54 protein-coding genes, 3 pseudogenes and 1 other annotated feature (2 of these 58 cut by a window edge) are annotated in these 57,671 nt (G+C 55.1%); of the genes and pseudogenes, 18 read left to right on the top strand and 39 right to left on the bottom strand.

What is annotated here, in order from left to right; all coding sequences use genetic code 11:
* The 5 genes from thrC to J2125_RS14660 all read right to left on the bottom strand — a co-directional run.
* Positions 1-623 carry the 5' portion of a threonine synthase gene (thrC, locus tag J2125_RS14680; protein ID WP_017800554.1) on the bottom strand. It extends 661 nt beyond the left edge of the window, so 623 of the gene's 1,284 nt are visible here — the first part of the coding sequence; it begins with the start codon at positions 621-623; its stop codon lies beyond the left edge, outside the window.
* 3 nt (positions 624-626) lie between these two features.
* On the bottom strand, positions 627-1,556 hold the full coding sequence (gene thrB / locus J2125_RS14675) for a homoserine kinase (protein ID WP_017800555.1): 930 nt from the start codon (positions 1,554-1,556) through the stop codon (positions 627-629).
* A 2-nt stretch (positions 1,557-1,558) separates the two neighbouring features.
* Positions 1,559-4,021, bottom strand: coding sequence for a bifunctional aspartate kinase/homoserine dehydrogenase I (gene thrA / locus J2125_RS14670; protein ID WP_017800556.1), 2,463 nt, complete (start codon positions 4,019-4,021; stop codon positions 1,559-1,561).
* Between the two features lie 26 nt (positions 4,022-4,047).
* Positions 4,048-4,174, bottom strand: a sequence feature (Thr leader region).
* Complete coding sequence (thrL, locus tag J2125_RS25290) at positions 4,107-4,181, bottom strand: thr operon leader peptide (protein ID WP_071590520.1); 75 nt, start codon at positions 4,179-4,181, stop codon at positions 4,107-4,109. (Overlaps the previous feature by 68 nt.)
* A 194-nt stretch (positions 4,182-4,375) precedes the next feature.
* On the bottom strand, positions 4,376-5,074 hold the full coding sequence (locus J2125_RS14660; RefSeq protein ID WP_017800557.1) for a tRNA/rRNA methyltransferase: 699 nt from the start codon (positions 5,072-5,074) through the stop codon (positions 4,376-4,378).
* Positions 5,075-5,698: 624 nt separating this feature from the next.
* Between J2125_RS14660 and arcA the strand changes: the two genes are divergently transcribed.
* Positions 5,699-6,415: a two-component system response regulator ArcA gene (arcA, locus tag J2125_RS14655; RefSeq protein WP_026111628.1), complete on the top strand. Its 717-nt coding sequence runs from the start codon at positions 5,699-5,701 to the stop codon at positions 6,413-6,415.
* Positions 6,416-6,481: 66 nt separating this feature from the next.
* Here arcA and creA read toward each other — a convergent pair whose 3' ends face one another.
* The gene (gene creA, locus J2125_RS14650) at positions 6,482-6,955 is read right to left on the bottom strand and encodes a protein CreA (protein ID WP_026111629.1); all 474 of its coding nucleotides are present in this window, start codon (positions 6,953-6,955) and stop codon (positions 6,482-6,484) included.
* A gap of 211 nt (positions 6,956-7,166) precedes the next feature.
* Here creA and robA point away from each other — a divergent pair, with 211 nt between their 5' ends.
* The gene (gene robA / locus J2125_RS14645) at positions 7,167-8,042 is read left to right on the top strand and encodes an MDR efflux pump AcrAB transcriptional activator RobA (RefSeq protein ID WP_017800560.1); all 876 of its coding nucleotides are present in this window, start codon (positions 7,167-7,169) and stop codon (positions 8,040-8,042) included.
* Positions 8,043-8,158: 116 nt separating this feature from the next.
* Here robA and gpmB read toward each other — a convergent pair whose 3' ends face one another.
* Positions 8,159-8,806: a 2,3-diphosphoglycerate-dependent phosphoglycerate mutase GpmB gene (gpmB, locus tag J2125_RS14640; RefSeq protein WP_017800561.1), complete on the bottom strand. Its 648-nt coding sequence runs from the start codon at positions 8,804-8,806 to the stop codon at positions 8,159-8,161.
* Positions 8,807-8,857: 51 nt separating this feature from the next.
* On the opposite strand from gpmB, the gene yjjX reads away from it, so the two are divergent.
* A complete protein-coding gene (gene yjjX / locus J2125_RS14635) occupies positions 8,858-9,400 on the top strand; it encodes an inosine/xanthosine triphosphatase (protein WP_209499504.1) in 543 nt (180 codons plus the stop codon).
* Here the strand turns inward: yjjX and J2125_RS14630 are convergent.
* Positions 9,386-9,493 (bottom strand): annotated as a pseudogene (locus tag J2125_RS14630) (Trp family transcriptional regulator); the annotation flags it as partial. The gene yjjX and the pseudogene J2125_RS14630 sit on opposite strands and share 15 nt — an antisense overlap.
* A gap of 213 nt (positions 9,494-9,706) precedes the next feature.
* Complete coding sequence (locus J2125_RS14625; protein ID WP_017799030.1) at positions 9,707-10,027, bottom strand: hypothetical protein; 321 nt, start codon at positions 10,025-10,027, stop codon at positions 9,707-9,709.
* A 60-nt stretch (positions 10,028-10,087) separates the two neighbouring features.
* Here J2125_RS14625 and J2125_RS14620 point away from each other — a divergent pair.
* Positions 10,088-10,264, top strand: a pseudogene (locus J2125_RS14620) (DUF84 family protein); the annotation flags it as partial.
* Here the strand turns inward: J2125_RS14620 and trpR are convergent.
* From trpR to J2125_RS14595, 4 genes and pseudogenes are all read right to left on the bottom strand, one after another.
* A complete protein-coding gene (trpR, locus tag J2125_RS14615; protein WP_017800563.1) occupies positions 10,250-10,579 on the bottom strand; it encodes a trp operon repressor in 330 nt (109 codons plus the stop codon). The pseudogene J2125_RS14620 and the gene trpR sit on opposite strands and share 15 nt — an antisense overlap.
* 44 nt (positions 10,580-10,623) lie before the next feature.
* A complete protein-coding gene (gene sltY, locus J2125_RS14610) occupies positions 10,624-12,546 on the bottom strand; it encodes a murein transglycosylase (protein ID WP_017800564.1) in 1,923 nt (640 codons plus the stop codon).
* Positions 12,547-12,729: 183 nt separating this feature from the next.
* Positions 12,730-13,062 (bottom strand): annotated as a pseudogene (locus J2125_RS24990) (DUF943 family protein).
* Positions 13,059-13,424: a DUF3289 family protein gene (locus J2125_RS14595; RefSeq protein WP_017800566.1), complete on the bottom strand. Its 366-nt coding sequence runs from the start codon at positions 13,422-13,424 to the stop codon at positions 13,059-13,061. Before J2125_RS14595 ends, J2125_RS24990 begins: the two are co-directional and overlap by 4 nt.
* Before the next feature lie 236 nt (positions 13,425-13,660).
* On the opposite strand from J2125_RS14595, the gene atzF reads away from it, so the two are divergent.
* The 9 genes from atzF (at position 13,661) to J2125_RS14550 (ending at position 29,514) form a co-directional block, all read left to right on the top strand.
* Positions 13,661-15,463, top strand: coding sequence for an allophanate hydrolase (gene atzF / locus J2125_RS14590; RefSeq protein ID WP_017800567.1), 1,803 nt, complete (start codon positions 13,661-13,663; stop codon positions 15,461-15,463).
* Complete coding sequence (gene uca / locus J2125_RS14585) at positions 15,456-19,073, top strand: urea carboxylase (RefSeq protein ID WP_017800568.1); 3,618 nt, start codon at positions 15,456-15,458, stop codon at positions 19,071-19,073. The genes atzF and uca overlap by 8 nt, the downstream gene beginning before the upstream one ends.
* A gap of 10 nt (positions 19,074-19,083) precedes the next feature.
* Positions 19,084-19,800: a GntR family transcriptional regulator gene (locus J2125_RS14580; RefSeq protein ID WP_017800569.1), complete on the top strand. Its 717-nt coding sequence runs from the start codon at positions 19,084-19,086 to the stop codon at positions 19,798-19,800.
* A gap of 31 nt (positions 19,801-19,831) precedes the next feature.
* Positions 19,832-21,100: an urea ABC transporter substrate-binding protein gene (gene urtA, locus J2125_RS14575; protein WP_017800570.1), complete on the top strand. Its 1,269-nt coding sequence runs from the start codon at positions 19,832-19,834 to the stop codon at positions 21,098-21,100.
* A 100-nt stretch (positions 21,101-21,200) separates the two neighbouring features.
* Entirely contained in the window at positions 21,201-22,775 is a 1,575-nt protein-coding gene (gene urtB, locus J2125_RS14570) for an urea ABC transporter permease subunit UrtB (protein ID WP_017800571.1), read from the top strand.
* Positions 22,775-23,851, top strand: coding sequence for an urea ABC transporter permease subunit UrtC (urtC, locus tag J2125_RS14565; protein WP_017800572.1), 1,077 nt, complete (start codon positions 22,775-22,777; stop codon positions 23,849-23,851). The genes urtB and urtC overlap by 1 nt, the downstream gene beginning before the upstream one ends.
* Positions 23,844-24,635 carry an urea ABC transporter ATP-binding protein UrtD gene (gene urtD / locus J2125_RS14560; protein ID WP_017800573.1) on the top strand — a complete coding sequence of 264 codons (792 nt, stop codon included), beginning with the start codon at positions 23,844-23,846 and terminating at the stop codon, positions 24,633-24,635. The genes urtC and urtD overlap by 8 nt, the downstream gene beginning before the upstream one ends.
* A 1-nt stretch (position 24,636) precedes the next feature.
* Positions 24,637-25,335 carry an urea ABC transporter ATP-binding subunit UrtE gene (urtE, locus tag J2125_RS14555; protein WP_017800574.1) on the top strand — a complete coding sequence of 233 codons (699 nt, stop codon included), beginning with the start codon at positions 24,637-24,639 and terminating at the stop codon, positions 25,333-25,335.
* A gap of 258 nt (positions 25,336-25,593) precedes the next feature.
* Positions 25,594-29,514 (top strand): non-ribosomal peptide synthetase, encoded by a 3,921-nt coding sequence (locus J2125_RS14550; protein ID WP_017800575.1) that lies wholly within the window; start codon positions 25,594-25,596, stop codon positions 29,512-29,514.
* A gap of 28 nt (positions 29,515-29,542) precedes the next feature.
* On the opposite strand, the gene J2125_RS14545 is transcribed toward J2125_RS14550, so the two are convergent.
* The 3 genes from J2125_RS14545 to rbsK are packed head-to-tail and all read right to left on the bottom strand — an operon-like array spanning position 29,543 to position 32,813.
* Positions 29,543-30,559: an aldose 1-epimerase family protein gene (locus J2125_RS14545; protein WP_017800576.1), complete on the bottom strand. Its 1,017-nt coding sequence runs from the start codon at positions 30,557-30,559 to the stop codon at positions 29,543-29,545.
* On the bottom strand, positions 30,556-31,884 hold the full coding sequence (gene fucP / locus J2125_RS14540; protein ID WP_017800577.1) for an L-fucose:H+ symporter permease: 1,329 nt from the start codon (positions 31,882-31,884) through the stop codon (positions 30,556-30,558). Before fucP ends, J2125_RS14545 begins: the two co-directional genes overlap by 4 nt.
* A 14-nt stretch (positions 31,885-31,898) precedes the next feature.
* Positions 31,899-32,813, bottom strand: a complete 915-nt coding sequence (gene rbsK, locus J2125_RS14535) for a ribokinase (RefSeq protein ID WP_017800578.1) — start codon at positions 32,811-32,813, stop codon at positions 31,899-31,901.
* A gap of 371 nt (positions 32,814-33,184) precedes the next feature.
* Here rbsK and deoR point away from each other — a divergent pair, with 371 nt between their 5' ends.
* Positions 33,185-33,949: a DNA-binding transcriptional repressor DeoR gene (gene deoR, locus J2125_RS14530; RefSeq protein WP_017800579.1), complete on the top strand. Its 765-nt coding sequence runs from the start codon at positions 33,185-33,187 to the stop codon at positions 33,947-33,949.
* A 67-nt stretch (positions 33,950-34,016) separates the two neighbouring features.
* Here deoR and J2125_RS14525 read toward each other — a convergent pair whose 3' ends face one another.
* Positions 34,017-34,964, bottom strand: a complete 948-nt coding sequence (locus J2125_RS14525; protein WP_017800580.1) for a 2-hydroxyacid dehydrogenase — start codon at positions 34,962-34,964, stop codon at positions 34,017-34,019.
* Between the two features lie 205 nt (positions 34,965-35,169).
* Between J2125_RS14525 and ettA the strand changes: the two genes are divergently transcribed.
* A complete protein-coding gene (ettA, locus tag J2125_RS14520; RefSeq protein ID WP_026111630.1) occupies positions 35,170-36,837 on the top strand; it encodes an energy-dependent translational throttle protein EttA in 1,668 nt (555 codons plus the stop codon).
* Between the two features lie 36 nt (positions 36,838-36,873).
* On the opposite strand, the gene J2125_RS14515 is transcribed toward ettA, so the two are convergent.
* Both J2125_RS14515 and J2125_RS14510 read right to left on the bottom strand, forming a co-directional pair.
* Entirely contained in the window at positions 36,874-37,767 is an 894-nt protein-coding gene (locus J2125_RS14515) for a siderophore-interacting protein (RefSeq protein WP_017800582.1), read from the bottom strand.
* 122 nt (positions 37,768-37,889) lie between these two features.
* Positions 37,890-38,786 (bottom strand): LysR family transcriptional regulator, encoded by an 897-nt coding sequence (locus tag J2125_RS14510; protein ID WP_026111631.1) that lies wholly within the window; start codon positions 38,784-38,786, stop codon positions 37,890-37,892.
* 96 nt (positions 38,787-38,882) lie between these two features.
* On the opposite strand from J2125_RS14510, the gene J2125_RS14505 reads away from it, so the two are divergent.
* Complete coding sequence (locus J2125_RS14505) at positions 38,883-39,884, top strand: zinc-binding alcohol dehydrogenase family protein (protein WP_017800584.1); 1,002 nt, start codon at positions 38,883-38,885, stop codon at positions 39,882-39,884.
* A gap of 35 nt (positions 39,885-39,919) precedes the next feature.
* On the opposite strand, the gene J2125_RS14500 is transcribed toward J2125_RS14505, so the two are convergent.
* The 5 genes from J2125_RS14500 to serB all read right to left on the bottom strand — a co-directional run bounded on the left by J2125_RS14500 (position 39,920) and on the right by serB (position 44,392).
* Complete coding sequence (locus tag J2125_RS14500) at positions 39,920-40,237, bottom strand: helix-turn-helix domain-containing protein (protein WP_017800585.1); 318 nt, start codon at positions 40,235-40,237, stop codon at positions 39,920-39,922.
* Positions 40,227-40,583, bottom strand: coding sequence for a type II toxin-antitoxin system RelE/ParE family toxin (locus tag J2125_RS14495; protein ID WP_017800586.1), 357 nt, complete (start codon positions 40,581-40,583; stop codon positions 40,227-40,229). Before J2125_RS14495 ends, J2125_RS14500 begins: the two co-directional genes overlap by 11 nt.
* A 132-nt stretch (positions 40,584-40,715) precedes the next feature.
* A complete protein-coding gene (nadR, locus tag J2125_RS14490; RefSeq protein WP_017800587.1) occupies positions 40,716-41,945 on the bottom strand; it encodes a multifunctional transcriptional regulator/nicotinamide-nucleotide adenylyltransferase/ribosylnicotinamide kinase NadR in 1,230 nt (409 codons plus the stop codon).
* 72 nt (positions 41,946-42,017) lie between these two features.
* The gene (radA, locus tag J2125_RS14485) at positions 42,018-43,400 is read right to left on the bottom strand and encodes a DNA repair protein RadA (protein ID WP_017800588.1); all 1,383 of its coding nucleotides are present in this window, start codon (positions 43,398-43,400) and stop codon (positions 42,018-42,020) included.
* Between the two features lie 14 nt (positions 43,401-43,414).
* On the bottom strand, positions 43,415-44,392 hold the full coding sequence (serB, locus tag J2125_RS14480) for a phosphoserine phosphatase (protein ID WP_017800589.1): 978 nt from the start codon (positions 44,390-44,392) through the stop codon (positions 43,415-43,417).
* Between the two features lie 152 nt (positions 44,393-44,544).
* On the opposite strand from serB, the gene J2125_RS14475 reads away from it, so the two are divergent.
* Entirely contained in the window at positions 44,545-45,219 is a 675-nt protein-coding gene (locus J2125_RS14475) for a YtjB family periplasmic protein (RefSeq protein WP_017800590.1), read from the top strand.
* Here J2125_RS14475 and J2125_RS14470 read toward each other — a convergent pair whose 3' ends face one another.
* From J2125_RS14470 to J2125_RS14400, 15 genes are all read right to left on the bottom strand, one after another.
* A complete protein-coding gene (locus tag J2125_RS14470) occupies positions 45,220-45,357 on the bottom strand; it encodes a hypothetical protein (RefSeq protein ID WP_157819440.1) in 138 nt (45 codons plus the stop codon).
* Between the two features lie 171 nt (positions 45,358-45,528).
* Positions 45,529-46,248 (bottom strand): purine-nucleoside phosphorylase, encoded by a 720-nt coding sequence (deoD, locus tag J2125_RS14465; protein ID WP_017800592.1) that lies wholly within the window; start codon positions 46,246-46,248, stop codon positions 45,529-45,531.
* Positions 46,249-46,319: 71 nt separating this feature from the next.
* Positions 46,320-47,543, bottom strand: coding sequence for a phosphopentomutase (gene deoB, locus J2125_RS14460; protein ID WP_017800593.1), 1,224 nt, complete (start codon positions 47,541-47,543; stop codon positions 46,320-46,322).
* Positions 47,544-47,615: 72 nt separating this feature from the next.
* Entirely contained in the window at positions 47,616-48,938 is a 1,323-nt protein-coding gene (gene deoA, locus J2125_RS14455) for a thymidine phosphorylase (protein ID WP_017800594.1), read from the bottom strand.
* Between the two features lie 33 nt (positions 48,939-48,971).
* Positions 48,972-49,751, bottom strand: a complete 780-nt coding sequence (gene deoC / locus J2125_RS14450) for a deoxyribose-phosphate aldolase (RefSeq protein ID WP_017800595.1) — start codon at positions 49,749-49,751, stop codon at positions 48,972-48,974.
* A 206-nt stretch (positions 49,752-49,957) separates the two neighbouring features.
* On the bottom strand, positions 49,958-50,728 hold the full coding sequence (locus J2125_RS14445; RefSeq protein WP_017800596.1) for a metal-dependent hydrolase: 771 nt from the start codon (positions 50,726-50,728) through the stop codon (positions 49,958-49,960).
* Positions 50,725-51,777 (bottom strand): patatin-like phospholipase family protein, encoded by a 1,053-nt coding sequence (locus J2125_RS14440; RefSeq protein ID WP_017800597.1) that lies wholly within the window; start codon positions 51,775-51,777, stop codon positions 50,725-50,727. Before J2125_RS14440 ends, J2125_RS14445 begins: the two co-directional genes overlap by 4 nt.
* Positions 51,778-51,867: 90 nt before the next feature.
* A complete protein-coding gene (locus J2125_RS14435; RefSeq protein ID WP_017800598.1) occupies positions 51,868-52,068 on the bottom strand; it encodes a CsbD family protein in 201 nt (66 codons plus the stop codon).
* 48 nt (positions 52,069-52,116) lie between these two features.
* Positions 52,117-52,278: a DUF1328 domain-containing protein gene (locus J2125_RS14430; RefSeq protein WP_017800599.1), complete on the bottom strand. Its 162-nt coding sequence runs from the start codon at positions 52,276-52,278 to the stop codon at positions 52,117-52,119.
* A gap of 135 nt (positions 52,279-52,413) precedes the next feature.
* The gene (osmY, locus tag J2125_RS14425; RefSeq protein WP_017800600.1) at positions 52,414-53,028 is read right to left on the bottom strand and encodes a molecular chaperone OsmY; all 615 of its coding nucleotides are present in this window, start codon (positions 53,026-53,028) and stop codon (positions 52,414-52,416) included.
* 306 nt (positions 53,029-53,334) lie between these two features.
* A complete protein-coding gene (gene prfC / locus J2125_RS14420; protein WP_017800601.1) occupies positions 53,335-54,924 on the bottom strand; it encodes a peptide chain release factor 3 in 1,590 nt (529 codons plus the stop codon).
* A gap of 294 nt (positions 54,925-55,218) precedes the next feature.
* Entirely contained in the window at positions 55,219-55,686 is a 468-nt protein-coding gene (locus tag J2125_RS14415) for a hypothetical protein (protein WP_017800602.1), read from the bottom strand.
* 169 nt (positions 55,687-55,855) lie between these two features.
* On the bottom strand, positions 55,856-56,536 hold the full coding sequence (gene yjjG, locus J2125_RS14410) for a pyrimidine 5'-nucleotidase (protein ID WP_017800603.1): 681 nt from the start codon (positions 56,534-56,536) through the stop codon (positions 55,856-55,858).
* A gap of 26 nt (positions 56,537-56,562) precedes the next feature.
* Complete coding sequence (rimI, locus tag J2125_RS14405) at positions 56,563-57,003, bottom strand: ribosomal protein S18-alanine N-acetyltransferase (protein WP_017800604.1); 441 nt, start codon at positions 57,001-57,003, stop codon at positions 56,563-56,565.
* A complete protein-coding gene (locus J2125_RS14400) occupies positions 56,966-57,385 on the bottom strand; it encodes a DNA polymerase III subunit psi (RefSeq protein WP_017800605.1) in 420 nt (139 codons plus the stop codon). Before J2125_RS14400 ends, rimI begins: the two co-directional genes overlap by 38 nt.
* A 150-nt stretch (positions 57,386-57,535) precedes the next feature.
* Here J2125_RS14400 and rsmC point away from each other — a divergent pair, with 150 nt between their 5' ends.
* Positions 57,536-57,671 carry the beginning of a 16S rRNA (guanine(1207)-N(2))-methyltransferase RsmC gene (gene rsmC, locus J2125_RS14395; protein WP_017800606.1) on the top strand. The gene runs 899 nt beyond the window's last position, so 136 of the gene's 1,035 nt are visible here — the first part of the coding sequence; the start codon lies at positions 57,536-57,538; its stop codon lies off the right edge, out of view.

The following is a 57,671-nucleotide window of genomic DNA, read 5'->3' as shown; positions in this document are numbered from 1 at the left end:
CCAATCGCCTTTTTCAGCTCTTCATCATCAAATGCCTGCTTCACCAGCGACTGACAGGCATCGAAATCACCATCAACAGCGATAGTTTCAATGTTGCCGCCCAGCGTACAGAACAGCTTCTCCTGCAACGGACTGATTTTGCCTTGCGGATAGAGGATCACCACGCGCACATTGTCCATGCCGTAAAACGCATGGGCCACTGCGGCACCGGTATCGCCAGAGGTGGCGGTCAGAATGGTGACCTGCTCATCGGCGCCGCTGATATAAGAGAGCATCTGCGCCATAAAACGGCCGCCGAAATCTTTAAACGCCAGCGTCGGGCCATGGAACAGCTCCAGCGCGGCGATATCTTCGGAGACTTTCACCACCGGCGCCGGGAAGGCGAAAGCCTGCTTTACGCGCTCCTTTAACTGGTGCGCTTCAATTTCATCGCCGATAAACGCGGAGAGGATTTTGCTGCTGCGGGTCACGAAATCCAGCTTCAGCATCTCATCGATATCAGTCAGTTCAAACTCAGGCAGCTCCAGTGGGAAAAACAGCCCTTGCTGTTTGCCCAAACCCTGCTTTACCGCCTGGGCAAAGCTGACCTGCTCGTTGTGATCCTTAAGGTTATACAGTTTCATGCGTTATCCCAGTTTACGTGCGCCTGCCGTGTCTAAACGGCAAATATGTACAAAGCCTTCATCATTCTGCAGGTAGTGCTGGCTTAGCCAGTCAGCCATACGCTGCGCGGTATCCGTGTTGTCGCAGACGGCAAACAGCGTCGGGCCGGAGCCGGAAATACCGCAGGCCAGCGCGCCAATATGGTTTGCCGCCTGACGTGCTTCGGCAAAGCCCGGCAGCAGCTTAGTGCGGTAAGGCTCAGCGATCACATCTTTCATCAGTTTCGCCGCCAGCTCAGGCTGCTGCGTGTGGCAGGCATGAATAAAGCCCGCCAGATAGCGGCCATGTTTAATGCAATCTTCTTTGCGATACTGCGCCGGTAAAATCGCCCGCGCTTCGGCAGTGGAGACTTTAATGCCCGGGTAAGCCATTACCCACAGCCAGTCATCAAAGCCTGGCACTTCCTGACTGATAATGCCGTTCTCTTCCAGCATCAGTTGCAAACCGCCGAGGAAACAGGGCGCGACATTATCATAGTGTACGCTGCCAGAAATACGTCCTTCCAGCTCGCCCATCAGCGCCAGCAGCTCGGTATCGCTCAGTGGCTTACCGCAAAACTCATTCATCGCCATCAGGCCAGCCACCACCGAACAGGCAGAAGAGCCCAGTCCGGAGCCGATTGGCATATTTTTTTCCAGCGTCATCGCCACCGGCACCTGCTTACCGATCGCTTCACAGAAGCGCGCCCAGCACTGGTAAACGATATTCTCTTGCGGATCGGTCGGCAGTTTACTGACGAAGCGTCCTTCATTCACCAGGCTAAAGCTCTCTGCCGCTTCCACGCTGACGCAGTCGCCAAGCAGCGAACCGTCAACCGGCGAAACCGCCGCGCCAAGCACATCAAAGCCGACGCTGACATTGCCAATTGAGGCCGGCGCATAAATTTTTACCATTATTAAACTCCCAACTTCCATGACAGCGTGCGTAACAGATCGGCAAATACCCCGGCGGCAGTCACATCATTCCCGGCGCCGTAACCGCGCAGAACCAGCGGGATCGGCTGATAGTAGCGGCTGTAGAACGCCAGCGCATTCTCACCATTTTTTACTTTATACAGCGGATCATTACCGTCGACGGCGTCAATTTTTACCTTACAGATGCCGCCCTCTTCAATCGCACCGACAAAGCGCAATACTTTACCCTCGGCAGCAGCAGCGGCAACACGCGCACTAAAGGCGGCGTCAAGTTCTGGCAGACGCTGCATAAAGGTTTCGACATCGGCAATCTGATTCAGGCTGTCCGGCAATACCGCTTCAATCTCTATATCGCTCAGCTCCAGCTGATGACCCGCTTCACGGGCGAGGATCAGCAGCTTGCGCGCCACATCCATACCGGAGAGATCGTCACGTGGATCCGGCTCGGTAAAGCCCAGATCGCGCGCCATATTGGTGGCTGCCGACAGTGAAACGCCTTCATCCAGTTTACCAAAAATAAATGACAGCGAACCTGACAGGATCCCGGAGAAGCGAATCAGCTCATCACCGGCATTCAGCAGATTTTGCAGGTTTTCAATCACCGGCAGACCGGCGCCGACATTGGTGTCATACAGGAACTTACGGCGCGATTTCTCCGCCGCGGCGCGCATCTGCTGGTAATAGTTCCATGACGAGGTGTTGGCCTTTTTGTTCGGCGTCACCACATGGAATCCGTCGGCGAGGAAGTCAGCATATTGATCGGCCACCGCCTGGCTGGAGGTACAGTCGACAATCACCGGGTTCAGCAGGTGATACTCTTTCGCCAGTCGTGACAGACGCTCAAGACTGAAAGGCTCTTTTGCCGCCTGTAACGCCTGCTGCCAGTTATCTAACGGCACGCCGTGGACATTGGTCAGTAACGCGCGCGAGTTAGCGATACCGCAGACACGCAGATCGATATGTTTATTCTTCAGCCACGCCTGCTGACGATGCAGCTGCTCGATCAGCGCAGCGCCGACGCCGCCGACGCCAACCACAAACACTTCGATCACCTGATCGGTAGCAAACAGCATCTGATGCACCACGCGCACACCGGTAGTGGCATCGTCATTACTGACCACCACGGAAATTGAGCGCTCGGACGAGCCCTGCGCAATCGCCACAATATTGATATTGGCGCGCGCCAGCGCCGAGAAGAATTTGGCCGAGATACCGCGCAGCGTGCGCATGCCGTCGCCGACGACCGAGATCACCGCCAGCTGCTCCATCACATCGAGCGGCTCCAGCAGGCCATCTTTTAATTCCAGATAGAACTCATCTTCCAGCACACGGCGCGCACGCGCCAGGTCGCCCTGCGATACGCAGAAGCTGATGCTGTATTCGGAAGAGGATTGGGTAATCAGCACCACCGAGATACCAGCGCGTGACATCGCGGCAAACACGCGCGCTGCCATGCCGACCATCCCTTTCATCCCCGGCCCGGAGACGTTAAACATCGCCATATTGTTCAGGTTGGTGATGCCCTTTACCGGGTTTTCATCATCCACCGCATCGCCACCGATCAGAGTGCCGGGCGCTTGCGGGTTGGCGGTATTTTTAATCAGGCAAGGGATCTGGAACTGGGCAATTGGCGTGATGGTGCGTGGATGCAGCACTTTGGCACCGAAGTAGGAAAGCTCCATCGCTTCCTGATAGGACATCGACTTCAGCAGACGCGCATCCGGCACCTGGCGTGGGTCACAGGTATAAACGCCATCAACGTCAGTCCAGATTTCACAACAGTCGGCTCGTAAACAGGCCGCCAGCACCGCTGCCGAATAATCGGAGCCATTACGGCCCAGCACCACCAGCTCACCGCGCTCATTACCGGCGGTAAAGCCCGCCATCAGGATCATATTGTCTGCCGGGATCTGGCTGGCGACGATACGGCGCGTGGATTCGGCGATATCGACGGTGGACTCCAGGTAGTGACCGACCGCCAGCAGTTTCTCGACCGGATCAATCACGCTGACGCCGTAACCACGCGCCTGCAACAGCGCTTCCATTATGGCAATAGAGAGTTTTTCACCACGACAGATAATCGCCGCGTTGACGCTGTCCGGGCACTGACCCAGCAGGCTGATGCCGTGCAGAATCTGTTTTAGCTGAGCGAACTCCAGATCTACCTGCGTTTTCAGACGGTCATAAGCGAAGCCCGGCTGAGCATCAGCCAGACCCTGCAGCAGTTCTGCGAAAATACGTTCGGCGTCGCTGATATTCGGCAATGCGTCCTGACCGCTGATGGTTTTCTCAATCATCGCGACCAGATGATTGGTAATTTTAGCCGGCGCAGAGAGCACCGTCGCGACCTGTCCTTGCTGTGCATTGCTTTCCAGAATATCGGCAACACGCATAAATCTTTCTGCATTTGCCACTGAGGTCCCGCCGAATTTCAGCACTCGCATGTTAAAAACTCTCCTGAATTTATGCCGAAAAAAAAGCCCGCACTGGTTAGGTGCGGGCTTCTTTTTTTGTTATTTCCTGTATGCGTCAGCCCGCACCGTTACCTGTTGTGGTAATGGTGGTGGTAATAATAATTGTGGTATTCAGGCTGATTTTACGCATTTAGATTTTTCGTCTGTCTGTCTTTTCATGTCCGTCTGCCTTCCAGAAGTAAAGCAAAGTGATGGCTAAGTCAATTTTTTTATCGGCGGTAAAACCACCGCGCAACCGCGTGCTGCAACGACGAATGGCTGCTGGCCTGCGCGGATATTTTACCTGCAACAAATTTACTGGTGAGTCACACTGCCAGATGCCGATCATGCCGAGTTTTTATCTATAAGTTTTTTTTCTACATCATGCAGCAGGCGATGCAACATCGCGCTGTCGCGCTGCTCCAGCAGGCCAATACGTTGTTGCAGCCAGTCGGCCAGCTTATGGTCATTATTCACCTCCAGCGTAACTAACAGCTGCTCGATACGCTGGCGCAGCGCACCTAACTGCGGCTGGTCGACCGGTGCCGGCGGCACTACCGCCAGCTGACGCAGCGCAGATAATTGGTAGCAGTAAACCATTACCGCCTGGCCGAGATTTAGCGAAGGATAGTCATTAGCCATCGGAATGCCGGTCAGCAAATCCACCTGCGCCAGCTCGTCGTTTGTCAGGCCGCTATCTTCACGGCCAAACACCAGCGCCATACTGCTTACCCATTGCGCCTTCTCCTGCAGGATGGTTTCAACCTGCTGCGGCGTAGCGTAATAATGAAATTTGGCGCGACTGCGCGCAGTGGTGGCCACCGAGAACTCAATATCCGCCAGCGCGGCGGCCAGCGAGTCAAAATGCGTCGCATTATCAAGGATTTCACCGGCGCCGTGCGCTACCCAGCGCGCAGCGGGTTCAAGATACGCCTGACTTTGCACAATACGCAGCTCGGTAAAACCCATGGTTTTCATCGCGCGAGCAGCGGCGCCGACGTTTTCAGCACGGGCAGGAGCGACCAGAATCAGTGGAAACAGCATGACAGCCTTAAATGTTACATTAGCAGAGGTGGTTACTCTGACATGACAGCATGTTAAATAACAGACAGCTGTATTTAACAATTAAATAACAAGGTTAATTTACCTTGTTAAATTACTTCAGATTTAGTTTAGCGCGCCCGACGTCCGTTAATCGGTAATTAATCCAGATCATTAACAAATATGTAATATTTATCAGTAAATTAAAATCAGCAGTGAAACAAAATTGGTCTGTCAGCGCATTTGAGGCTGAATCGTGGCTATTTCAGGGAGTTTTGTGAGCTAAGCTGGCATTCTGCGAAGAGTTTTTCACAAAAGTGTTAACGTGCTACAATTGATTTTGATATAAGTCAACGAAGCGTTGTTTTAATGCGTATCGCTTGTAGTCAGCACTGTTATGTTGCTGTTAATGCAGTTAGGATAGTCGGTGTTAGGACACTGCCGGGGCATGCAGGATTCATCCTTATGGCTGAGCTGACAATGTTGTTGACGTTGATGGATAGTGCATCAAGAACATAATTCTGTACTTCGGTTAAATCGCTTATTGAACAGCCTGATTCAGGCAGTAGTGATTAACGGTGGTACGTCCTGTTTTCAATTTTGTTGGCAATTTTAGGTAGCGAACACATGCAGACCCCGCACATACTTATCGTTGAAGACGAATTAGTGACCCGTAATACCCTCAAAAGCATTTTTGAGGCCGAAGGTTACATGGTCTACGAAGCTACGGATGGCGCTGAAATGCACCAGGTGCTGACGGAAAACGACGTTAACCTGGTGATTATGGATATTAACCTGCCGGGTAAAAACGGCTTATTGCTGGCGCGTGAACTGCGCGAACAGGCAAATGTGGCGCTGATGTTTCTGACAGGCCGCGATAATGAAGTCGATAAGATCCTGGGATTAGAAATCGGTGCTGATGATTACATCACCAAACCGTTTAACCCACGTGAGCTGACGATTCGTGCGCGTAACCTGCTGTCACGCACCATGAACCTCGCCATCAGCAGCGACGAGCGCAAACTGGTTGAAAGCTATAAGTTCAACGGCTGGGAGCTGGATATCAACAGTCGCTCGCTGGTCAGCCCGCAGGGTGAACAGTATAAGCTGCCGCGCAGTGAGTTCCGCGCGATGCTGCACTTCTGCGAAAACCCGGGCAAAATTCAGACCCGTGGCGATTTGCTGAAAAAGATGACTGGCCGCGAACTGAAGCCGCATGACCGTACGGTTGACGTCACCATCCGTCGCATCCGTAAGCACTTTGAGTCCACCCCGGATACGCCGGAAATCATCGCCACCATCCACGGCGAAGGCTACCGCTTCTGTGGCGATTTGCAGGATTGAGTCGGCGGGCGGCGTTCTCGCCGCCCGTGTTAACGTTTATCACCCGCCGGCCGTATTCATTCCGCTTTAGCCTTTCCACGGCATAATCGGCACCGCACTCAACGCATTCTTCGGTGAACCCTCGACCACTTTGTCGGAATAGGCGAGGTAGATCAGCGCATGACGTTTCTGATCGAAGAAGCGCACCACCTGCAGTTTCTTAAAGATCAGCGAAGTCCGCTGACGAAACACCACGTCGCCTTCAGCTTTACCCTGCGCAATTTTATCACTCAGCGTAACCGGTCCCACCTGCTGGCAGGAGATAGCCGCATCCGACGTATCTTCGGCTAAACCCAGTCCCCCCTTAATACCGCCGGTTTTTGCCCGGCTGATATAACAAGTTACATTTTTTACCTCGGGGTCGTCGAAGGCTTCCACGATGATTTTATGGTCCGGTCCAAACACCTTAAACACCGTATCTACTGAGCCGACGACCTCTGCCTGGGCAGTGAAGGCGGAAAAAATAACTGCTGTTACTAATAACCGAGCTTTTATTATCATTACGTTACCATTGCATAAGAAATAGATGAAACTGTAAGGTAAACGCAGAAACGGGTTTCACACCTGTCTGCATTCACTATCTGACGCCAATTCGCATTGATATAGCACATTCGGACTAATAAAACCGCCGCTGGTTTATGGGCATTTAGTGCTATTATTCGTCGACTTTGCTTTTCCCTGCACCAACACTGAGTACGAAAGAGGACGATTTATGGACCAAGCCGGTATCATTCGCGATTTGCTTGTCTGGCTGGAGAGCCATCTGGACCAACCATTGTCGCTCGACAATGTGGCAGCAAAAGCAGGTTATTCCAAGTGGCACCTGCAACGAATGTTCAAGGAAGTCACCAGCCATGCGATTGGCGCCTATATCCGTGCGCGTCGTCTGTCGAAGGCTGCTGTTGCACTGCGCCTGACCAGTCGTCCGATTCTGGATATTGCGCTACAGTACCGGTTTGATTCACAGCAGACCTTTACTCGCGCCTTTAAAAAACAGTTTGCGCAGACGCCAGCATACTATCGCCGCGCCTCAGACTGGAACTCCTTTGGCATCCGTCCACCGATTCGTCTCGGCGAATTCCAGCTGCCGGAGCCGACTTACGTCACGCTGCCGGAAACCGTGCTGGTCGGTCAGACCCAGAGTTACACCTGTACGCTGGAGCAGATCTCCCGCTACCGCGATGAGATGCGCATTCACTTCTGGCGGCAGTTCCTGACGGAAACCGACACTGTGCCGCCGATGCTGTATGGTCTGCACCAGTCGCGTCCAAGCCATGAGAAAGACGATGAGCAGGAGATTCTTTACACCACTGCGGTGTCGTCCGATCAGCTGACGCAGGCGATGCAGTCAGCCCAGACGGTGCTGCTGGAAGCCGGGGATTATGTGCAGTTTAGCTATCACGGACCGACAGGCGATCTGCAGGAGTTTATCCTGCTGATTTATGGCACCTGTATGCCGACGCTGGGGCTGACGCGCCGCCAGGGCCAGGATATTGAACGCTTCCATACCCATGGCGGTAAGAAGCGCCAGGATCCGCCAAGCGAGATTCGCTGTGATTATCTGATTCCGATTCGGCGTCAGGCTTAAGCGACGGGCGGTGGCGATAACGCCGCCCAATGTATCCAGGCAGCGCTAAAATTAACAAAATGGCAAATTACAGGCGTAAAAAAACCGACTGCTATCGCAGCCCGAAACCACACGCTCTAGCGCTGTAACTCATCCAGAGCCGGCGCATCCAGATGCGAGATATCCCCCGCCGTCTCGACAATCCAGCCAGATGCGAGCCATGAACTCTGCTGATGATCGACACGCGAGATCGAACAGTTACGCAAACGTAAACGACGCTCAGCGCTCGGCGACAGACCAAGAATGGTGCTGACCAGCACCCCTAACGCCATACCGTGACTCACCAGCAGCGGGCGACTGCCAGCCGGCAAATCAAGACAGGCATTCAGCGCGGCATGCATACGCGCGGCCATTTCCGCCATCGATTCACCCTGCGGAATACGGCCACCTTCGGTGCCGTCAACCAGCGTTTTACGCCAGCTCTCTTCTTCTGCGGTCAGCTCATCGATCGGACGCTGCTCCAGCACCCCCATATTCAGCTCACGCAGACGCGCATCCAGCGTCACACTGCAACCGCAAGCGTCAGCAATGATTTCGGCGGTACGGCGCGTGCGGCCCAAATCACTGGCGATAACATGGGTAATCCCTAACGACTTCACGCGCTCAGCCACCTGAGACGCCTGCTGCTCGCCTTTTGCGGTCAGTGCGCTGTCTGATTGCCCCTGAATACGGCGGGCGGCATTCCACAGCGTTTCTCCGTGGCGAACAAGATAGACCTGTAACATGTAGTTTTTCCGTTATACTGCGACAAATTTGCCTAAAGGGTTCAAACAATTATGTACCATGTTGTCGCTGCTACCATCAATCCGGCAAAAATAAGCGCAATTTCTCAGGCGTTCAGCGATGTTTTCGGAGTGGGATCCTGCCATATCGAAGGTGTCGAGGTCGACAGTGGCGTGGCTGCCCAGCCGGTTACAAATACAGAAACGAGAACTGGCGCACGTCAGCGCGTGATGAATGCGCGACAAGTCCGACCAGAAGCGCACTTCTGGGTGGCGATCGAAGCGGGAATCGAAGAGACCAGCGCTTTTGCGTGGATGGTGATTGAAGATCATAAACAGCGCGGCGAATCACGTTCCGCCAGCTTTACCCTGCCGCCGGTTGTGATGAAAGGTATTTATCAGGGACGTGAACTGGGTGATGAAATGGCGCGCCTGACCGGTATTGAAAACATTAAGCACCAGGGCGGGGCAATTGGCGCTTTTACGCATGGTTTACTGACGCGTACCAGCGTCTATCACCAGGCGCTGATTCTGGCGCTCTGTCCGTTTCATAACGACATTTACCAGATGAAAGCTGACGAGTCAGATCTTATCTGAACCATGCAGTAACTGCGTCTCCAGCCAGTTTTTCAGCGCTGGCGGCGCAGCCTTCAGACTGTTGGAGCCACGGGTAATGGTCGCAATACCGGCTTTATCACTACCTGAATGCCGGTTATGTCAGGGGAATACAAATATGCCCCGCTTTAAGTTGAGTATTAAAATATACCGCGACTAGATATTTATAAAATTCATCTATGATGAGATAAAGGGAATTAACTTTTTCGTTTATAAATAAATAACTTATCCATCAGCCTCATTGAGATAAAGCATTTCTGGCAATATTTTTTTCTATGCTGGTGCTGTTTAGCTTTGATTCTCACCAGACTGAGAAAGCCTGCGAATTCTGGGTGTCATTGAAAGTCCGTAGCCGATACAACCCAGTGCCAGGAGCGAGTGAAAAATAAGCGCTCCCGATGACTCAGGTCGGGTTACTGCATTCAGCAACGCCTGAGCGCCCACGGCAATACCACCGATGATTAGCCAGCGTCTCATCCGTATCGTATTACGCAAAATCTTACCTGTATCTTCCTGCTGCTGTTTGACCGGCTCCATATTCATCCCTTTATTTAGCTGACAAGTTAGTTGTGACTTTAGAGTCTGAGGCGCCGCCTGATAATCGTTCATATCCGGGGAAATTTAATCGGGTCCTCGGAACGGACTGCAATTTGTTTGTGAACATTCCCGGAACGGGCAAGCCTGAGCGGTACTGAAAATACCGAGCACCAGGGCGGGGCAATTGGCGCTTTTACGCATGGTTTACTGACGCGTACCAGCGTCTATCACCAGGCGCTGATTCTGGCGCTCTGTCCGTTTCATAACGACATTTACCAGATGAAAGCAGAAGAGTCAGATCTTATCTGAACCATGCAGTAACTGCGTCTCCAGCCAGTTTTTCAGCGCTGGCGGCGCAGCCTTCAGACTGTTGGAGCCACGGGTAATGGTCGCAATACCGGCGCCCAGCTCCGATTTCAGTTCTCGCTGACTCATCTCTCCGCGCATTAACTCCTCAATGATCCGCAAGCGGGTGCCATATGCCTCGCGCTCATCGGGCGTCATCATCAGCTGCAACAGCGGTAAATGCAGGTTATCGGCAAACGCGCGCTGCATCAGGGCAACGAAGCGTTGCCACTCAGCATTATGCGGCTCTTCAGTGACGGGAATTAAAGGTTGAGTCATAGCGGCCTTCCGTACTCATTAACGAGTACGGAAGAATAGCACAATCAATAACGCCGCTGCCACTCGCCGTCAGCAATGATCTTGTCCGGCTTGCCCATCAGATAACGATAATAGGCATCATAAGCCAGCACGTTTTTCACATAGCCGCGCGTTTCCGAGAACGGAATAGTTTCAATAAACGCCACCGCATCCAGACGTCCGCCGCTGTTGCCCAGCCAGGTTTTCACCCTGGATGGTCCGGCGTTATACGCCGCCGACGAGAAGATACGGTTCTGGCCAAACTGCTGGTAGACCGATTCAAGATACTGGGTGCCGATCTGAATATTGGTTTGCGGGTCAAGCAGCTGGCTGCTGTTGACATAACCTGGGATACTGAACTTCGTTACCGTGTGCTGGGCGGTGGCGGGCATCACCTGCATCAGACCGGAAGCGCCGACCGGTGAGCGCGCTTTCGGGTTCCAGGCGCTCTCCTGACGGGCAATCGCCATGGCGTAGCTCTGCGGAATGCTTTTATCGCTGGTAAAGCGCTTAAACTGATCGTCCCACGCCAGCGGAAAACGCTCTTCCAGATGATTCCATAATTTTCCGCTAATCGTCGCCTGTACGCTCAGATCCCACCAGTTTTGCTCAAAAGCGTAACGCGCCAGCATCTGCTGTTCGGTCGGGTTTTTGCTGCGCACCAGATAAGCCCACTCGGTACGCGCCAGATTATCCATATTCCAGTACATCAGCTCACGCACCCGGTTAATCGCCGCGCCCTGTACCAGCGAACCTTCAGCGCGCGGCGCTTTATCGACGCGTAACGGATAGTCGACACCCAGCCGCTGAGCCGCCACCATCGGATAGAAGCCGCGCTCCTGCATCAGTTTTTGCAGAATGCCGTCAGCCTCCTCTTTACGTCCCTGCTCCAGCAGCAGATCCGCCTGCCAGTATTGCCACTCATCTTTCTGTTTATCTTCCAGCGGCAAACGCGCCAGCCAGGTATTAAAGCCACGACGATCGTTATTGCCTAACGACATGCGGATGCGACGCTCAATCAGAGTGGTGGATTCGCTACGCATCACCACATTATCGCGCCAGCGGGCCTGTTCGGAGGTGATATCGTTACCCATCAGACGCCAGGCCACCGCTTCATCCAGCTCCTGCTTCTCCTGCTCGCTCATTTTCTGCAAGCGCACCAGTGACGGGATCATCGCCCGCGCGTTTTCCGCGTCCTGGCGCGCCACGCTGGCAAAAGCAATGCTGGTGGCCTGGCGGGTAAAATCGGTCGGCCCCACGGTGCGGGCAAAGGCTTCGACGTTTTTCGCGTCGTTTTGCAGATCCATCAGCGCATTGGCCATGGTCTGATACTCTGACGGCAGCTGTTTAGCGAGGAAATTCACCAGGCTGGTGTTACCCGCTTTCATCGCCAGGCGGATACGTTCGAGGGTGGTAATCGGCGTGCGTTCACCGGCGTCCTGCCAGACGGTAAACAGCTTATCGCAGCTGGCAGGCAGCGAGGTGCCGGTCAGCCAGATCTCTTTCGCGCCGGTATAGGCTACCTGCTGCTGGCCGGTGGCCCATTTGGCATAATACCAGTTACAGCGCGCCGCCACCGGTTTCGGTGCATCGGGACTGAAAACCAGCAGGCCACGCCAGTCCTGACGTCGCGCCAGTTCATTGACAAAGCGCGAAGAGAGTGAGCGCACCGGAGGAAGCGTCGGATGTTGCTGAATAAAGTTGTTAACCGCCAGGCTGGTTTCCTGATCGAGATTCTGCGCCAGCTGGCGATATTCCAGGTAGGGATAGAGCGGGTAATCACGTAGCGTGGGCATCAGCTGCGCCACGGTATCCATCTGCTTATTGTCCCAGGCCTGTTTAATCTGCTGGTAACGTTCGCGCTGTGCATCCAGTGAATCGGCCTGCACACTACCCGCCATTACGGCTAAACAGGCTCCAACCATCCAGTACTGCCACTTGTCCGCCATGACCTTTCCCACGTTAGCGCCTCTCTTCATCCCAATAAAACATACCCAACAGCAGGGAATAACTACTCCATGCTAACCAGACATAGCGCTTCACGCCACAATCAGGACAAACTTTTACGAAAGTCATACCGGCAGGATCATTTAATGGTTGTGGTAAACCGCTCTCCTTTAATGATTTTTCCGTCAGGATATTGGTAGTAAGTTGCACCACTGACTGTAAATCGGATCAGGTTTTTCAACCTCATAACCTTCACCAAAATCCCAGACCGTTATATTGAAGCAACCTTGATTGTCGGGAGTCGGTATTCCATATTTCTCCTTTAATATTATTTTATTATCCTCCTACCAGTCGACCTTTCCGTCGGCAGTGATGGGGAAATTTTTCACTAAAACTGTACTCCAGTTTTTATCCTGATGAACCGCAATCACTTCAACCGGCCGGGAAAGTTGTTGTGCAATATACGCACCTGTAGTTAATATAATTAATACCAATATTGCTGTTCCTGTTTTTTTCATTTCCGGTTCTCTTTAATATCCACCACAGCTTCCATATTTGTCATAAAAGCTTTATAACCAAATTCCTCCCAGCGTTGCAGAATAAACCATATACGAAACATAGAGATATGATGGAAGCGCAGATTTAGAATATCTTGCGGGTCAAGCCCAAAATGATCCTGCCCTTTAAAGTGAATCGAAGCAGCGTAATTATCACCTGCAACACGCGGTAACTTTATAGTGAAATGTGTTGCATAAACATCATGCACTGACATTGAAAGGCCATTAAAACGATCGTGCCACCGATTAAATTTATGCAGGATGCGTTCTGCTAATTCAGCATTAAACTCATCAGCTCCTTCTTTAAGGTGCCCGGGCTTCATGCCCTGTTGAATGCCTGAAAGCTTAAAACAACTTAACGATTTTTATCTGGCAGAAGATCACACTTCAAAATGGCCTGTAGCGTCATTCCCGCCCCATTTTTGTTCAACCGATGCTCAACGACTGTGCACCCTGTTAGCGGCGTTAAATTAAAAGTCATAAAAATCAATCAAATAAAACCTGGCACGTCATTTGCTGTAGTGAATCCAATCTTGTATACCAGATGGAATTCAAAACTATGGCACTAACCACCGGCTATACGCTGCAGGAGTGGCAACAGCTTTATCAGCAGGATGCAAAGGCGATTACCGCCACGCTGGAAAATTTACTGACAACGCTCTCCACCGACGATAACGCCTGGCTGTATCTGGCCACCCCCGCCCAGCTGCACGCGCAAATCGAGCCTCTGCTGACGGCTTACCGCAGCGATCCGGCCACCCTGCCGCTGTTTGGTGTGCCATTTGCGGTAAAAGATAATATCGATGTCGCTGGCTGGCCGACCTCCGCCGCCTGTCCGGCATTGACTTATCAGGCCGACAACGACGCCACCGCCGTTGCCCGGCTAAAAGCCGCGGGTGCGGTAGTGATTGGCAAAACCAATCTCGACCAGTACGCCACCGGGCTGGTCGGCACCCGCTCGCCATTTGGCGCCGTATGCAACACCTTTAATCCTGAATATGTCAGCGGCGGATCCAGCTCCGGCTCCGCTTCCGTGCTGGCACGTGGACTGGTGGGCTTTTCACTCGGCACCGATACCGCCGGTTCCGGCCGTGTTCCCGCAGGCTTTAACAATATCGTCGGCCTGAAGCCAACCAAAGGCTGGCTCTCCGCCAGCGGCGTGGTGCCGGCCTGCCGCCTGAACGACACCATCTCGATTTTTGCCCTGACGGTCGCAGATGCCTTTACCGTGGCGCAGATTGCCGGTGGTTATGATGCCAGCGACGCCTATTCGCGCAGCAACCCGGCGCTGGCCCCGGCATCGCTGCCTGCCGCACCGCGTCTGGCGATCCCGGCTACCCCAACCTTCTTTGACGATGCGCAGGCCGAAGCCGCCTGGGAGCAGGCATTAAGCGCGCTAAGCGCAATGGGCGCAACGCTGCACCCTGTCGACTTTGGTATTTTCCACCAGCTGGCCGAGCAGCTCTACTATGGCCCGTGGGTCGCGGAGCGCACCGTGGCGGTGGGTGAGATGTTGCAGCATCCGCAGAATATGGATCCGGTGGTATATGGCATTGTCGCCAGCGGCGAAAAATATAGCGCGGTGGAAGCCTTTAAGGCGGAATATCTGCGTGCCGAACTGACGCGCCAGATCCAGCAGACCCTGAGCCAGTTCGATGCCTTAGTGGTGCCGACCTCACCGACCATTCATACCCTTGAAGAGATGAAGCAGGAGCCGGTGCGTTTTAACTCGCAGTTTGGCACCTACACCAACTTCACCAATCTGGCCGACCTTTCGGCGCTGGCGCTGCCCGCCCCATTCCGCCAGGACGGTTTACCAGCCGGTATAACGCTGATTGCGCCGGCCTGGCACGATCGCGCGCTGGCCACCTTTGGTCAGCAGTGGCAGGCGCAGCAGGCGCTGCCGCTCGGCGCGACCGGCAGAGCGCAGCCTGCCAGTCAAGTACCGCTTCCGCACTCCCCTCTGCATGTCCGCGTGGCGGTAGTCGGCGCGCATCTGACCGGTATGCCGCTCAATCATCAGCTGACCAGCCGCGATGCGGTGCTGGTGCAGGAGACGCAAACCGCCGCCAGCTATCGCCTGTATGCGCTGGCCAATACCCATCCGCCGAAGCCGGGTCTGGCGAAAGCCGACGGCGGCAAGGCGATTACCGTTGAACTGTGGGATATCCCGCTGGCGCGCTTCGGTGAGTTTGTCGCCGAAATCCCGGCGCCACTGGGCATCGGCACCCTGACGCTGATCGATGGTCGCCAGGTAAAAGGCTTTATTTGTGAACCCGCAGCGCTTAGTGATGCGCGCGACATTACTGAATTCGGTGGCTGGCGCAACTGGCTGAACCGCAAGGAGACATCCAATGTTTAATACCGTGCTGGTCGCTAACCGCGGCGAGATTGCCTGCCGTGCCATTCGCACCTTAAAACGCCTTGGCATCACCAGCGTTGCGGTCTATTCCGATGCCGATAAAAATGCCCAACATGTCAAAGATGCCGATATCGCCATTGCACTCGGCGGCGAAAAAGCCGCTGACAGCTATCTGCGTATCGACAAAATTCTCGCCGCTGCGCAGCAGACCGGCAGTGAAGCGATCTGGCCGGGTTATGGCTTTCTGTCAGAAAGTCTGCCATTTGCCGACGCCTGTGAAAAAGCGGGTATCGCGTTTGTTGGCCCGACCGCGCAGCAGATTGGCGAGTTTGGCCTGAAACACCGCGCGCGTGAACTGGCCGCCGCCGCAGGCGTACCGATGACACCAGGCACCCCGCTGCTCGACTCCCTGGATCAGGCGCTGAACGCCGCCCAACAGATCGGTTATCCGGTGATGCTGAAAAGCACCGCTGGCGGCGGTGGTATTGGCCTGACCCGCTGCGCCGACGCCGACGCCCTGAGCGCAGCGTGGGAGAGCGTACGCCGTCTTGGCGAACAGTTCTTTAGCGATGCCGGTGTTTTCCTTGAGCGCTGTATTGACCAGGCGCGCCATGTAGAAGTGCAGATTTTTGGCGATGGCGCAGGCAAGGTGATCGCCCTCGGCGAACGCGACTGTTCGCTGCAACGCCGCAATCAGAAAGTGGTCGAGGAAACCCCGGCGCCAGATCTGCCAGCCGCCACCCGCGCTGCCCTGCTCGACTCAGCGGTTAAGCTGGGAGAGCTGGTTAACTATCGCAGCGCCGGCACCGTGGAATATATCTACGACGCCGGACGTGATGAGTTCTTCTTCCTGGAAGTCAACACCCGCCTGCAGGTGGAACATCCGGTAACCGAATGCGTGACCGGGCTGGATCTGGTGGAGTGCATGCTGCGCGTCGCCGCGGGAGATCCGCTCGACTGGTCAGCGATGACCGCTGCGCCGCAAGGCGCAGCGATCGAAGTGCGTATTTACGCCGAAGATCCGCTGAAAAACTTCCTGCCCAGCCCGGGCGTATTAACCGAAGTCTGTTTCCCGGACGATGTGCGCATCGATAGCTGGATCAGCACCGGCACCGAAGTCTCCGCCTTCTACGATCCGATGATCGCCAAACTGATCGTCCACGCCGATTCACGCGCTGCCGCACTGGCAAAAATGCAGCAGGCGCTAAATGAAACCCGTATTCACGGTATCGCCACCAATCTCGACTATCTGCGCCAGGTTGTCGCCACTGAAGCGTTCCACAGCGGCAAAGTGTGGACACGGATGCTGGACAGCTTTACGCCAGCGGCGAAAGTGATTGAAGTGCTGCAACCGGGCACCTGGAGCAGCATTCAGGACTATCCGGGCCGTTTAGGCTACTGGGATATTGGCGTGCCGCCATCCGGGCCCATGGATGATTTTGCGTTCCGCCTTGCCAACCGTATTGTCGGCAACGCCGAAGAAGCGGCCGGTCTGGAATTTACCTTGCAGGGGCCGACGCTGCGTTTTCACAGTGATACCACTATTGCCCTGACCGGCGCCGCCTGTCCGGCGGATATCGACGGCGTGGCGGTTGACTACTGGCAGCCGCTGACGGTCAGCGCCGGGCAGACCCTGACGCTGGGCCGTGCGCAGGCCGGTTGCCGCACTTATCTTGCGGTGCGTAATGGTTTTGATGTGCCGGAATACCTCGGCAGCCGTTCGACTTTTGCACTGGGGCAATTTGGTGGTCATGCCGGACGCACGCTGCGCGTCGCCGATATGCTGGCGATCTCACAGCCGGAACTCGATGCCTGCACCACGCCGGCGCCGGTCAGCGCGCCGCAAGCGGTACATCCGGCACTGGTGCCGGTTTATGGTGATGAGTGGCGTATTGGCGTGCTGTATGGCCCGCACGGCGCACCAGACTTCTTTACCCAGGCGTCGATTGACGAATTCTTTGCCAGCGAATGGCATGTACATTACAACTCCAACCGCCTCGGCGTGCGGCTGGTCGGGCCGAAACCGAGCTGGACGCGCGCCAACGGCGGCGAAGCCGGTCTGCATCCGTCGAACGTGCATGACTGCGAATACGCCATCGGCGCGGTGAACTTTACCGGCGACTTCCCGGTGATCCTTACCCGTGACGGACCGAGCCTTGGCGGCTTTGTCTGCCCGGTGACCATCGCCAAAGCGGAGCTGTGGAAAGTGGGCCAGGTAAAACCGGGCGATCGTATTCGCTTCCATCCGATCAGTTTTGATGAAGCCCATGCGCTGGAAAAAGCGCAGAGCAACGCGGTGGCAACCCTGACCAGCAGCCACGCGCCAACGTTTGCCGTGCCGTCACTGGCCACCACCGAACATGGCTCCGCCACCGTACTGGCGTCGATTGCCGCCACCAGCGCGACACCTACTGCAGTGTATCGCCAGGCCGGTGACAACTATGTGCTGATTGAGTACGGCGATAACGTACTGGATCTGGCGCTGCGTCTGCGCGTGCATCTGCTGATGGAAGCGCTGAAAGCCACCGCTCAGCCGGGCATCGAAGAGCTGTCGCCAGGTGTGCGTTCGCTGCAAATCCGCTATGACAGCCGCATCCTCAGCCAGAAACAGCTGATTGCCCTGCTGCTGACGCTGGAAAAAGAACTCGGCGATGTCAGCAGGATGCAAGTGCCGTCGCGCATTGTCTGGCTGCCAATGGCCTTTGAAGACAGCGCCACCCTCGGTGCGGTCGAGCGCTACCAGGAGACGGTGCGCGCCAGCGCGCCATGGCTGCCAAATAACGTTGATTTTATTCAGCGTATCAATGGCCTGCCAGATCGCGAAGCGGTCAGCAAAGTGATTTTTGACGCCAGTTATCTGATCCTCGGCCTTGGCGATGTCTATCTCGGCGCGCCTTGTGCGGTGCCCGTCGATCCACGTCATCGCCTGCTGAGTTCCAAATATAACCCGGCGCGCACCCATACCGCTGAAGGCACCGTCGGCATTGGCGGTATGTATATGTGCATCTACGGTATGGACTCCCCTGGCGGCTATCAGCTGGTGGGCCGCACCCTGCCGATCTGGAATAAATTCCTGAAAAACGACCAGTTCGCCGCCAGTGAACCCTGGCTGCTGCGCTTCTTTGATCAGGTGCGCTTCTACCCGGTCAGCGAGGACGAACTGGAACTGCTGCGTGAAGATTTCCGTGAAGGACGTGGGAAGATCACCATTGAGCAGTCGGTGTTTGATTTCGCCGAACATCAGCAATTCCTCAACGATCATGCGCAATCTATTGCTGAATTCCGCCAGCATCAGTCCACCGCCTTTGAGGCTGAGGTTTCGCTGTGGCAGCAGGAAGAAGAAGGCGCGCCACTGACCAGCGACGACAACTTGCAACCGCCGGAAGCTGATGACGATGCCTTCCAGGTCAGCGCCGATATGAACGGCAATATCTGGAAAGTACTGGTGAAACCGGGCGATGAAGTCTCCGCAGGCCAGCCGCTGATTGTGGTCGAAGCGATGAAAATGGAGCTGGCAATCAATGCCCCGCGCGCGGGTCGCGTCAAACGTATCGGCTGTCAGCCAGGACGTCCGGTCAGTCCGGGTGACGCCCTGCTGTGGCTGGAATAAGGACAACTGCATGCAGCAGGCCGGATTTCATCAGAAACGCAGTAAAGGACGCCCGGAAGTGCTGGCCGAACGCATTTACCAGACGATTAAAAACGATATTTTCGATTTCCGCCTGATGCCCGGCGACCGCTTTAGCGAAAGCGAAGTGGCGGAAAGAATGGAAGTCAGCCGCACACCCGTGCGGCAGGCGCTGTTCTGGCTGGAGCGTGAAGGCTATGTCGAAGTGTGGTTTCGCAGCGGCTGGCAGGTACGGCCATTTGATTTTGAATACTTCGAAGAGCAGTACGATTTGCGCATCGTGCTGGAGCGGGAAGCGGTTCGCCGCTTATGTGCGCTGCCGCCCGCCCGCTGCGCCGAACTACTGGCGGATCTGACCGCCTTCTGGGTCGATCAGCCACGGCTGGAAGAGGGTAAAGCGGTATCGCTGCATGATGAAGCGTTCCATATGGCGATTGTCGCCGCCGCTGGCAACGGTGAAATGGCGCGGATCCATGCCGAGTTAACCGAAAAAATCCGCATCATTCGTCGCCTCGACTTTACGCGTGAGGATCGTATTGATGCCACCTATAGCGAACACGCCCGTATTTTGCTGGCGGTATTAAAACAACAAACCGAGGAGGCACAACGCATCCTGACCGATCATATCTCCGTCAGTAAGGCCGAGGTCAGGAAAATCACGCTACATATGCTACAGCAGGCAAGGCTTCAGACCAGTTCACCCGAATAATTCCAACCAATATCTTTGAGGGGCTGTTGATATGAAACGACGTTCACTTTTGCAGGCATTTGCGCTGTCCGCCACGGTTGTCAGCATGGGGCTCGCCTGGGGAGCACAGGCGGCAGATACGATTAAAGTCGGTATTATGCATTCGCTCTCCGGCACCATGGCGATTTCAGAAACGCCGTTAAAAGATGTGGCGCTGATGACCATTGATGAGATCAATGCCAGCGGTGGGGTACTGGGTAAAAAACTGGAACCGGTAGTGGTGGATCCGGCCTCTAACTGGCCACTGTTTGCCGAAAAAGCGCGTCAGCTGCTGACGCAGGACAAAGCGGCAGTGGTATTCGGTTGCTGGACCTCAGTATCACGTAAATCGGTGCTGCCGGTATTTGAAGAGCTGAACGGCCTGCTGTTCTATCCGGTGCAGTATGAAGGCGAAGAGATGTCGCCAAACGTGTTTTATACCGGCGCCGCGCCAAACCAGCAGGCGATTCCGGCCGTGGAATACCTGATGAGTGAAGATGGCGGCGCAGCAAAACGCTTCTTCCTGCTTGGCACCGACTACGTCTATCCGCGCACCACCAATAAGATTTTACGCGCTTTCCTGCACTCAAAAGGGATTCAGGATAAAGATATTAAAGAGGTCTATACACCGTTTGGTTACAGCGATTATCAGACCATCGTCTCCGATATTAAAAAGTTCTCCGCGGGCGGTAAAACCGCGGTGGTGTCCACTATTAATGGTGACTCTAACGTACCGTTCTACAAAGAACTGGCGAATCAGGGCATCAAAGCGACCGATGTGCCGGTTGTCGCCTTCTCGGTGGGTGAAGAAGAGCTGCGTGGCATCGATACCAAACCACTGGTCGGTAACTTAGCGGCATGGAATTACTTCCAGTCGGTAGATAACCCAACCAACACCAAGTTTGTCGCTGCGTATCGGGCTTATGCCAAGGCTCACAAACTGCCAAATGCGGACACCGTGGTTACCAACGATCCGATGGAAGCGACCTATGTCGGCATCCATATGTGGGCGCAGGCAGTTGAGAAAGCCGGTACCACCGATGTGGATAAAGTACGCGCCGCCATGGCCGGACAGACCTTCGCCGCGCCGGATGGTTTTACTCTGACCATGGACCAGACTAACCACCATCTGCATAAGCCAGTGATGATTGGCGAGATCGAAGATAACGGCCAGTTTAACGTGGTATGGCAGACCGATAAGCCGGTGCGCGCCCAGCCATGGAGCCCGTATATCGCCGGTAATGATAAGAAGCCAGACCATCCGGTGAAATCTTCGCAATAGTCCGGGAAAACTCGAACACAGGGGAGCCGTTATCGGCTCCCGTTTTCCAGCGGCACGGGCGGCGAAAACGCCGCCCCTACAAGATAAGACAGGCATCGCGATGAAGATAATCAAATTATATTGGCTACTGCTGTCGCTGTGCCTGCTTGCGCCATTTGCCGCGCAAGCCGGTCCGGCCGCAGATTACGCCGCTGCCAGCCGCACGCAGCAGGCCAGCCTGTTACAACAGTGGGCCGCAGCGCCCGATGCCTCGCGCCTGGCTCTGTTGCAGGCGCTGCGTGAAGAAGCAGTGGTTATCGATCAAAACAAACAGCCGTTTGTCGGGCACAATGGCCAGCTGACGCCGCTGGAAGGCAGCGCAAAGCCCGCCGGAGCGACCAAAAAGCTGTTTATGAATAACCGTCTGCGCGTGCTGATAATCAATGCGCTGGCATCGCATCAGCTGGTCAGCAACGACCAGCCCACCCGCCTGCGTGCCGCGCGCGCCTTACAAAATGATGCTGTCGCCGATCAGTTGCCGCTACTGACGCAGCGCCTCGCCGCTGAACAGGATAGCAATGTTCACGCCGCGCTGACCTTAGCGCTGGCTAATCTGCAGCTGAACGACAGCAATCCCCAGGTGCGTCTGCGCGCGGTGAAACTGCTGGGCGAAACCAGCGATCCTAATATGCAGGGCAGCCTGCAACGTCTGACCAGCGAACAGAATGAACCGGATGCCGCTGTGCGCGCTGCTGCCGCCGACAGCCTGCAGCAGATTAAACAGCGTCTGATGTGGAGCGATCTGCTCGGGCAGGCGTTTACCGGGCTGTCACTTGGCTCGATTCTGCTGCTGGCGGCGCTGGGGCTGGCGATCACCTATGGCCTGCTCGGTGTAATCAATATGGCGCACGGCGAGATGCTGATGCTTGGCGCCTATGCCACCTGGCTGGTGCAGAGCCTGTTTCAGCGCTTTGCGCCGGAGTGGCTGGCCTGGTATCCGCTGCTGGCATTACCAGTGGCCTTTTTTATTACCGCAACCATCGGCATGCTGCTGGAGCGTACAGTGATCCGCCACCTGTATGGCCGCCCGCTGGAAACCCTGCTCGCCACCTGGGGCATCAGCCTGATGCTGATCCAGCTGATCCGCGTGCTGTTTGGCGCACAGAATCTCGAAGTGGCGAATCCGGCGTGGCTCTCCGGCGGCATGCAGATCCTGCCGAATCTGGTACTGCCTTATAACCGCATCGCAGTGATCCTGTTTGTGACTGGCGTGCTGATCCTCACCTGGCTGCTACTGAATAAAACCCGCCTTGGCATGAATGTGCGGGCGGTAACGCAGAACCGCGCGATGGCCGACTGCTGCGGCGTGCCCACTGGCCGCGTTGATATGCTGGCGTTTGGTCTCGGTTCCGGCATTGCCGGACTGGGCGGCGTGGCGCTGTCGCAATTAGGCAATGTCGGCCCGGAACTGGGTCAGGGCTACATTATCGACTCCTTCCTGGTGGTGGTGCTGGGCGGTGTCGGCCAGCTGGCGGGCACCGTAGTCGCCGCCGTTGGCCTTGGCATTCTGAATAAGGTGCTGGAGCCACAAATCGGCGCGGTGCTCGGCAAGATCCTGATCCTGGTGCTGATCATTCTGTTTATTCAGAAACGACCGCAGGGGCTGTTTGCATTCAAAGGGCGGGTGACTGACTGATGACACAACCAATGACGCTAACCGTCGCGCAAAAAGCACCGCGACTGACCATCAGCATCGGCGTTATTGCGCTGCTGACGCTGCTGATTATGCCGTTTCTGGCGCTGTTACCGGCGGAGAATCCGCTGGCAATCTCCACCTACACCCTGACGCTGGTCGGTAAAATCCTCTGCTATGCGATTGTGGCGGTGGCGCTGGATCTGGTGTGGGGCTATGCCGGTCTGCTGTCGCTGGGTCATGGCCTGTTTTTCGCCCTTGGCGGCTATGCGATGGGCATGTATCTGATGCGGCAGGCGGCGGGCGATGGCCTGCCAGCATTTATGTCGTTTCTGTCATGGAGTGAACTGCCGTGGTTCTGGAGCGGCACCCAGCACTTTGCGTGGGCGCTGTGCCTGATTATGCTGGCGCCCGGTCTGCTGGCGCTGCTGTTTGGCTGGTTTGCCTTTCGCTCGAAGATTAAGGGCGTCTACTTTTCGATTATGACGCAGGCGCTGACCTATGCCGGCATGCTGCTGTTTTTCCGCAATGAAACCGGCTTTGGCGGCAACAATGGCTTTACCGGTTTTACCACCCTGCTCGGTTTTCCGGTGACCGCCACCAGCACCCGCATCGGGCTGTTTATCGCCACCGTGTTACTGCTGGTCGCCAGCCTCGGTATCGGCTTTGCGCTGGCGCGCAGCAAGTTTGGCCGTGTGCTGACGGCAGTCCGCGACGCCGAAAACCGTCTGATGTTTATCGGCTACGACCCAAAGGGTTTTAAGCTGTTTGTCTGGACGCTGTCGGCGGTGCTGTGCGGACTGGCGGGCGCGCTGTATGTACCGCAGGTGGGGATTATCAATCCCGGTGAAATGTCGCCCACCAACTCAATTGAAGCCGCGATCTGGGTGGCGTTAGGCGGACGCGGCACGCTGATTGGTCCGCTGCTGGGCGCCGGGATCGTCAACGGCGCGAAAAGCTGGTTCACCATGGCTTTTCCTGAATACTGGCTGTTCTTCCTCGGCCTGATGTTTATTCTCGTCACGCTGTTTCTGCCGCATGGCGTTATTGGTCTGATCCGCCGGAGGAAGCATGACTGAGCCACTGTTTACCCAGCCTCATCCGTCAGATCGTTTTCGCCAGCAAAGCGATCCGATCCTGCAGCTGAATGCGATCAACGTTTCCTTTGATGGCTTTCGTGCGCTTACCGATCTGTCACTGAATATTGGCGTCGGTGAACTGCGCTGTGTTATCGGTCCGAACGGTGCCGGAAAAACCACACTGATGGATGTGATCACCGGAAAAACGCGGCCTGATAGCGGTAAAGTGATTTACGATCAGGATACCGATCTCACCCGCCTGTCGCCGGTGGCAATTGCCCGCAGCGGCATTGGCCGCAAATTCCAGAAACCAACGGTATTTGAGGCGCTGTCGGTGTCTGAAAATCTGGAAATTGCGCTTAAAACCGATAAGTCGGTGTGGGCCTGTTTGCGCGCGCGGCTGGACAGCGAACAGCAGGATCGCATCGATGAGGTACTGAAGCTGCTGCGCCTCGGCGCCGAACGCAGCCGCCCCGCCGGGCTGCTATCCCACGGACAAAAACAGTTTCTGGAGATCGGTATGCTGCTGGTGCAGGAGCCGCATCTGTTGCTGCTCGACGAGCCTGCCGCCGGTATGACCGATGCCGAAACCGAGTATACCGCCGAGCTGTTTCGCACCCTCGCCGGTAAGCATTCGCTGATGGTGGTGGAGCACGATATGGGCTTTGTGGAAACCATTGCCGACCACGTTACGGTACTGCATCAGGGTCAGGTGCTGGCGGAAGGTTCGCTGCGCGAAGTGCAGGCCAACGAGCAGGTTATCGAAGTTTATCTGGGGCGCTGATATGTTACAGGTATCTGAACTGAATCAATATTATGGTGGCAGTCATATCCTGCGCGGACTGTCGTTTACAACCCGTCAGGGCGAAGTCACCTGCCTGCTCGGTCGCAATGGCGTCGGGAAAACCACCCTGCTGAAGTGTCTGATGGGGCTGATCCCGGCCAAATCCGGCACCATCAGCTGGCAGGATAAGGTGATTAACTCGCATAAGCCGCATCAACGGGTACAGGCGGGCATCGCTTATGTGCCGCAGGGACGTGAGATCTTTCCGCGTCTGACGGTAGAAGAGAATCTGTTAATGGGGCTGGCGCGCTTTCCCGCCGCGCAGGCCCGACAAGTGCCGGAAGAGATCTATCAGCTGTTTCCGGTACTCAAAGAGATGAAGCAGCGGCGCGGTGGTGATCTTTCCGGTGGTCAGCAGCAGCAATTAGCCATTGGGCGCGCGCTGGCCTGCAAACCGCAATTGCTGATCCTGGATGAACCAACCGAAGGGATCCAGCCATCGGTAATTAAGGAGATCGGCGCGGTGATCCGCCAGCTGGCGCAGCGTGGTGATATGTCGATCCTGCTGGTGGAGCAGTTCTATGACTTTGCCGCCGAGCTGGCCGACAACTATCTGGTGATGTCGCGCGGTGAGATTGTGCGGCGGGGTCGCGGCGACAGTATGGAAGCAGATGGCGTACGCGGGCTGGTGGCCATTTAATGATGTTATTTTTCAGGCGTAAGGGTATTTAACGCTTACGCCTGTTTTATTTCTCAATGATATCCTGACGATAATTGATTTATTATATCCGCATCTTAAATAAAGATCATAATACCGCATTAAAATAGAACCCCGTCTAAAATAAATAATTCCTGTTACGGTTAAATTATTCCGCCATTTTATTTCGCTTTGGCGAAAAGTTTATATACTTAATTGTCTTTATTGCTCACAGCCCAATCCTTTGCCGGAGGCGCACGCATGCCTGTGTATCCCTTAACGACCGTACAGCAAGCTGTTTTAATCGATCAGTTACTCACGCCGGATACGCCCTGTTATAATATTGGCGCCATATGGAGAATTAAGCGCGATATCGATATTTCTCTGCTACAAAAATCAACTAATGATATTTTACATCAACATGACGCCCTGAGAATTCGCCTGCAGGAGGATGAATCAGGCATTATCCAGAGTACCCGTCCACGGCAAAAAATAATCATCGACTATCGCGACTTTACGCAGCAACGGGCGGCAAACGATCAGGCAATGGAATATCTGCGTGTCTCATTTATTAAACCTTTCCCGCTGTATAACCAGCTGCTGTGGCGCTGCCATTTTGTCAGAGTCAATGCCACCGATTCCCTGTGGCTGATTAGCGCTCATCATCTGATTGCCGACGGCACCACCCTGTCGCTGCTGGGGCGCTTAATTATCGATCGTTATAAGCAGTTAAAATCCGGGGCCTGCGGCGACCTGCCTGCCGCCACGCGTTATGCGGACTTTATTGCCAGCGATAAAGCCTATCTGCACTCTCCGCGTTATGCTGCCGATCGCGACTTCTGGCTGAGCCGCTTTTCCGGCACCCCCGCCAGTGCGCTGGCGGGCGAAAGAGCGGCTTCGTTGACACAGCAAGCCGCCTCGCTCAGCCGGCAAATTGTCCACCCTCTGCCGCATCAGCGCTATCAGCAGATGGAGGCTTATGCCGCAGAGAGTGGCGGCTCGGTGATGCACTTTATGCTGGCGCTGCTCACCTGCTGGTATGCGCGCCTGTGGCAGGCGGAGAGCCTGACTATCGGCGTGCCGGTACACAACCGTTGCGGCGCGCAGCATAAACAGACGCTGGGGATGTTCTCCTCAATGATCCCGCTAAAAATTGAGATTGATATCCATCAGCCGTTTGGCCAGTTAATTCAGCAGGTGGCGAGCGAGCTGCGTCTCTGTTATCGCCACCAGCGTTACCCGATTGCCGAGCTGAATCGCCAGCTGCGCCTGAGCCAGCAGGGTCGTCGCCAGCTGTATGACATCACCTTTTCCCTTGAATGTTTTCCCACCGATATTGAACTGGATAATCAGCCGCTAAAAGTGAGCGCCATGCACCACGGCTATGAACAGATGCCACTGACCATCTATCTGCGTCATTACCATCCGCAGGATGATCCGCTGCTGGAGTTTAATTTTAATCAGGGATGGTTTAACGAAGAGTGGGCAATGCGCACCGCAGCACGGGTGCGCCACCTGCTGAAAAGCGTACTGGATGCCGCCACCGATTTACCGATGGCGCAGCTGCCGCTGCTGCTGGCGACAGAGCAACGACAACTGGCGCGCTGGAATCACCATACCCAGCCCTGGACGCCAGCCGGGGGCGTACATCGCCTGTTTGAACAGCAAGTGCTGCGCACTCCGCAGGCCATTGCGCTCGGAGGGTGCGACCAGCCACTCCGCTATAGCGAGCTGAATCAGCAGGCCAATCAGCTCGCCTGGCATCTGCGCGCGGCGGGCATCGGTCGTGATGATCGCGTGGCGCTGTGCGCCGAACGCAGCAATCAGCTGGTCATCGCCCTGCTCGCCATTCTTAAAGCCGGTGCGGCTTATGTGCCACTCGACCCCGACTATCCGCAGGAGCGGCTCAGCACTATGCTGCAGGATAGCGGCGCACGGCTGCTGCTGCTCGACGATGCCGGCGAACGGGCGACAGCTTCAGCGGTTGCGCCAGGTCTGGTGGCGCTGCATCTGCAACGCGATAGCGCGCGCTGGCAGTTCGCCGCCGCAGAGAATCTGCCTGCCAGTGGCGTCGATCCGCAGCGCTCGCTGGCGTATGTGATTTACACCTCCGGCTCCACCGGACAACCGAAAGGGGTGATGAATGAACATCGCGGCGTAATCAACCGTTTGCAGTGGATGCAGCAGGCGTATCAGCTGACGCCAGAAGATCGGGTGCTGCAAAAAACGCCTTTCAGTTTTGATGTGTCGGTATGGGAGTTTTTCTGGCCATTAATCAGCGGCGCACGGCTGGTGATGGCAAAACCCGGCGGCCACCGCGATCCTGACTACCTCTGCACACTGATTCAGCAGCAACAGATCACCACCATTCATTTTGTTCCCTCAATGTTGCAGCTGTTTCTCAGTCACGGCGATATGGCGCAATGCGACAGCCTGCAACGAATTATCTGCAGCGGCGAAGCACTGCCGCTGGCTACCGTCCAGCGTTGCCATCGGCAACTGGCGGGCGCGGCGCTGTATAATTTGTATGGCCCGACCGAAGCGGCGGTGGATGTCAGCCACTGGCACTGCCATCCGCAGGATCCGCGTCCGCTGGTGCCGATTGGCAGACCAGTCAGCAATACTCAGCTGCATATTCTGGATGCGCAACTGCAGCCGCTCCCGCCAGGCAGCAAGGGCGAACTCTATATTGGCGGCGTGCAGGTGGCGCGCGGCTATCTTAATCGCCCGCAGCTGACGGCGGAGTGCTTTATCCGCGATCCTTTTAGTGATGACCCCGCTGCGCGGCTGTATAAAACCGGCGATCTGGCGCGCTGGCTGGAAGATGGCAGCATTGAATATCTGGGACGCAACGATTTTCAGGTCAAAATCCGCGGCGTGCGCATTGAGACCGCTGAGGTTGAACAGCAGATCCGTCAGTGTGAAGGCATCGATGACGCCGTGGTGATGGCCCGCGACGACGAACAGGGTGATAAACGTCTGGTGGCATGGTTCGTCGCCAGCGATCAGCCGGATCTTGGCCCGCGCCTGCACCGCTATCTGCGCGGCGTATTGCCCGATTATATGATCCCTTCCGCACTAGTGCAGTTGCAGGCATGGCCCCTTTCACCCAATGGCAAACTCGATCGCCGCGCCCTGCCGCTACCGACAGCAAGCCGCAACGATCAGTGTCTGGCGCCGGAAAGTGAAGATGAACAGCTGCTGGCAAGCTGGTGGCAGGAAATTTTACAGGTAGAAAAAGTCAGCCGTGATGATGACTTTTTTGCCCTCGGCGGCCACTCGATTCATGCCATTCAGCTGATGGTGCGCCTGCGACGCCAGGGACTGTGGCTGGATATCAAAACGCTGTATGCCCACTCTTCGCTGTCCAGCCAGGCGCGGGCGATCCGCAACCTCGCCGACGATCAGCAACTGGCGCCGGAAGCGATCAATAACCCGATCCAGAAATTACTGGCGCAACTGAACCAGTCCCCGGCCAGCTTCTGTCTGTTGCAACCGCTAAATAGCCAGTGTTCGCCAGAAGAGGTATGGATGATTCATCCGGCAGTGGTCGGCAGTGAGATCTATCGCGATCTCGCGTTGTCGCTAAACGGTAAACTGAGCGCCATCGGCATCAATAATTACAATCTGTTTCACCAGCCGCATATCGACTCACTCAGCGATCTGGCCGCTTGCTATCTGCGCGCCATGATGGCGCATGGCTTGTCTGCACAACGCACGGTACGGCTGCTCGGCTGGTCGCTGGGCGGTAATATCGCGCTGGAGATCGCCGCCCAGCTGGAACAGCAAGGCTTTCAGGATATTCATATCTGCGTGCTGGACAGTGTGTATCAGACCGAATTCCAGCTACGCGCGGAGCCGGGCACGCTGGAGATGGTGCTGGCGATGATTGGCATTGAAGATCAGGCGGCGCAACGCGCGCTACAGGCGGAACAGACCGATATTATTCTCAGTAATCAGCCGCTCAGCGCGCCGCTGCGACACAGCCGCATCACGCTGTTTAAAGCGATGCAGTTTGCCACGCCCGGCGAATATCAGTCCGCCAACGGCCAGGCGCTGCTGGCGCTGGAAGACAATGGCTTAGCGGTATTGAACGCCAGACTGCGCCGGGTGCCGCTGGCGGCAAATCACTACTCAATTATTTACTGTCATCAGGAGATTGGCGAGGCGCTGATGGGCTGACACGGGCGGCGATACGCCGCCCAAAAATTCAATCCGCCAGCCCGGTCTCCACCCGGAACTGACGCTGTTCACCCGCCGCCAGCGTGATTAAGCTGCCCGCGCGTCTGGCGGCGTTATGCCCTTCCGGCCGACAGGTGGCCGGTAACACAAAGGCGGCCACCTGCTGGTCGGCATTATGCAGCAGCCAGCGCGTCGCGGCGCTGAACTGGCGGGTATCAAAGCGCGTGACAAAGCTATACCCTTGCGGCGAATGCAGCATAAATTCAGCCTGTTGCACATACTGCGGCAGATTATCGGCAAAAAACACGATTTCCGGATCGCACATTTCTGGCCGCTGCAGGCCGTCAAACGCCTGCGGCGCCGCTGCCAGCTGTTGGGTATAGTCCAGCCATTGCGGCGTTGGCTGAACATGCGCCGGGATCGACGTGCGCAGCTGAAACGCCGTATCCGGGATATTCTGGCTAAAGCGCCCATCTGCCACCCAGGCGTAATTCATATGACACATATACTGCAACGGCATGGTTGCGCCGGAGAGGTTAGTCACCTGCATGGCGATCTCAATACGCGGCGTATCTCCCAGTAGCGTCACCGCTGGCGCGGCGCGGTAGTGATGGCCAAATCCCTTGATATATTCCACATCGCCGTGCAGCGCCAGCCGATCTTCCTCCAGCGTCAGCCAGGCATTATCGAGACGCGCGCAGGCCATCTCACCGTGCAGCGGATGAGTATCATCGGCAGCCGGACAGCCATTCGCCAGCAGCCCGGAGTGAAAAGCAAAGCAGCCGTAGGTATCGATAATATCCTTACCCGGTAGCGGCTGTTTAAAACCGCTGCCCATGGTTAAACGCTGCCCGTCAAACTGCATATCCCAGACCATCTGGCCGTAGAACGGCAGCACGATCACAAAGCCGCGCGCATTCTCCAGCCGCACTGCTTCAATCCCGGATGGATAGCGAAACAACTCAACTTTAAAGCGCGCATTATCCAGCAGAGTACGTGGCGTTTCCTGAAACAGCGCAGGATGGAGCGGTAATGTGGTTTTCATCGTGCCTCCCCGACAAATGCAGCGCCCTGCGCCAGCGGCTGTTTTTTATGGCGCAGCTCACCCCAGAAATAGAATCCGACCCAGGCAAAACAGAGCAGCGACACGCCAAACGCCAGCTGCATCGAGCCGAGATGGTCAGAGACCAGACCCTGCAAGGCGGGCACAAAGGCGGCGCCGACAATCGCCATCACAATAAAAGCACCAGCAACTTCGGTGTATCGGTTATCGACCGTCGCCAGGGTGCCGGCATAAATGGTCGCCCAGCAGGGGCCAAACAGCACGCTGACAAAGACTGCGGCATAGACGGCGGTAAAGTTCGGCACCAGCATCACATAAGCCAGCGTCACCACCCCGGCGATGGAGTAAGCAATCAGCACTTTCTCGGCGCGGAAACGCGTCATCAGGAAGTTGGCGACAAACTTGCCGATAAAGAAACAGATAAAGCTGTAGATCATAAAGTTGGAGGCGTGACGCTCATTGGTGGCGCCAAGATTCAGCGCCAGACGAATGGTAAATGACCATACCGCCACCTGCATACCAACATAGAGAAACTGCGCCACAATGCCGCGCTTAAAGTGGCGATTTTTCGCCAGATAGCTGAAGGTTTCCGCCAGTCCCGGCAGCTTTTTGCCAGCACTTTCCGGCTTACAGCGCGGGTAACGCGTCAGCAGAAACAGCAGCATCACCACCACCAGCACCATAATCAGATATTTATAGGGTTCCAGCGTGTGCTCCAGCATCGTCAGACGAAACTGGTGAATCTGCTCTGCGTTCATCGTCGCCATCTGGCTCTGCAAACTGTCGCCATCCTGAAACACCAGATATTTACCCAGTACAATCCCCATCAGCGCGCCGACCGGATAGAAGGTCTGACTGATATTCAGGCGCAGCGTAGCATGCTGACGATCGCCAATCATTGAGCTGTAGGTGTTGGCCGCGGTTTCAAGGAAGCTCAGACCAATGGCGATAGCGAAAATCGCCGCAAGGAACATGGTGTAGGTCGCCATATGCGACGCCGGATAAAACATAATGCAACCGGCGATATACAGCGCCAGCCCGATCAGAATGGCAATTTTATAGCTGGAACGGCGGATCACCAGCGACGCCGGGATCGCAATCAGGAAATAGCCGCCATAGAAGGCGCTCTGCACCAGCGCACTGGCGAAATCGCTGAGAGCAAAGACGCTTTTAAACTGGGTAATCAGGATGTCATTCAGGCTGGCGGCGCAGCCCCACAGCGGGAACAGACAGGACAACAAAATAAACTGAAACAGTGGCGTCTTATTCAGATAGCCATCGGATTGCTGAACGATATTCTGGTGCATGTGAGGATCCCCACTCAGGCGTTGAGAAAACGTTGGAAGGTGATGGCATCGGGATAAGAACGCTGCGTTCCACGCCCGGTTACGCTACAGGCCGCAAAGGCCGAAGCGAGTTGCATCGCCTGTCTGATATCGCCGTTCTGCACCAGGTAGTGCGCAAAGCAGCCGATAAAGGCATCGCCCGCGCCGCTGGTATCGACGGCTTGCACTGCGGTTGGGCTGACGCGATATACGCTGTCACCCTGCATCCATACCGAACCCCGACTTCCCAGCGTAATAATCAGATTCTTCAGACCACGGCTGAGCAGCGTCTGCCCGGCGCGCAGCACCTCCTCTTCCGTCGCCACCGGCAGACCGGTCAGAATCTCCAGCTCGGTTTCGTTTGGCATAAAGAAATCACAGCGGCAGGCGTAGTCGATATCCAGTTCCGTCACCGCGGGTGCTGGATTGAGGATCACGGCGATACCGTGCTGGCTGGCAAAATCAATGGCGTGATACACCGTCGGCAGCGGGATCTCCAGCTGCAAAATGATCAGCTGACACTGCTTGAGTTGCGCTGCGGCGGCATCAATATCGGCGGGCAGCAGCTGATTATTGGCGCCTTTAACGATCAGAATACGGTTTTGCGACTGGTCATCGACAAAGATCGGCGCCACTCCGCTGGATACGCCCGGCGCGACAGTGACGTGCCGCGTATCGATGCCAAACGCCTGCAAGTTATTGACGGTATTATCGGCAAACAGATCTTCGCCCACTTTGCTGATCATCATCACGCTGGCGCCGAGCTTTGCCGCCGCCACCGCCTGATTAGCGCCTTTTCCCCCGCAGCCAATCGCAAAATCGGGCGCTTCGAGCGTCTCACCGGCTTTAGGCATCGTATTGGTGTAGGTGATCAAATCCACCATATTGGAACCGATGACGGCAATATCCATAGCACTCTCCGCTGAGTCATTTTTAAACATTTAATGTTGTTAAAATAACAATAACAACGATGCAATGTTATATTTGTGACATGAATCTCAACCAGCGTAAACGCACCAGCAGAAGGGAGTTGCTATTTTAACTGCTGTGATTAATGTTATTATTTTAACAATTAATGCGTGAGACTGAGGCGTGATGCGCGAGGTTTGCGGGGCGATTCTATTAAAGGTAATATTGCCAGGCTGCCAGCTTAATGACGCGCAAATCATTAAAATCAGTGAAATTTATCGTGAACTGAAGAGAACCATTGGCGGTATAAGATCTGACGATGGTTGCTGGCAATACCCCATCAGGTCAGGGATATTAATCAAAGGAAATCACCATGGAAACCCGGCGCGACGAGCGCGTAAATAAACTGGCGCATGCATTAAAGCGTATCGACAAGCTCCATCTGAAAGATGCCGCCCGGTTACTCGGTGTTTCGGAGATGACGATTCGTCGCGATCTTAATGAACAGCCCTCAACGGTAGTGCTGCTTGGCGGCTATATCGTCAGCGATCCGCGTATCAGCCAGGGTCACTACTTTGTCTCGGATCAGCAGTCGCAGAACGTCAGCAAAAAGCAGCAGCTGGCCCGGCTGGCGGCGACGCTAATTAACGCTAACGATACGGTGTTTTTTGACTGTGGCACCACCATTCCTTATGTAATTGACGCCATTGACGATGAATTGTCCTTTACCGCCATCTGCTGTGCGATGAATACCTTTCTGGCGCTGAAAGAGAAGCGTGGCTGCCATGTGATCCTCAGCGGCGGCGAATTCCATCCGGATAACGCGATTTTCACGCCGCTGGGACAGAATCATGTGCTGGACGAACTCTGTCCATCACTGGCCTTTATCTCGGCGGCGGGCATCGATGTCAATCAGGGGGCGACTTGTTACAATGTTAACGAGTTGCAGATGAAGCATCATGCGCTGCAACGCGCTCAGCGCAAGATCCTGCTGGCCGACAGCAGCAAATTTGGCAAGGTGCTGCCAGCACGCATCGGCGAACTGGATCTGTTTGATACCTTAATCAGTGACAGCGCACCGCCCAGGGCGCTGGCGCAAAAATTGAAAGCAGCAGAAGTGAAAGTGATCACCCTGTAATACGGGCGGCGAGAACGCCGCCCGTATCAATGGTTTGCGCCAGCCGTAATGACGGCGTTCTCGCCCCTCAGGCCCAGCGATGCAAAATCTCTTCATCATCGCGCAGGCGGCGGATATTTTCGCATACGCCCGCCACATTACCCTGCAGCGAAATATCAGTGACACCGCCAATATGCGGGGTGGCAATCACGTTGTAGCTGAAAATCTTATCCTGCGGATCGGGTGGCTCCTGCCAGAAGACATCCAGCCCGGCGCCAGCAATGTGCCCCAGCTCCAGCGCCGCAATCAGCGCCTGCTTCTCAATCAACCCACCGCGACCTAAATTAATCAGGAAGCTGCCCGCCTGCATCTGCGTCAGCGCATTTTCATTGATGATATGCCGGGTCTGTGCATTATCCGGCAGGCTTAAAATCACAAAATCCGCTTCCGCCAGCAGGTCCGGCAGCTGTTCCATGGTGCCTAACCAGGATAACTGATGCTGTTCGGCAAAGGCGCGGTCGGCATCACGTTTGACGCCAATCAACCGCACGCCAAATGCCGTCAGGCGTCTGGCTAACGCTTTGCCAATGCCGCCCACGCCCACCAGTCCGACAGTTTTGCCCATTAAACCGAGACCGGTCGGCTGACCCAGGCGCTGCTGAGCAATGCTGTCAGGCAACTCCAGCGCCTTACGCGCAAGGCCAATCATCATCCAGATCCCCAGCTCCGCCACCGAATCAGCATTACCGGAGTGATCCGACGGCACATTGGCGACGATAATCCCCTGCTCCCCGGCGCTATGGATATCAACGCCTTCCAGACCGGCGCCAGCTTGCTGAATCAGTTTCAGGTTGTCAGCGGTTTGCAGCAGGCGTGCATCCACCCGCGCCATACCGGGGATCAGCACGTCGAAACCGGCCAGACTCTGGGCGGCATGACCGGCCGAAGCAATAAATTCGACGTCGGGCAGTTGCTGGCGCAGCTGCTGTATCATGCCGCCCCACGCGTTCTCTTCAGCCGCAATCAGAACTTTCATTGATATCCCTCTGGTTTAAAAGGCAAAAAATCAGCATAACGTTTTGGCCGTGCAAAAATCAAACAGTTATCCCGCCAGCGAGGACTAAACGACAGAATACTCTGGGCATCGGCTGTGATTAAGGCAGGAAAACAGCTAAACTTCGTCATCTGAGTGGGCAGTTCCGCCCCAACACCAACACAGACCTTAAGAGGCTCATTTTAACGTGGCTCAATTCGTCTATAGCATGCATCGCGTCGGCAAAGTGGTTCCGCCGAAGCGTCACATTCTCAAAAATATTTCACTGAGCTTTTTCCCGGGCGCGAAAATCGGCGTTCTGGGTCTGAATGGCTCCGGTAAATCCACCCTGCTGCGCATCATGGCCGGTATCGATAAAGATATCGAAGGCGAAGCGCGTCCACAGCCCGGCCTGAAAATCGGCTATCTGCCGCAGGAACCGCAGCTGAATCTCGAACATACGGTGCGTGAATCCGTTGAAGAAGCGGTCGCTGAAGTGGTTGGCGCGCTGAAGCGTCTGGATGAAGTGTACGCACTTTATGCTGAGCCGGAAGCGGACTTCGACAAGCTGGCGGCCGAACAGGGCAAGCTGGAAGAGATTATCCAGGCGCACGATGGCCATAACCTGAACAGCCAGCTGGAACGTGCGGCCGATGCGCTGCGCCTGCCGGACTGGGATGCCAAAGTGGCGAATCTTTCCGGTGGTGAGCGTCGTCGCGTGGCGCTGTGCCGTCTGCTGCTGGAAAAACCCGATATGCTGCTGCTCGATGAGCCAACCAACCACCTGGATGCCGAATCCGTGGCCTGGCTTGAGCGCTTCCTGCATGACTTCGAAGGCACCGTGGTGGCGATTACCCATGACCGCTACTTCCTCGATAACGTTGCGGGCTGGATTCTGGAACTGGACCGCGGTGAAGGTATTCCCTGGGAAGGCAACTACTCTTCATGGCTGGAGCAGAAAGATCAGCGTCTGGCGCAGGAAGCGTCTTCGGAAGCTGCGCGTCGTAAGTCGATTGAGAAAGAGCTGGAGTGGGTGCGTCAGGGCGCCAAAGGCCGTCAGTCGAAGGGCAAAGCACGTCTGGCGCGCTTTGAAGAGCTGAACAGCACCGAATATCAGAAACGTAACGAAACCAATGAACTGTTTATCCCACCAGGCCCACGCCTGGGCGATAAGGTGGTGGAAGTGAACGGTCTGAGCAAGTCCTACGGCGACCGGGTGCTGATTGACGATCTTAGCTTCTCCGTACCGAAAGGCGCGATTGTCGGCATTATCGGCGCCAACGGCGCCGGTAAATCGACCCTGTTCCGTATGCTGTCCGGTCAGGAACAGCCAAACGGCGGCAGCATTGAGCTGGGCGATACCGTGAAGCTGGCTTCCGTCGATCAGTTCCGTGATTCCATGGATAATTCGAAAACCGTCTGGGAAGAAGTATCCGGCGGTCAGGATATTATGCGTATCGGCACCACCGAGATGCCAAGCCGCGCTTACGTTGGCCGCTTTAACTTTAAAGGCGTCGATCAGGGTAAACGTGTGGGCGAGCTGTCTGGTGGTGAGCGTGGCCGTCTGCATCTGGCTAAGCTGCTACAGGTTGGCGGCAATATGTTGCTGCTCGATGAACCGACCAACGACCTCGATATCGAAACCCTGCGCGCCCTGGAGAACGCCCTGCTGGAGTTCCCGGGCTGTGCGATGGTGATCTCGCATGACCGCTGGTTCCTCGACCGTATTGCTACCCATATCCTTGATTATCAGGATGAAGGTAAGGTCGAATTCTTCGAAGGTAACTTTACCGAATACGAAGAGTATAAGAAGCGTACTCTTGGCGCCGAGGCGCTGGAGCCAAAACGCATCAAATATAAGCGTATGACCAAATAGCGACGCTTACCGGGGCGGCGATAACGCCGCCTGTTTTTATGGACGACGTCCACGACTCCAGTACGCCATAAAGCTGATACTGTCCTGCGACAGACCGCACTCACCAATCAGATAGCGACGCAGATGCTTTACTGCGCTGGATTCTGCGGCCACCCAGCCGTGGAAACGGGTATCATCACTCGCCGCCCGATCCCATACAATCTCATCCGCCCCCTCTTCACGCAGCGCCTGACCGGTCAGCGCATACTCCGGCAATTTCACATGCTGTTGCACCGCACTCAGCAATGCTTCGCCATAACTGGCGCCGCTCGCCTCGCGCGCCAGCCAGTGTACTTCAGCAAAGGTGAACTGGCTTAAATCAACGCAATCACCACGTTTCGGCACTTCGAGGAAAATCTGCAATTGTGGTGGATTAGCACGCGTCGCCAGTTGCTCAAGAATGCCTTTCGCCGCGGGCAGCGCTGTCTCATCGGCAATCACCAGCGCACGCTCCATCTGCGCATGCGGCCGCCACTCAAAACCGCCGCTCTCTTCAGTGTGAGCACGATTCGGCGCAACAATCTGCAAGGCGTCGCCCGGCCCGGCGGCCAGCACCCACGCCGAGGCCGGACCTTCGGTGCCATGCATGACGAATTCAACTTCCATTTCACCGGTTTGCGCATTGACCCGGCGAATGGTGTAAGTACGTGGAATCGGACGGGTCTCCGCGGGCAGCGCTTTGGTTTGCTGCCACCAGTGGCTTTCCGCCGTCAGCGTCGGGGGCGTGCCATTCAGCGAAGGAAACAGCAGTTTGATGCGCTGATCCGGTCCGTCCATTTTCATCTGACGCACCTCATCACCACTGAAAACGCAGCACAGCATGGATGGAGAGAGCACCTGCTTACGCGCCAGCACCACATTAAATAAACGATAACTCTCAACCGCCGCCATAAAACCGCCTCTGATCACTTCGGGAAATATTCCAGGGGAGGAAGAATAGCAAAGCTAAATGATAATGAGAATGCGTATTAAATCCATACTGTTGTGCAGGATTTAATCTGGCGGCGCAATGGTCAGCGATAGAACTCGCTAAATACCGGCGAGCTAAGGGCAAAATCAATAAAGCAGGCCAGCGCGGGCGAGTTGAGTTTACGGCTCGGATAGACCAGCCATAACTCATTACCCTCTACCTGCCACTGCGGCAGTACCTGTTCCAGCGCCTGCTGCTGCATCAGCTCGTGGGTTAAAAAACGTGGCAACAGCGTAATTCCCGCCCCCTGCAGCGCACACTCACGCGCATAGATCAGATTATCGGTCATATGCGCTGGCGGCAGGAGCCAGTTATGCCACTCCTCGCCGCGCGTCAACAGCCACTCGCTCCAGGCACGGTGAGCAATACAGCGGTGTTGCGCCAGCTGCTGCGGATGCCGGATAGCCGGATGTTGCGCAAGATAAGCCGGAGAGGCCACCAGCAGGCGCTGACAGTAACCAATACGACGGCCAATCAGCGAGGAGTCCTGCGGCTTGCCGGTGCGTAACGCAATATCGAAGCCCTCCTGCACCAGATCGCGAATATCGTCAGACACCGACACTTCGAGGGTGACATCAGGGAACTGCTGCTGAAACTGGGTGTTACAGCGCGCCAGCAGCGTAGCGCCAATCCCTGCAGGGCTGGTAATGCGCAAACGGCCACTGGGGTTGGCGCGCAGGCGTTCAATCGCCTGCCCGGCGCGCTCGCTGGCCTGCAACATCTCCTGGCAGTGAATCAGATAACGTTCACCGGCAAAAGTCAGATTCAGCTGACGCGTGGTGCGATTCAGTAAACGCAAACCCAGCGCCTGCTCCAGCTGGCTGATGCGCTGGCTGACGCTGGATTTCGGCAGTCCGGCACGCGCCGCCGCCGCGGTAAAGCTGCCGCTTTCCGCCACCAGCGCAAACAGCGCCATATCCTGTAACTGTTTAAACATTATTGTTCATCCTGGACGAACACTCTGTCATTGATTGTCCATCTTATCACTTTAGTAAACAGCTTCTACACTTAACCCACTTAACTCAGGAGCATAATGATGAATAACCGAGCGATTGCGATTAACCCGGAAAATCCGGCACAGTTTATTGAGATCCATCCCGAGACACCGACGCCAGGCGACTATGACCTGCTGGTTGAGGTAAAAGCCGCCTCAGTCAATCCGGTGGATACCAAGGTGCATAAAGGCGCGCAGAGCAGCGGTTTGCAGGCTCCGCGTATTCTGGGCTGGGATGCCAGCGCTGTGGTGCTGGCCACCGGCAGCAAAGTCAGCGGGTTTAAAGCTGGCGATGAGGTTTACTATGCCGGTGATATCACCCGTCCAGGCAGCAACAGTACGCTACAGCTGGTTGATGCACGTATTACCGGCCATAAGCCGCAAAGCCTCGACTGGGCTGCCGCTGCCGCCGTGCCACTGACTGCGCTGACTGCATGGGAAGGTCTGTTTGAACGCCTGAATATTCAGCACGCCGCAGAAGGCAAAACCCTGCTGATTGTTGGCGGCGCGGGTGGTGTCGGCTCACTGGCGATCCCCTTTGCTAAACTCAACAGCAAGGTAAAGGTGATTGCCACTGCCTCACGTCCGGATTCCGTAAAGTGGTGTCTGGATCGCGGCGCCGACCTGACCATTAACTATCAGGATATGGCCGCAGAGCTGGAGAAGCAGAGCCTGAAACAGGTGGATTATATCTTCTGCCTGAATGATACCGATGGTCACTGGGAGACGCTGGCGCAGCTGATTGCGCCGCAGGGCCATATTTGCACCATCGTGGAAAACGCCCGACCGCTGGATATGACTCAGCTGAAGCTGAAAAGCGCGGCGCTGCACTGGGAACTGATGTATACCCGCAGCATGTTTAACACGCCGGATATCGCGCGTCAGGGAGAGATCCTGAATGAAGTCGCCAGCCTGCTGGATGCCGGTAAACTCAGCACCACGCTGAATGAAACCCTGTCGGGACTGAGTGTGGAAACCCTGACCGCCGCCCATCAACGGGTGCTGGAAGGCCATATGCGCGGCAAAGTGGTAATGGTGTATTAAGGTTACCCAGGGCGGCGAGGACACCGCCCGATTTATCAGGCAAATACCACTTTCAGACTGCCCGGCGTGAGGCGTGGTTTTCCTACGACAATTTGTATATCACGTCCTAAACGGGTCAGACATTCCAGCATTTTGGCTTCGCTAATCCCGCGAAATTGGCCACGCAGCAGATTAGACAGTTTTGGCTGAGTCATCCCCAAAAGTTTTGCGGCCTGATCCTGAGTCAGGTTACGGCTTTTAATGATGCTGCCAATTGTCGCCGCAAGCTGTGCTTTTACCAGCATTTCTTCGGCATCATTCAGGCCAATGTCGGCATAAACATTGCCGCTGCTGATTTCGATATCATGGCTCATAGCAAACTCCTTTAGCATGGTTTTCTGCGGATTTCAGCCTTTCGCGTATCTTATCCATATCGGGTTTGGGTGTGGTAATTCCGATTAACGATTTTTTCTGGAATACATGCAGAACATACATTACGTCACCGAAATTGACGGTATACACTGCCCGATAAGTATTACTGAAATAATCTTCAACCACTTCCAGCACTCCAGCTCCGCCAAATCCCTTTAGTGGTCTGGCCTGGGGGTGTTTATCACCACGTTGCGCCAGATGTAAGGCATAGCCGAAAGTATCCTGTACATCTTCAGGTAACGACTGAAGGTCCTTTTTACTGCTACCAATCCAATATAGTGTTTTCATCCGCGTCATCCATTCGTCGGTTTATATCTATATGGGTATAATTTAGCTTAACAATTGGCTAATCTCTGGTCAACTGATTAAGACAAACAGGTGAAAGCCCGAGCCTGCTTTCAGGGTAGACGGAAAACGGAATTACCTGTCGCCCAGCATCTCTTTCACCAGTTCCACGCAGCGCAGAAAACGACTGTCATAATCGTCCTCTTCCACATGCACATAGGGAATATGGTTGGCATCCAGCATGGTGACCAGCAGATCCTGAAACTCCTTGCGATCCACCGAGCTGCCAAGGCTGCGTAACCCGTCTGCGACCCAGGGAACATTGTTCTCCACCAGGATCACCAGATCAAAGCGATATTCATCGATCAGCGCCTGCACAAACGGGTGTTCGCGCCCTTCATACTTTTTACAGAACGCCTGGGTGGTAACGAAATCGGTGTCGATAAAGGCCACTTTATTGGCGTACTTCACGGCAAAATCGATATATTGCGCCTGCCCCAGCGCGATCTTGTCATAGTCAGAATATTGCAGCGCCATCTCATCACCACCAAGATGGGAAAAGACATAGTCGCGGCCAAATTCCCACGCACTGGTGGTATTAAAGATATTCGCCAGCTTATTCACCAGCGTCGATTTACCACTGGATTCACCGCCAAGGATCGCCACGGTGCGCACAAAGAACGGCTTCACTTCGGTCGGAATATAGTCCCAGTAGCGGAAGGGATCCTGACGAATCTGCGCGCCACTGATATTCATAAAGGATCGCTTCGGATCGATCAGCACCGCTTCAATGCCCAGATTGGCCGAATATTGCGGCGCATCCTGCTCCTCGCTGGTATAGACGCGATTAGGCTCAATCCCCTGCTTCGCCATAAAGGCGGTAATGCCTTTACTCCAGACATCCCAGCCGTGCGGATAAGGCTCCATGCCCTCTTCGTTAAAAGAGTGAATACGGATATTTTTCTGGTATTTAAAGGTTTGCAGCAGCCAGCGCAGACGATCGCTGATGGTCGGCTGCTGTGACATGGCGCTGTTTTCAAACAGCATGCGATCGCGCGGCTCGTCATAACCCATAATGATATGCAGCTCGTCGACCTGGCTACAGGCGCGCTGAATCAGATAGATATGGCCGGTATGCAGCGGGTAAAACTTACCGAATACCACACCGATGGTTTTCTCACGACGCGGGAACTCCAGACCTAAATAGCGGTGGAGCGCTTCCAGCTTCTGCGCACTGGGACTTTTGATTTTCGCGTTCAGTAACTGGCTAAGATAGCCTTTGGTCATGCCGCTGGCATCCGCCACCTGTTGCAGGGTACAGCCCTGCTGGCGAATCGCCGTTTTCAAATAATCAAATGACGACATGAAATGCCTCCTGCATGTCACTGCGCAATAGCCGCTGAGAATCTGCTGCCGGACATCGCCCGGCGCAGGAAATTATAGATCTTCCAGAATCGCCAGCGCATCCGCCAGTTTCTTCACGCCAAACACCTGCATGCCTTCCGGCGGCTTTTTCGGTACATTGGCTATCGGCACGATGGCGCGGCGGAAACCGTGTTTCGCCGCCTCGGAGATACGCTCCTGGCCGCTTGGCACCGGGCGAATCTCACCGGCGAGTCCCACTTCGCCAAAGACCACTAAATCCTGTGGCAACGGGCGGTCACGCAGGCTGGAGACCATCGACAGCATCAGCGCCAGATCGGCGCTGGTTTCGGTGACTTTAACGCCGCCAACCACATTCACAAACACATCCTGGTCAGCCATCTGCAGCCCGCCGTGACGGTGCAAGACCGCCAGCAGAATCGCCAGACGGTTCTGCTCCAGTCCCACCGCCACGCGACGCGGGTTGCCCATCATCGAGTGATCGACCAGCGCCTGAATCTCCACCAGCAGCGGGCGCGTGCCTTCCCACAGCACCATGACCGAACTGCCGGACGTCACTTCATCGCCGCGCGACAGGAAGATTGCCGAAGGATTACTCACCTCACGCAGTCCCTGCTCGGTCATCGCGAACACACCCAGCTCATTCACTGCGCCAAAACGGTTTTTATGGCTGCGCAGCGTGCGATAGCGCGAGTCGGCATCGCCATCCAGCAGCACTGAACAGTCAATACAGTGTTCCAGCACCTTCGGACCAGCCAGCGAGCCATCTTTGGTCACATGGCCGACCATCACAATGGCCACGCCACGGGTTTTGGCGAAACGCGTCAGATAAGCGGCGGTTTCACGCACCTGCGCCACACTGCCGGGTGATGACTGGATATCCGCCATATGCATCACCTGGATCGAGTCGATCACCATCAGCTTTGGCTGCTCCTGCTCGGCGATCAGACAGATCTGCTCGATGCTGGTTTCCGACAGCATAAACAGGTTTTCCGTCGGCAGGCCTAAACGGTGAGCGCGCATCGCGACCTGTTGCAGCGACTCTTCGCCGGTAACATACAGAGTCTTCATCCCTTCGGAGAGGCGACACAGGGTTTGCAGCAGCAAAGTACTTTTACCGGCTCCCGGGCTACCGCCAATCAGAATGGCGCTGCCCGGCACCACGCCGCCGCCAAGCACGCGATCGAACTCTTTAAAACCGGTGGAAAAACGCGGCAGCGCTTCAAGGCTGATCTCGGAGAGCTTCTGCACCTTGCTGGGACCGGCGCTGCCGGCGTAGCCCGACAGTCGCTCATTGCGCGCAACAGCAGGTGATGCGGCAAGGCGCACTTCAGTAATGGTGTTCCACGCCTGGCAGGCGCTACATTGCCCCTGCCAGCGCGGGTAGTCTGCGCCGCATTCGTTACACACGAAGGCGCGTTTTACCGCCTTTGCCAAATTTTATCCTTAGATTAACGCTCTTCGTGAACCAGGCTGCCGCTGAGAATACAGAACACCCCCATCAGGTCCGCATGGCGGATGGTCACTTCGGTTTTTTCATTGACTTTCGGTTTGGCGTGATAGGCCACGCCGAGCGATGCGGCGGCGATCATCGGCAGATCGTTGGCGCCGTCGCCGATCGCCACGGTTTGCCCTTCAGCGATCTCATATTTTTTGGCCAGATTCAGCAGCGTCTGCGCTTTATACTTCGCATCCACGATCTGGCCGATCACTTCACCGGTCAGTTTGCCGTCGCGGATCTCCAGCTCATTAGCCACCACTGCCGACAGATGCAGCTTATCGCGCAGATATTCCGCGTAATAAGTAAAACCGCCGGAAGCGATCGCTACCTGCCAGTTCAGCGCCTGTAACTTCTGCACCAGCGTGGTTAAGCCTGGCATTAATGGCAGGTCATCGCGAACCTGCTGCAGAATATTGGCATCGGCATCTTTCAGTGTCGCCACGCGCTGACGCAGGCTGGCGGCAAAATCGAGTTCGCCACGCATTGCGCGCTCAGTGACTTCCGCCACCTGCTCACCGCAACCCGCCAGTTTGGCGATCTCATCGATGCATTCGATCTGGATCGCAGTAGAATCCATATCCATCACCAGCAGGCCTGGTGTTTTCAGGTAAGGGATTTTGCCCAGCGGCGCCACATCCAGCCCGGAGTCATGCGCCAGCCTGGTGGCGCGCGGAGTCAGCGATCCTGCCAGGCGAATCACCTGGTAATCATCAACACACCATGCACTGACGATCACCATCGCCGCGCCCAGCTGATGCTGGTAATGTGTAAGACGATCTTTATCGAGCTGACGCCCATAAAGCAACCAACCGGTACGTCCGGCGCGATAATCCAGCGGCATTACTTCGTCGCCACTGAGAGAAAGAGGTAAACCCGGCCACAGAGAGACATCGGAAGGCAGGTCACACCAGGTCAGACGATTTGGCATTACAGCTCCTGTTAAGGACATTACAGGCTGGGTAAAATTGCTCAACACAACCTAACAAAACCACGCAAGAGGCTACCTTGTCTGCTGCGCTTCTGGCAACATAAAGTGTCGAAAACAGCTGCGCAGCTGTTCACAAAATTTAAAGGTTTGAGATGGCAAAAGCCAAACTGAAATTTCGCCTGCACCGCACCGTGATTGTTCTGATCTGTCTGACGTTGCTGGTGGTGCTGATGCAGGGCGCCTCATGGTTCAGTCTTGGCCATCAGATGGCCCGTTCCGAGCAGGTAGAGGAACTGGCGCGCACCCTGACGAAACAGGTCGCTTACAGCCTGACGCCATTAATGGAAAATGGCGACGACAACCGCCAGCAAATCCAGGCGCTGCTGGCGCAGATGACCGACCACAGCCGTATTCTGGATGCCTCGGTGTATAACGATGACGGCACGCTGCTGGCGCGCAGTGGAGAAAATATCAATGTGCGCGACCGGCTGGCGATCGACGGCAAGCGTGCTGGCAGTTACTTTAACCATCAGATTGTGCAGCCGCTCGACAGCAATGGCGGCCCGCTCGGCTTTCTGCGTGTCACGCTGGATACCCATGTGCTGGTGACGGAAGCTAAGCAGGTGGATAACACCACCAATATTCTGCGTCTGATGATGCTGCTGGCGCTGGCGATTGGCATTATTCTCACCCGCACCCTGCTGCGCGACCGCCGCACCCGCTGGCAACAGTCACCGTTCCTGCTAACCGCCAGTAAACCGGTAAAAGAGGATGATGAGGAAGAGAGCGACGCAGAAGCGACACCGAAAGCGGAAGAGAAAGCCTGATCAGGCCATACGCCTGATCTGCGCTTCCAGCTGAGTCACCTGTTGCTGCATCTCACCCGCCAGCCGACGCGACAATGTCGCCTGGCTGACATTTAGCCGGAACTGCAATGCGCCACTATCCAGCGGCCCGTGCAGCAATAATGCGCAATAATGCGCATAGATCGGTCATAGTGAATAGATACTTGAATAGATAATATAGCAGTTAATGTACAGCAGGCGGGGGTTAACGCAAGAGGAAGGCATTATCAGTGAATAGATACTTTTACCGATACGGGCAGTGTTATCACCGCCCGTACCAGCAACGCGTGGTTACGCTTTATCGCCTAACAGCACAGATTCCAGCGCAATATGAATCATATCGCTAAAGGTGGTCTGGCGCTCAGCGGCAGTGGTCTGCTCGTGAGTACGAATATGGTCCGACACGGTACAGATGGCCAGTGCTTTCGCACCAAATTCCGCCGCCACGCCGTAGATGCCCGCCGCTTCCATTTCCACACCGAGAATACCGTATTTTTCCATAACATCAAACATTTGCGGGTCTGGCGTATAGAACAGATCGGCAGAGAAGATATTGCCCACGCGCGCATCCACACCCAGTGCTTTGGCTGCATCAACCGCGTTACGCACCATATCGAAATCAGCAATCGCCGCAAAGTCATGATCTTTAAAACGCATGCGGTTCACTTTGGAATCGGTGCAGGCGCCCATACCAATCACCACGTCACGCAGTTTCACATCAGCACGTACCGCGCCGCATGAACCGACACGAATGATTTTCTTCACGCCAAATTCGGTGATCAGCTCTTTGGCATAGATTGAGCAAGATGGAATGCCCATACCGTGACCCATCACGGAAATTTTACGGCCTTTATAGGTGCCGGTGTAACCCAGCATGCCGCGCACGTTATTCACTTCAACCGCATCCTGCAGAAAGGTTTCGGCAATGTGTTTAGCACGCAGCGGATCGCCAGGCATCAGAACCACGTCCGCGAAGTCACCCATTTCAGCATTAATATGAGGCGTTGCCATCTTGTTATCCCTTAATTAGTCAGTACAAAGGCCGTCAGAAACGGCCCTGAAACAGTAAGTTAATGCTGCAATTACAGCATGCTTTTGCCGTAATCCATCGCCGAGAGGCCAAAATATTTCGCCACGGTCTGACCGATATCGGCGAAGGTTTCGCGATGCCCCAGCGAACCGGGCTTCACTTTCGGACCGTAGATCAAAATCGGAATGTGCTCGCGCGTATGCTCGGTGCCGTGCCAGGTTGGATCGCAACCATGGTCAGCGGTGAGGATCAGAATATCATCCTCTTTCACCAGCGCCATCAACTCCGGCAGACGGCGGTCAAACAGCTCCAGTCCGCCCGCATAACCGGCCACATCGCGACGGTGGCCCCAGGTGGAGTCAAAGTCGACAAAGTTAGTAAATACAATGGCGTTATCCGGCGCCGTCTGCATCTCTTTGATGGTGGCGTCAAACAGCGCATCCAGACCGGTGGCTTTCACCTTTTTGGTAATGCCAACATGGGCATAGATATCGGCGATTTTGCCGACCGAGATCACTTCTCCGCCCTGCTCATCCACCAGTTTTTTCAGGACGGTTGGCGCCGGTGGCTCCACCGCCAGATCGTGACGGTTACCGGTACGCTCAAAATGTCCGGCTTTATCACCAATAAACGGACGCGCAATCACGCGGCCAATATTGTAGCCACCTTCGGTCAGCTCTTCACGGGCAATTTCGCACAGCTCATACAGCCGATCGAGGCCAAATGTCTCTTCATGGCAGGCAATCTGGAACACCGAGTCAGCCGAGGTATAAAAAATCGGCTTGCCGGTTTTCATATGCTCTTCGCCCAGCTCATCAAGCACTACCGTGCCGGAAGAGTGGCAGTTACCGAGATAACCCGGCAGATTTGCGCGCTCAACCAGCTTATCCAGCAGTTCCTGTGGAAAGCTGTTCTGTTTATCGGTGAAATAACCCCAGTCAAACAGCACCGGCACACCGGCAATTTCCCAGTGACCTGACGGCGTATCTTTACCGGAAGAGAGTTCTTTAGCATAAGCGTAAGCACCGATAATTTCGGCGTTTTCATCCAGTCCTGGCGGAAATCTGCCGGTCGACTCTTCAGCCGCTTTACCCAGACCCAGCGCGCTGAGATTAGGCAGCCGCAGCGGACCTTTACGCCCGATATCCGCTTCACCTTTGAAGCATGCTTCAGCAATATGGCCAAGGGTATCAGAACCCTCATCACCGAACTTGTCAGCGTCTTTACTGGCGCCGATTCCGAAGGAATCGAGCACCATAATAAATGCACGTTTCATCCTGCTCTCCTGCGTATGCACGCGATGCGGATTAAAAAATAGCGATCAGATCAGTATACCCGAAATTGACGGTTATTCGCTGATTCGGCGATAGATTACTGGCGTTGTCGCGGGCGCGTTGTCGCTCAGTTTAACCGCTGACTTCAGCGCATGCGCCGCTTCCTGCCAGCCGGACTCGCTGGCGGCATGGATTACCGCCAGTGGGCGATGGGCATCAATATGATCACCCAGCTGAGCCATATCGCTCAGGCCAACGCTGTAATCGATACTGTCAGTGGCGCGACGACGACCGCCGCCCATGGCGACCACCGCCATCCCCAGCGCGCGGGTATCCATCGCGCTGACAATGCCGGGACGATCGGCATACACCGCTTTACTGAGCATCGGCGCCGGTAAGTAGCTGTCCAGCTTGTCGATAAAGTCGATCGGGCCTTTCTGCGCCGCAACCATGCGGGCAAACACCTCGGCGGCTTTACCGTTATCCAGCACCTTTTGCAGTCTGGCGCGCGCATCAGCGTCATCACTGGCCAGTCCGCCGGAGAGCAGCATCTCGCTACAGAGCGCCATAGTCACTTCCAGCAAACGCGGATTACGGTATTCACCGGTCAGGAACTGCACCGCTTCACGCACTTCCAGTGCGTTACCGGCGCTGGAGGCCAGCACCTGGTTCATATCGGTCAGCAGCGCGGTGGTTTTGCATCCGGCGCCGTTCGCCACGCCGACAATCGCCTGCGCCAGCAGTTCTGACTGCTCAAAGGTCGGCATAAACGCGCCGGATCCAACTTTGACATCCATCACCAGCGCATCCAGCCCTTCGGCCAGCTTTTTCGCCAGAATCGATGCGGTAATCAGCGGAATCGAATCCACCGTCGCGGTAATATCGCGGGTAGCGTAGAAACGTTTATCCGCTGGCGCCAGCGAGCTGGTCTGGCCGATAATCGCCACGCCCACCTCTTTGATCATACGGCGGAAAGCGTCATCTTCCGGGAAAATATCAAAACCGGGGATCGCTTCCAGTTTATCAAGGGTGCCGCCGGTATGGCCGAGGCCACGGCCGGAGATCATCGGTACATAGCCACCACAGGCGGCAATCATCGGCCCGAGCATCAGCGAAGTGACATCACCGACGCCACCAGTCGAATGCTTATCAACAATCGGACCATTGAGTTGCAGAGATTGCCAGTTGAGTACCGTACCTGAATCACGCATCGCCATAGTCAGCGCGACGCGTTCCGGCAGGGTCATATCATGGAACCAGATGGTCATCGCCAGCGCGGCGATCTGCCCTTCAGAGACGCTATTGTCGCGTACACCATTAATAAAAAAGCGGATTTCGTCGTCGTTAAGGGTCAGGCCATCACGTTTTTTACGGATAATTTCTTGCGGCAGATACAAGGTAACCCCCTTTACGGTGCCAGTATGGGCAAATCAGTAACCGGACTGGCTGCCAGCGCTCTGATATCCGGCGGCATTCAGCAGGCTGGCCAGCAGACTGGAGGCGCCAAAGCGGAAGTGGCGCGCATCGGCCCAGTCGCTGCCCAGCAGATCGTCAGCCAGTTTCAGATACAGTTCGGCGTCTGCGGCAGTACGCACACCACCGGCAGGTTTAAAACCCACCTGCGCTTTAACGCCTTTATCACGGATTACCGTCAGCATAATTTCAGCCACTTCCGGCGTGGCGTTAACCGGCACTTTACCGGTAGAGGTTTTGATAAAATCAGCACCGGCATCAATAGCGATTTCCGATGCCTGACGGATCAGCGCCGCCTCTTTCAGCTCACCGCTTTCGATAATCACTTTCAGCAGCACATTGGCGGCAGCGCAGGCTTCTTTACAGGCTTTCACCAGCGCAAAGCCGACGTCGCGGTTACCGGCCATCAGCGCGCGATACGGGAATACCACATCCACTTCATCGGCGCCGTAAGCGATAGCGGCACGGGTTTCCGCCAGCGCGATAGCAATATCGTCGTTGCCATGCGGGAAGTTGGTGACGGTGGCGATACGGATCTCCGGCGTGCCCTGCTCCAGCAGGGTTTTACGTGCAATCGGAATAAAACGTGGATAGATGCAGATGGCCGCCGTATTGCCAGCCGGGGATTTCGCCTGATGACACAGCGCAATCACTTTCGCATCGGTGTCATCATCATTCAGGGTGGTCAGATCCATCAATTTCAGGGCGCGCAGCGCCGCAGCGGTTACATCAGTCATGCTACTCTCCAACAACAGATTCAGTGAGCCTTGCGACGATGTTAACATTCTAACAGTGCGCCACTGCCATTGATGTGCGTCAACTCACATAAGATTAAGAAACGATTACATTCATTCCATATTTAATGTGATTAAAATCACAATAGAGGCCGTAATACAGCGATTAACGCTGCCTGAACGACAATGTTATAATTCTAACATTCAATCTAGAGTGTAAACAACTGGCGGGTATTTTCACGCAGGGTTTCACGAATGTGTTCCGGCGCTTCGCTGCGTAATTCACATAAGGTTTGCCAGACATTGACGATACGCTCAGGGCGATTCGGCTCTCCCTGAAAACCACACAATGGCATATCCGGCGCATCGGTTTCCAGCAGCAGTGCGCTGAGCGGCAGACGGGCAATGGTTTGACGGGTTTTGCTGGCGCGCGGATAAGTAATGGTGCCGCCGACGCCGATGTAATAGCCTGCCTTAATAAACGCTTCTGCCTGCTGCAGACTGCCAGCAAAGCCATGCACCACGCCACGACGCGGCAGCTCAATCCGCCGTAAATGCAGCGCCAGTTTGTCGTGGGTACGGCGTGAATGCAGGATCACCGGCAACTGATAATCACGTGCCAGCCGTAGCTGGGCATCCAGTAGCGCCTGCTGTTTATCAAACTGCGGGTTATCCATATAGAGATCCAGTCCCATCTCGCCAATCGCCACCAGCTTTGGCGGACGCTGCTGCAAATGCTGTTCCAGCAGCGCGATGGCCGCATCGTTATGTTCAGCGATCGCCAGCGGATGCAGTCCCAGCGCGGCATACAGCGCAGAATGGTTTTCCGCCAGCGCCAGCACCCGCTGAAAACGGTCAGCCGCCACCGCAGGGACGATAATTTTATCGACGCCTGCGCTGGCGGCGCGCGCTAAGCTCTCGCTCTGATGCTCGCTAAACGGCGGAAAATCAAAATGACAGTGAGTATCAACAAAACTCATGCACGGGATCCTTCGTCATAATCGATATCATTACCGGCCACCGGATCGCGGATAATCACGCTGTTTCCCGGTTCATTCGCCACCGCTGCCGGTGGGGTAACCTGTAAATGACGCACAAAAGTACCGCTGTCGCTCAGCGACTGGCCGAGAGTGGCGAGGAAATAACGCCCGCAACGGCGACCAAGATGATAATCCTGATTCAGTGACGCCACCCGACTGCCCAGCGCATTGCTGGCCAGCGGTTTCGGCGGATAAATTTCCAGAATCCGCAACTTGCCCGGCGGCTTTTCAATAAAGCGCTGTATCTGGTGATAACTCTGCTCGTGCTGCTGTATGACGTTCATCAGCGGCTGCAATGCACTTTCGCCCAGCCAGCGCTCCATCCGCTTTATCCATTGCGGGGTGTAATACATCTGCGAAGGTACGGTGCGAATCACCACAATGGTATCCGCGCCGCGACGGGCCGCTTCACGCACCGGAATGGCGTCACTGATACCGCCGTCGAGATAGCTGATGCCATCCAGATCGACGCCGGGACGGTAGAAGCCGGGGATCGCGCTTGAAGCTTTAATAATATTCAGCCAGTTATCTGCGCCAGGCGCAAAATAGGCCGGCGTATAATCGTCACTGCGACAGGCGCACATATAGAACTCTTTTCCGCTGCTAAACATCTTCTCCGCACTACTCATCGCCAGCGGAAACTCTCGGGCAGTGATATCAATCAGCCAGTCGAGATCGATCAGATGTCCACCACGCACAAAGCGCAGGGGATCAAAAAACAGTTTGCTGGTGGTGTAACGGGTGATCACCCGGCGCGCATAGCCCGGCTGCGCGCAGACAAAGGCCGACAGATTTTGTGCGCCGGCAGAGGTGCCGAGCATCAGATGGAAAGGATTAAAGTTAGCGCGCTGGAACTCATCAAGCACCCCGGCAGTAAAGATCCCCCGCTGCCCGCCACCTTCGCAGACCAGCGCGATTTTACCCGGATTAAAAAGGGGTAGCCTTAACGGCTCGATATTGCCCAGCGTAACAGGGATGCGTTTGCCCAACGACGTACTCCTCAGAAATGCTGTAGCAGAGACAGACGGTATCTGAGGGGTTATAACATCGGCAAGAGGTGATGACAAACAAGGTAGCCTTTATTGCAAAGGCTCCTGAGATGAAGTGCTTTTTACTACCGGATCCTGCTGTTCTCTGCCGTAATCCTCCTGGAGGATGCCGGAGAGCCAGTCATTATTCCCTGCGACCCAGGCGCAATCGTTATCAAACCATTCCGCCCACATCAACCACAGCTGGCCTTTCAATTGCTTATATCTGCCAACGATGATGTCGCTGTTCATGACTGGCCTCCGCTAAGAGAACTTAATCGAAACGCATGTCCGATTTAACTAAGGCCTTTTACGACCGGTAAACAGGCTAACGAGGAACAGAATAATACCGACAACGAAGACAATTTTAGCTGCCCACGCGGCTGTACCTGCTAAACCACCAAAACCTAACGCAGCTGCGATGAGCGCGACAATCAGGAAAATAATACCCCAACGAAACATAAGCCTCTCCTTTACCATAGTGAAAATCGAACTGCTTGTGTCTGCCCGGGGAGCTTTCCCACGGACTTATCTTCTCTTTCTTCTTAATGCTGCTTTCTGACCGGGCTTCCGCAAGAAGCCCGGTCATGCTGACGGTTAAGGTTTAACGGTCAGGTCATTCTTAACGCTTTTCACGCCTTCAATGGCTTTGGCAATCCCTTCAGCACGTTCAGACTGTGCCTGAGTCTTCACCGCACCGGAAAGCTGTACTACACCATCATTGGTTTCAACTTTCACGTTACGAGACGGCACGATGTCATCAGCTAATAGTTTAGCTTTAATTTCGCTGGTCGTTGCCGTATCGCCTGCATAACCACTCACAGACTGTTTTTTGCTGTCTTTAACGTGCAGTTTGTCACTCACTGATTTCACGCCTTCCACTTTTTTGGTCAGGGCAACTGCTTTTTCTGCCTGATCCTGTGAGGTGACGAAACCGTTCAGCGTTACCACACCGGAGTGGGTCTCAACGGAGATATCAGTGCTTTTGATCGCCTCGTCATCAACGAGAGCGGCTTTTACTTTTGCTGTAACTGAGCTGTCGCCCATGTAGCCATCGACTTTTTTCATAGAACTATCGATTTTTGAACCCGCGCTATCGGCGGTGGCTGATGCTTTCTGAGTTGCGCTTTGCTCTGCCAGAGCGGAGCCGCTCATCAGCGCAGAACCAACCATCACAGCCATCAGAGTTTTAACAATTTTAGAGTTGTTCATCGATATATTCCTTCTACCTGTTGATACGCCCCACAACCGTGGGCTTTACAGCTACAAACGGCGTAACTGTTGAAATAGTGACTGGCTTTAAACCGCATAAACCAGCACCTGACAGAGGTAATCATAGTCAAGAATCAGGATTTAGCTGGATCTGATGGACTAAAAGCAGGCAAAAAGGGCAAAACAGAGGTTTTTTAGGAGGAGTCTGGGCGAGACGGGCAAAGAACAGACGATTTTTAGCAAAGCTGCCAGAATCTGACCGCTGCTGGCCGGAGAAAGCCGGCCAGCATGATTAAAACCTGACGATTAATGTTCGCGGGTTTTACGGAATACCACTTCCGGATAGCGTTCCTGGGTGATATTCAGGTTAACCATGGTTGGGGCGATGTAAGTCAGGTTATCGCCACCATCCAGCGCCAGGTTAACTTCATTCTTACGCTGGAATTCATCGAATTTCTTCGCATCGCTGCACTCCACCCAGCGGGCGGTAGAGACGTTAACCGATTCGTAGATCGCTTCGACGTTATATTCGCTTTTCAGACGCGCAACCACCACTTCAAACTGCAGCACACCGACCGCACCAACGATCAGATCGTTGTTATGCACCGGACGGAATACCTGCACCGCGCCCTCTTCTGACAGCTGAACCAGCCCTTTCAGCAGCTGTTTCTGCTTCAGTGGATCGCGCAGACGAATACGGCGGAACAACTCAGGGGCGAAGTTCGGAATACCGGTGAACTTCATATTCTCGCCCTGCGTAAAGGTATCGCCAATCTGGATAGTGCCGTGGTTATGCAAACCGATAATATCGCCGGGGAAAGCTTCTTCGACATGCGAGCGGTCACCGGCCATAAAGGTCAGCGCATCGGAAATCACCACATCTTTACCAGTACGCACCTGGCGCAGCTTCATGCCTTTCTCATATTTGCCGGAAACCACACGCATAAACGCTACACGGTCGCGGTGTTTCGGGTCCATATTGGCCTGAATTTTAAATACAAAGCCGCTGAATTTCTCATCTGCGGCGGTGACAACGCGGGTATCGGTGTTGCGCGGCATTGGCGATGGCGCCCATTCCACCAGGCCGTCCAGCATATGGTCGACACCAAAGTTACCCAGTGCAGTACCGAAGAATACCGGTGTCAGCTTACCAGCCAGGAAAGCCTGTTGATCAAATTCGTGCGATGCTCCCTGCACCAGTTCCAGCTCTTCACGCAGCTGCGCCACAATCTCTTCACCGACCACTTTGTCCAGATCCGGGTTATCCAGACCTTTAACAATACGTACTTCCTGAATCGTGTGGCCCTGGCCGCTCTGATAAAGATAGATCTCATCTTTATACAGATGGTAAACGCCCTTGAACTGCTTACCACAGCCAATCGGCCAGGTAATCGGCGCGCAGGCGATTTTCAGCTCGTTTTCCACTTCATCCATCACTTCCATCGGATCACGGACTTCGCGGTCAAGCTTGTTCATAAAGGTGATAATCGGCGTATCGCGCAGACGGGTTACTTCCATCAGCTTACGGGTACGATCTTCAACGCCTTTCGCGGCGTCAATGACCATCAGACAGCAGTCAACCGCCGTCAGCGTACGGTAAGTATCTTCAGAGAAGTCTTCATGTCCCGGGGTATCCAGCAGGTTAACCAGGCTGTTGCGATAAGGGAACTGCATCACCGAGGTGGTAATCGAGATACCACGCTGCTTCTCCATCTCCATCCAGTCAGACTTCGCATGCTGGTTGGAACCACGACCTTTTACGGTACCGGCGGTCTGGATGGCCTGTCCGAACAGCAGCACTTTTTCAGTGATGGTGGTTTTACCGGCATCGGGGTGAGAAATAATGGCAAAAGTGCGGCGACGAGCCACCTCTTGCATAAAGGGTGCGTTTGACATCAGGAGTCTTCTGGTTTGGCGCTGTGAGGCCGCGGCACAGAGCCGCTGTCACAGGCGATTTATCATCAATGGCCGGCATTTTCGCCGATCCGCGGGCTATACACAATCCGCAACGGCGCTTAATCGATCAGAAAGGGGCAACAAGCCTTTTAGCAGCATGCTGTCGCCATCAATTTGCGGACGATTAAGTTTTTTTACACCGGATTGACCTCAGATAAATTTTTGGGGTTTGTTGGCAGGCAGTGTACGGCAGAAAAAGCGAACTCGCCAGATAGCGACGCGACCTGACAGCGGTTACTTACAGTTGGTCGAAGGCTGCGCCGAATCCATAATAATTAATACCGTTGTATAGTGATCGGCAATCACCTGATGCATTAACTTTCCGCTAATGCGATAGCAACCATTGAGTTTCACCGCGCCATGATCAGAGAGAACCTGCATTTCAGTCACATTGCTCTCAGGTTCACTGTCAGCATCTTCATTAGAGATACCTGGCGCCGGATTGACCGCTACCGGCGTTGCCAGATGCAGCACCGGCACATACACCTTTTTATCATCCGGCCCGTCACCGTAGCCTGGCGGACCATCAAACTGCTGCATATCAACGTCCCCCTCCAGCGTGACCAGGGTCGGCCGATATTGCAGGACATCTTCCGCATGCGCCATCTGCCACAGCCCGGCGCTGCCTGACAGCATAATGGCCGGAAAAATCAGCGATAAAGCGGATAATTTGCGCCGGGAATATTGATTTTTTTGGGTCATTTTTACGACTCCGCGCCTGTGCATTTTTGCCGCTGATACTACATCACCAAGTCCGGCTATTTTCAACTGCGCAAGCGGAGAATCAATTAAGATTCCGGCGGGCTTCTGATCAGAATGGTCTGCGGTTTAAGCCCCCCGCAACACAGTGATTGCAGGGCGTGGCGTTAGACTATACCTGCAATAATTCAGCCAGCTGCTGCAGCGAGGAGACCTGCCAGTCCGGCTGTATACCTTCAGGTTTGACGCGGTTATCCGCATTCAGCCAGCAGGTGGCCAGCCCGGCATTGATGCCGCCAAGGATATCCGAATCCGGGTTATCACCCACCATCATCACGCGCTGACGCGCTGGATTACCCATCTGCTCCAGGGCGTAGTCAAAGATGGCCGGATGCGGCTTCGCATAACCGACTTGCTCAGAGATCACCAGCAGATCAAAGTACTCAAGAAAGCCGGTGCGCTGTAAACGCGCCTGCTGCAACGCGGTAAATCCGTTGGTGATAATGCCCATTTTCACCCGGCCTTTTAAGCCATTCAGCAAGTTTACCGCGCCCTCCAGCGGAACACAGATCTCCGCCATGGCGGTAAGAAAACCGCTGTTCAGCTCGCCTGGCTCAACGCTCAGTTTATCCGCCCAGCCCTGAAAACGCTGATGCTGGAGCTGTAACGCACTGATAACGCCATTCTGATAATCAACCCACAGCGGCTTATTGATCGCCTGATAATCATCATAATCGGCGGTGGAAAACTGCACATCGTAGTCCTGAAACAGGCGCTGCAAACCAGCAAACGCATCAAAATGAAACAGCGTGTCGTCAGCGTCGAATAAAATCCAGTCCCAATCTTTTAACATCTGGTGGTTAATCCTGTTGTTATCGGTCACAAAGTTAAAGCCATAATCAGCGCGTCTTCACGACCTTCTGCGGTCGGATAATAATTTCTGCGCACCGAGACCTCATTAAATTCCAGCTGTTCATACAGAGCGATAGCGCCATGATTAGAGGCGCGCACTTCCAGCCACAGCGTCAGCACGTCGCGCTGCGTCAGTTCCGCAATCAGATGCTCCAGCAGCTGACGCCCCAGTCCACGGCGCTGAAACGCCGGGTCGACGGCGATGTTGAATAACGTGGCTTCATCAAGCACGATCTGGGTAATGGCAAAAGCCGCCATTACGCCATCAACATCCAGCCGGTAGTTGAGATAGCGTTCGCCCTGATTGCTGGCAAAGGTGTTTTCTGTCCACGGAAAAGCGTGGCTACGCTGTTCAATTGCAAAGGCGAGGCTAAGGTCGCTCGGGGTGAGTAAAGAAATCTGAGTCATGTTCGCAAATCTGCTGCCACAGTACACGTTTGGCACTGGCATTATGGTAGAGCTCTTCAAGAGCCGGAGAAGCCAGCTGCACGCCCTGCACGGTCAGCGGGGCATTAATGCCAAGCCGCCAGCTGGCGCAGTGATGGTCATCCGGCAGCATCGCCAGCTGATCCGGCGTCAGGGCAAAAGCCTCATGCTGGCCGATTGCCAGCGCGCGCAGCACGTCGCTGACCAGTGGATCATCGGTAGAAGGCGGCACATCGGCGATAATCAGCAGGCGCGTATGCGGCGGCAAAGTGAGTGCTATCTCACCCTGTAAGGCGCGCGGACGCCGCAGTACATACTGCGTAATGCCCATTTGCTGTAATAACCAGTCACGTCTGGAGGACATTTTTTTTCCTGTCTGGTCGCCCGATTGCGTCGCTATGCTAACAAACCCGACGAATATGCGCCAACTTCCCCGCGCCCTCCCTGCGTTTGGTTGCTGCATCAGCTAACACTTTCTGTATAATCCCTGCTCTGATTAGTAAGGAGCCATCCGATGTCCGCTTTTACCCCGGCCAGTGAAGTAATTCTGCGCCACAGTGATGAATTTATTGAACGCCGCGTGCTGTTTGCCGGTGACCTGCAGGATGACCTGCCCGCTCAACTGGAGACTGCTCTCAGCAAAGTTCATA

It is taken from the genome of Winslowiella toletana (assembly GCF_017875465.1).
GTDB lineage: Bacteria > Pseudomonadota > Gammaproteobacteria > Enterobacterales > Enterobacteriaceae > Erwinia > Erwinia toletana.
This window is presented reverse-complemented; position numbering and strand designations above follow the sequence as displayed.

Coding starts and splice junctions, on each gene's coding strand:
- urtB (WP_017800571.1), top strand. CDS start 21,201: ATGAAGATAATCAAATTATATTGGCTACTGCTGTCGCTGTGCCTGCTT.
- J2125_RS14550 (WP_017800575.1), top strand. CDS start 25,594: ATGCCTGTGTATCCCTTAACGACCGTACAGCAAGCTGTTTTAATCGAT.
- osmY (WP_017800600.1), bottom strand. CDS start 53,028: ATGAACAACTCTAAAATTGTTAAAACTCTGATGGCTGTGATGGTTGGT.
- J2125_RS14660 (WP_017800557.1), bottom strand. CDS start 5,074: ATGCTGTTTCCACTGATTCTGGTCGCTCCTGCCCGTGCTGAAAACGTC.
- robA (WP_017800560.1), top strand. CDS start 7,167: ATGGACCAAGCCGGTATCATTCGCGATTTGCTTGTCTGGCTGGAGAGC.
- urtA (WP_017800570.1), top strand. CDS start 19,832: ATGAAACGACGTTCACTTTTGCAGGCATTTGCGCTGTCCGCCACGGTT.
- J2125_RS14545 (WP_017800576.1), bottom strand. CDS start 30,559: ATGAAAACCACATTACCGCTCCATCCTGCGCTGTTTCAGGAAACGCCA.
- deoD (WP_017800592.1), bottom strand. CDS start 46,248: ATGGCAACGCCTCATATTAATGCTGAAATGGGTGACTTCGCGGACGTG.
- yjjX (WP_209499504.1), top strand. CDS start 8,858: ATGTACCATGTTGTCGCTGCTACCATCAATCCGGCAAAAATAAGCGCA.
- prfC (WP_017800601.1), bottom strand. CDS start 54,924: ATGTCAAACGCACCCTTTATGCAAGAGGTGGCTCGTCGCCGCACTTTT.
- urtE (WP_017800574.1), top strand. CDS start 24,637: ATGTTACAGGTATCTGAACTGAATCAATATTATGGTGGCAGTCATATC.
- J2125_RS14595 (WP_017800566.1), bottom strand. CDS start 13,424: ATGAAGCCCGGGCACCTTAAAGAAGGAGCTGATGAGTTTAATGCTGAA.
- fucP (WP_017800577.1), bottom strand. CDS start 31,884: ATGCACCAGAATATCGTTCAGCAATCCGATGGCTATCTGAATAAGACG.
- gpmB (WP_017800561.1), bottom strand. CDS start 8,806: ATGTTACAGGTCTATCTTGTTCGCCACGGAGAAACGCTGTGGAATGCC.
- rbsK (WP_017800578.1), bottom strand. CDS start 32,813: ATGGATATTGCCGTCATCGGTTCCAATATGGTGGATTTGATCACCTAC.
- J2125_RS14445 (WP_017800596.1), bottom strand. CDS start 50,728: ATGAGTTTTGTTGATACTCACTGTCATTTTGATTTTCCGCCGTTTAGC.
- J2125_RS14475 (WP_017800590.1), top strand. CDS start 44,545: ATGGCAAAAGCCAAACTGAAATTTCGCCTGCACCGCACCGTGATTGTT.
- deoR (WP_017800579.1), top strand. CDS start 33,185: ATGGAAACCCGGCGCGACGAGCGCGTAAATAAACTGGCGCATGCATTA.
- trpR (WP_017800563.1), bottom strand. CDS start 10,579: ATGACTCAACCTTTAATTCCCGTCACTGAAGAGCCGCATAATGCTGAG.
- J2125_RS14515 (WP_017800582.1), bottom strand. CDS start 37,767: ATGGCGGCGGTTGAGAGTTATCGTTTATTTAATGTGGTGCTGGCGCGT.
- creA (WP_026111629.1), bottom strand. CDS start 6,955: ATGATAATAAAAGCTCGGTTATTAGTAACAGCAGTTATTTTTTCCGCC.
- J2125_RS14505 (WP_017800584.1), top strand. CDS start 38,883: ATGAATAACCGAGCGATTGCGATTAACCCGGAAAATCCGGCACAGTTT.
- J2125_RS14435 (WP_017800598.1), bottom strand. CDS start 52,068: ATGAACAGCGACATCATCGTTGGCAGATATAAGCAATTGAAAGGCCAG.
- arcA (WP_026111628.1), top strand. CDS start 5,699: ATGCAGACCCCGCACATACTTATCGTTGAAGACGAATTAGTGACCCGT.
- J2125_RS14415 (WP_017800602.1), bottom strand. CDS start 55,686: ATGACCCAAAAAAATCAATATTCCCGGCGCAAATTATCCGCTTTATCG.
- atzF (WP_017800567.1), top strand. CDS start 13,661: ATGGCACTAACCACCGGCTATACGCTGCAGGAGTGGCAACAGCTTTAT.
- thrB (WP_017800555.1), bottom strand. CDS start 1,556: ATGGTAAAAATTTATGCGCCGGCCTCAATTGGCAATGTCAGCGTCGGC.
- rimI (WP_017800604.1), bottom strand. CDS start 57,003: ATGACTCAGATTTCTTTACTCACCCCGAGCGACCTTAGCCTCGCCTTT.
- J2125_RS14495 (WP_017800586.1), bottom strand. CDS start 40,583: ATGAAAACACTATATTGGATTGGTAGCAGTAAAAAGGACCTTCAGTCG.
- sltY (WP_017800564.1), bottom strand. CDS start 12,546: ATGGCGGACAAGTGGCAGTACTGGATGGTTGGAGCCTGTTTAGCCGTA.
- urtD (WP_017800573.1), top strand. CDS start 23,844: ATGACTGAGCCACTGTTTACCCAGCCTCATCCGTCAGATCGTTTTCGC.
- thrA (WP_017800556.1), bottom strand. CDS start 4,021: ATGCGAGTGCTGAAATTCGGCGGGACCTCAGTGGCAAATGCAGAAAGA.
- J2125_RS14525 (WP_017800580.1), bottom strand. CDS start 34,964: ATGAAAGTTCTGATTGCGGCTGAAGAGAACGCGTGGGGCGGCATGATA.
- yjjG (WP_017800603.1), bottom strand. CDS start 56,536: ATGTTAAAAGATTGGGACTGGATTTTATTCGACGCTGACGACACGCTG.
- J2125_RS14625 (WP_017799030.1), bottom strand. CDS start 10,027: ATGAACGATTATCAGGCGGCGCCTCAGACTCTAAAGTCACAACTAACT.
- J2125_RS14500 (WP_017800585.1), bottom strand. CDS start 40,237: ATGAGCCATGATATCGAAATCAGCAGCGGCAATGTTTATGCCGACATT.
- J2125_RS14580 (WP_017800569.1), top strand. CDS start 19,084: ATGCAGCAGGCCGGATTTCATCAGAAACGCAGTAAAGGACGCCCGGAA.
- urtC (WP_017800572.1), top strand. CDS start 22,775: ATGACACAACCAATGACGCTAACCGTCGCGCAAAAAGCACCGCGACTG.
- uca (WP_017800568.1), top strand. CDS start 15,456: ATGTTTAATACCGTGCTGGTCGCTAACCGCGGCGAGATTGCCTGCCGT.
- nadR (WP_017800587.1), bottom strand. CDS start 41,945: ATGTCGTCATTTGATTATTTGAAAACGGCGATTCGCCAGCAGGGCTGT.
- J2125_RS14430 (WP_017800599.1), bottom strand. CDS start 52,278: ATGTTTCGTTGGGGTATTATTTTCCTGATTGTCGCGCTCATCGCAGCT.
- J2125_RS14400 (WP_017800605.1), bottom strand. CDS start 57,385: ATGTCCTCCAGACGTGACTGGTTATTACAGCAAATGGGCATTACGCAG.
- deoB (WP_017800593.1), bottom strand. CDS start 47,543: ATGAAACGTGCATTTATTATGGTGCTCGATTCCTTCGGAATCGGCGCC.
- deoC (WP_017800595.1), bottom strand. CDS start 49,751: ATGACTGATGTAACCGCTGCGGCGCTGCGCGCCCTGAAATTGATGGAT.
- serB (WP_017800589.1), bottom strand. CDS start 44,392: ATGCCAAATCGTCTGACCTGGTGTGACCTGCCTTCCGATGTCTCTCTG.